At 69.9% G+C, this 52,528-nt stretch carries 66 protein-coding genes and 3 pseudogenes (1 of these 69 cut by a window edge); 33 read left to right on the plus strand and 36 right to left on the minus strand.

Annotated elements, in window-relative coordinates; all coding sequences use genetic code 11:
- Nucleotides 1–144 precede the first annotated feature (144 nt).
- Nucleotides 145–1,458, plus strand: coding sequence for an RICIN domain-containing protein (locus tag EER30_RS42115; protein WP_205650653.1), 1,314 nt, complete (start codon nt 145–147; stop codon nt 1,456–1,458).
- On the opposite strand, the gene EER30_RS42120 is transcribed toward EER30_RS42115, so the two are convergent.
- Nucleotides 1,422–1,970, minus strand: a complete 549-nt coding sequence (locus tag EER30_RS42120; RefSeq protein ID WP_127507705.1) for an MFS transporter — start codon at nt 1,968–1,970, stop codon at nt 1,422–1,424. The genes EER30_RS42115 and EER30_RS42120 overlap by 37 nt on opposite strands.
- A 37-nt stretch (nt 1,971–2,007) precedes the next feature.
- A complete protein-coding gene (locus EER30_RS48190; protein ID WP_205650654.1) occupies nt 2,008–2,469 on the minus strand; it encodes a hypothetical protein in 462 nt (153 codons plus the stop codon).
- Between EER30_RS48190 and EER30_RS42130 the strand changes: the two genes are divergently transcribed.
- The 6 genes from EER30_RS42130 to EER30_RS42150 all read left to right on the plus strand — a co-directional run bounded on the left by EER30_RS42130 (nt 2,468) and on the right by EER30_RS42150 (nt 5,923).
- Complete coding sequence (locus EER30_RS42130) at nt 2,468–2,989, plus strand: cupin domain-containing protein (RefSeq protein ID WP_127507707.1); 522 nt, start codon at nt 2,468–2,470, stop codon at nt 2,987–2,989. The genes EER30_RS48190 and EER30_RS42130 overlap by 2 nt on opposite strands.
- A gap of 207 nt (nt 2,990–3,196) precedes the next feature.
- On the plus strand, nt 3,197–3,598 hold the full coding sequence (locus EER30_RS42135) for a cupin domain-containing protein (protein ID WP_205650655.1): 402 nt from the start codon (nt 3,197–3,199) through the stop codon (nt 3,596–3,598).
- Between the two features lie 84 nt (nt 3,599–3,682).
- Nucleotides 3,683–4,846 (plus strand): FAD-dependent monooxygenase, encoded by a 1,164-nt coding sequence (locus EER30_RS42140; RefSeq protein ID WP_127507709.1) that lies wholly within the window; start codon nt 3,683–3,685, stop codon nt 4,844–4,846.
- Between the two features lie 49 nt (nt 4,847–4,895).
- Entirely contained in the window at nt 4,896–5,231 is a 336-nt protein-coding gene (locus tag EER30_RS42145) for a cupin domain-containing protein (protein WP_127507711.1), read from the plus strand.
- 96 nt (nt 5,232–5,327) lie between these two features.
- Nucleotides 5,328–5,498: a hypothetical protein gene (locus tag EER30_RS47680; RefSeq protein WP_164842694.1), complete on the plus strand. Its 171-nt coding sequence runs from the start codon at nt 5,328–5,330 to the stop codon at nt 5,496–5,498.
- Nucleotides 5,492–5,923: a MerR family transcriptional regulator gene (locus EER30_RS42150; RefSeq protein WP_127507712.1), complete on the plus strand. Its 432-nt coding sequence runs from the start codon at nt 5,492–5,494 to the stop codon at nt 5,921–5,923. The genes EER30_RS47680 and EER30_RS42150 overlap by 7 nt, the downstream gene beginning before the upstream one ends.
- A gap of 1 nt (nt 5,924) precedes the next feature.
- Here EER30_RS42150 and EER30_RS42155 read toward each other — a convergent pair whose 3' ends face one another.
- From EER30_RS42155 to EER30_RS47685, 4 genes are all read right to left on the minus strand, one after another.
- Complete coding sequence (locus EER30_RS42155) at nt 5,925–6,620, minus strand: NAD-dependent epimerase/dehydratase family protein (RefSeq protein WP_205650656.1); 696 nt, start codon at nt 6,618–6,620, stop codon at nt 5,925–5,927.
- A complete protein-coding gene (locus EER30_RS49530) occupies nt 6,575–6,910 on the minus strand; it encodes an NAD(P)H-binding protein (protein ID WP_205650657.1) in 336 nt (111 codons plus the stop codon). The genes EER30_RS42155 and EER30_RS49530 overlap by 46 nt, the downstream gene beginning before the upstream one ends.
- Before the next feature lie 50 nt (nt 6,911–6,960).
- Complete coding sequence (locus EER30_RS42160; RefSeq protein ID WP_127507714.1) at nt 6,961–7,674, minus strand: alpha/beta fold hydrolase; 714 nt, start codon at nt 7,672–7,674, stop codon at nt 6,961–6,963.
- A gap of 163 nt (nt 7,675–7,837) precedes the next feature.
- On the minus strand, nt 7,838–7,975 hold the full coding sequence (locus EER30_RS47685; RefSeq protein WP_164842695.1) for a hypothetical protein: 138 nt from the start codon (nt 7,973–7,975) through the stop codon (nt 7,838–7,840).
- A 647-nt stretch (nt 7,976–8,622) separates the two neighbouring features.
- On the opposite strand from EER30_RS47685, the pseudogene EER30_RS42165 reads away from it, so the two are divergent.
- Nucleotides 8,623–8,709, plus strand: a pseudogene (locus EER30_RS42165) (DNA-binding response regulator); the annotation flags it as partial.
- A gap of 41 nt (nt 8,710–8,750) precedes the next feature.
- Here the strand turns inward: EER30_RS42165 and EER30_RS42170 are convergent.
- Nucleotides 8,751–9,218 carry a carboxymuconolactone decarboxylase family protein gene (locus EER30_RS42170; protein WP_127507716.1) on the minus strand — a complete coding sequence of 156 codons (468 nt, stop codon included), beginning with the start codon at nt 9,216–9,218 and terminating at the stop codon, nt 8,751–8,753.
- Nucleotides 9,219–9,260: 42 nt separating this feature from the next.
- Complete coding sequence (locus tag EER30_RS42175) at nt 9,261–10,010, minus strand: SDR family oxidoreductase (protein WP_127507718.1); 750 nt, start codon at nt 10,008–10,010, stop codon at nt 9,261–9,263.
- A 71-nt stretch (nt 10,011–10,081) separates the two neighbouring features.
- Here EER30_RS42175 and EER30_RS42180 point away from each other — a divergent pair, with 71 nt between their 5' ends.
- Nucleotides 10,082–10,549 (plus strand): RrF2 family transcriptional regulator, encoded by a 468-nt coding sequence (locus EER30_RS42180; protein WP_127507841.1) that lies wholly within the window; start codon nt 10,082–10,084, stop codon nt 10,547–10,549.
- 484 nt (nt 10,550–11,033) lie between these two features.
- On the opposite strand, the gene EER30_RS42185 is transcribed toward EER30_RS42180, so the two are convergent.
- Nucleotides 11,034–11,624 carry an adenylate kinase gene (locus tag EER30_RS42185; RefSeq protein ID WP_127507720.1) on the minus strand — a complete coding sequence of 197 codons (591 nt, stop codon included), beginning with the start codon at nt 11,622–11,624 and terminating at the stop codon, nt 11,034–11,036.
- Nucleotides 11,625–11,752: 128 nt separating this feature from the next.
- Between EER30_RS42185 and EER30_RS42190 the strand changes: the two genes are divergently transcribed.
- Nucleotides 11,753–12,178, plus strand: a complete 426-nt coding sequence (locus EER30_RS42190) for a PPOX class F420-dependent oxidoreductase (protein WP_127507722.1) — start codon at nt 11,753–11,755, stop codon at nt 12,176–12,178.
- Between the two features lie 337 nt (nt 12,179–12,515).
- Here the strand turns inward: EER30_RS42190 and EER30_RS42195 are convergent, their stop codons facing one another.
- The 5 genes from EER30_RS42195 to EER30_RS42210 all read right to left on the minus strand — a co-directional run bounded on the left by EER30_RS42195 (nt 12,516) and on the right by EER30_RS42210 (nt 14,377).
- A complete protein-coding gene (locus tag EER30_RS42195; protein ID WP_164842692.1) occupies nt 12,516–12,911 on the minus strand; it encodes a poly(ethylene terephthalate) hydrolase family protein in 396 nt (131 codons plus the stop codon).
- A 328-nt stretch (nt 12,912–13,239) separates the two neighbouring features.
- Entirely contained in the window at nt 13,240–13,440 is a 201-nt protein-coding gene (locus tag EER30_RS47690) for an MmyB family transcriptional regulator (RefSeq protein WP_164842706.1), read from the minus strand.
- A gap of 2 nt (nt 13,441–13,442) precedes the next feature.
- Nucleotides 13,443–13,589, minus strand: a complete 147-nt coding sequence (locus EER30_RS49845) for a DUF305 domain-containing protein (RefSeq protein WP_349290916.1) — start codon at nt 13,587–13,589, stop codon at nt 13,443–13,445.
- On the minus strand, nt 13,519–14,085 hold the full coding sequence (locus EER30_RS42205) for a DUF305 domain-containing protein (protein WP_349290917.1): 567 nt from the start codon (nt 14,083–14,085) through the stop codon (nt 13,519–13,521). Before EER30_RS42205 ends, EER30_RS49845 begins: the two co-directional genes overlap by 71 nt.
- A 91-nt stretch (nt 14,086–14,176) precedes the next feature.
- Nucleotides 14,177–14,377: a hypothetical protein gene (locus tag EER30_RS42210; RefSeq protein ID WP_127507733.1), complete on the minus strand. Its 201-nt coding sequence runs from the start codon at nt 14,375–14,377 to the stop codon at nt 14,177–14,179.
- A gap of 251 nt (nt 14,378–14,628) precedes the next feature.
- Here EER30_RS42210 and EER30_RS42215 point away from each other — a divergent pair, with 251 nt between their 5' ends.
- A complete protein-coding gene (locus EER30_RS42215) occupies nt 14,629–16,218 on the plus strand; it encodes an FG-GAP repeat domain-containing protein (protein ID WP_127507735.1) in 1,590 nt (529 codons plus the stop codon).
- Here EER30_RS42215 and EER30_RS42220 read toward each other — a convergent pair.
- The 5 genes from EER30_RS42220 to EER30_RS42240 form a co-directional block, all read right to left on the minus strand.
- Nucleotides 16,130–16,411, minus strand: a complete 282-nt coding sequence (locus tag EER30_RS42220) for a hypothetical protein (RefSeq protein WP_240670663.1) — start codon at nt 16,409–16,411, stop codon at nt 16,130–16,132. The genes EER30_RS42215 and EER30_RS42220 overlap by 89 nt on opposite strands.
- 208 nt (nt 16,412–16,619) lie before the next feature.
- A complete protein-coding gene (locus EER30_RS42230) occupies nt 16,620–17,492 on the minus strand; it encodes a PD40 domain-containing protein (protein WP_127507737.1) in 873 nt (290 codons plus the stop codon).
- Nucleotides 17,493–17,515: 23 nt separating this feature from the next.
- Entirely contained in the window at nt 17,516–18,373 is an 858-nt protein-coding gene (locus EER30_RS42235) for a slipin family protein (protein WP_127507739.1), read from the minus strand.
- Nucleotides 18,374–18,578: 205 nt separating this feature from the next.
- Nucleotides 18,579–18,830 carry a hypothetical protein gene (locus tag EER30_RS49150; protein ID WP_240670664.1) on the minus strand — a complete coding sequence of 84 codons (252 nt, stop codon included), beginning with the start codon at nt 18,828–18,830 and terminating at the stop codon, nt 18,579–18,581.
- Nucleotides 18,748–19,320, minus strand: a complete 573-nt coding sequence (locus EER30_RS42240; RefSeq protein ID WP_127507845.1) for an ATP-binding cassette domain-containing protein — start codon at nt 19,318–19,320, stop codon at nt 18,748–18,750. Before EER30_RS42240 ends, EER30_RS49150 begins: the two co-directional genes overlap by 83 nt.
- On the opposite strand from EER30_RS42240, the gene EER30_RS47695 reads away from it, so the two are divergent.
- A complete protein-coding gene (locus EER30_RS47695; RefSeq protein ID WP_164842693.1) occupies nt 19,277–19,447 on the plus strand; it encodes a hypothetical protein in 171 nt (56 codons plus the stop codon). The genes EER30_RS42240 and EER30_RS47695 overlap by 44 nt on opposite strands.
- Nucleotides 19,444–19,749 carry a hypothetical protein gene (locus EER30_RS42245; RefSeq protein ID WP_205650659.1) on the plus strand — a complete coding sequence of 102 codons (306 nt, stop codon included), beginning with the start codon at nt 19,444–19,446 and terminating at the stop codon, nt 19,747–19,749. The genes EER30_RS47695 and EER30_RS42245 overlap by 4 nt, the downstream gene beginning before the upstream one ends.
- Before the next feature lie 97 nt (nt 19,750–19,846).
- Here the strand turns inward: EER30_RS42245 and EER30_RS42250 are convergent, their stop codons facing one another.
- On the minus strand, nt 19,847–22,297 hold the full coding sequence (locus EER30_RS42250) for a glycoside hydrolase family 94 protein (protein WP_127507741.1): 2,451 nt from the start codon (nt 22,295–22,297) through the stop codon (nt 19,847–19,849).
- Between the two features lie 103 nt (nt 22,298–22,400).
- Nucleotides 22,401–22,865, minus strand: coding sequence for a GyrI-like domain-containing protein (locus tag EER30_RS42255; RefSeq protein ID WP_127507743.1), 465 nt, complete (start codon nt 22,863–22,865; stop codon nt 22,401–22,403).
- 198 nt (nt 22,866–23,063) lie between these two features.
- On the opposite strand from EER30_RS42255, the gene EER30_RS42260 reads away from it, so the two are divergent.
- Nucleotides 23,064–24,398, plus strand: coding sequence for a CoA-binding protein (locus EER30_RS42260; RefSeq protein ID WP_127507745.1), 1,335 nt, complete (start codon nt 23,064–23,066; stop codon nt 24,396–24,398).
- Nucleotides 24,399–24,508: 110 nt separating this feature from the next.
- Complete coding sequence (locus EER30_RS42265) at nt 24,509–25,363, plus strand: universal stress protein (RefSeq protein ID WP_127507747.1); 855 nt, start codon at nt 24,509–24,511, stop codon at nt 25,361–25,363.
- Nucleotides 25,364–25,949: 586 nt separating this feature from the next.
- Here EER30_RS42265 and EER30_RS42270 read toward each other — a convergent pair.
- Nucleotides 25,950–26,303 (minus strand): annotated as a pseudogene (locus EER30_RS42270) (VTT domain-containing protein); the annotation flags it as partial.
- 29 nt (nt 26,304–26,332) lie between these two features.
- Nucleotides 26,333–26,506, minus strand: coding sequence for a hypothetical protein (locus EER30_RS49155; protein WP_240670666.1), 174 nt, complete (start codon nt 26,504–26,506; stop codon nt 26,333–26,335).
- Nucleotides 26,507–26,593: 87 nt separating this feature from the next.
- Here EER30_RS49155 and EER30_RS48200 point away from each other — a divergent pair, with 87 nt between their 5' ends.
- The 3 genes from EER30_RS48200 to EER30_RS42285 all read left to right on the plus strand — a co-directional run bounded on the left by EER30_RS48200 (nt 26,594) and on the right by EER30_RS42285 (nt 28,855).
- Entirely contained in the window at nt 26,594–26,902 is a 309-nt protein-coding gene (locus EER30_RS48200; protein ID WP_205650660.1) for a response regulator, read from the plus strand.
- Nucleotides 26,903–26,985: 83 nt separating this feature from the next.
- Nucleotides 26,986–28,395, plus strand: a complete 1,410-nt coding sequence (locus tag EER30_RS42280; protein ID WP_127507751.1) for a ferredoxin reductase family protein — start codon at nt 26,986–26,988, stop codon at nt 28,393–28,395.
- A 13-nt stretch (nt 28,396–28,408) separates the two neighbouring features.
- The gene (locus EER30_RS42285) at nt 28,409–28,855 is read left to right on the plus strand and encodes an FMN-binding protein (protein WP_127507753.1); all 447 of its coding nucleotides are present in this window, start codon (nt 28,409–28,411) and stop codon (nt 28,853–28,855) included.
- 18 nt (nt 28,856–28,873) lie between these two features.
- On the opposite strand, the gene EER30_RS42290 is transcribed toward EER30_RS42285, so the two are convergent.
- Complete coding sequence (locus EER30_RS42290) at nt 28,874–29,401, minus strand: hypothetical protein (protein WP_127507754.1); 528 nt, start codon at nt 29,399–29,401, stop codon at nt 28,874–28,876.
- Nucleotides 29,402–30,058: 657 nt separating this feature from the next.
- Here EER30_RS42290 and EER30_RS42295 point away from each other — a divergent pair.
- Nucleotides 30,059–30,784: a hypothetical protein gene (locus EER30_RS42295; RefSeq protein WP_127507756.1), complete on the plus strand. Its 726-nt coding sequence runs from the start codon at nt 30,059–30,061 to the stop codon at nt 30,782–30,784.
- Nucleotides 30,785–30,815: 31 nt separating this feature from the next.
- Nucleotides 30,816–31,100: a 2TM domain-containing protein gene (locus EER30_RS42300; RefSeq protein ID WP_127507758.1), complete on the plus strand. Its 285-nt coding sequence runs from the start codon at nt 30,816–30,818 to the stop codon at nt 31,098–31,100.
- A gap of 66 nt (nt 31,101–31,166) precedes the next feature.
- On the opposite strand, the gene EER30_RS42305 is transcribed toward EER30_RS42300, so the two are convergent.
- From EER30_RS42305 to EER30_RS42335, 7 genes are all read right to left on the minus strand, one after another.
- Nucleotides 31,167–32,090 carry a universal stress protein gene (locus EER30_RS42305; RefSeq protein WP_164842696.1) on the minus strand — a complete coding sequence of 308 codons (924 nt, stop codon included), beginning with the start codon at nt 32,088–32,090 and terminating at the stop codon, nt 31,167–31,169.
- A gap of 146 nt (nt 32,091–32,236) precedes the next feature.
- Nucleotides 32,237–33,100: a universal stress protein gene (locus tag EER30_RS42310; RefSeq protein WP_127507762.1), complete on the minus strand. Its 864-nt coding sequence runs from the start codon at nt 33,098–33,100 to the stop codon at nt 32,237–32,239.
- 519 nt (nt 33,101–33,619) lie between these two features.
- On the minus strand, nt 33,620–34,120 hold the full coding sequence (locus tag EER30_RS42320) for a nitroreductase/quinone reductase family protein (protein WP_127507764.1): 501 nt from the start codon (nt 34,118–34,120) through the stop codon (nt 33,620–33,622).
- A 213-nt stretch (nt 34,121–34,333) separates the two neighbouring features.
- On the minus strand, nt 34,334–35,176 hold the full coding sequence (locus tag EER30_RS49630; RefSeq protein WP_205650661.1) for an STAS domain-containing protein: 843 nt from the start codon (nt 35,174–35,176) through the stop codon (nt 34,334–34,336).
- Nucleotides 35,152–35,319: a hypothetical protein gene (locus EER30_RS50125; protein WP_205650662.1), complete on the minus strand. Its 168-nt coding sequence runs from the start codon at nt 35,317–35,319 to the stop codon at nt 35,152–35,154. Before EER30_RS50125 ends, EER30_RS49630 begins: the two co-directional genes overlap by 25 nt.
- Before the next feature lie 156 nt (nt 35,320–35,475).
- Nucleotides 35,476–35,910 (minus strand): hypothetical protein, encoded by a 435-nt coding sequence (locus EER30_RS42330; RefSeq protein WP_127507767.1) that lies wholly within the window; start codon nt 35,908–35,910, stop codon nt 35,476–35,478.
- 71 nt (nt 35,911–35,981) lie between these two features.
- Nucleotides 35,982–36,257: a DUF1876 domain-containing protein gene (locus EER30_RS42335; protein ID WP_127507769.1), complete on the minus strand. Its 276-nt coding sequence runs from the start codon at nt 36,255–36,257 to the stop codon at nt 35,982–35,984.
- Nucleotides 36,258–36,442: 185 nt separating this feature from the next.
- Here EER30_RS42335 and EER30_RS42340 point away from each other — a divergent pair.
- Nucleotides 36,443–36,565, plus strand: a pseudogene (locus tag EER30_RS42340) (universal stress protein); the annotation flags it as partial.
- A gap of 346 nt (nt 36,566–36,911) precedes the next feature.
- Here EER30_RS42340 and EER30_RS42350 read toward each other — a convergent pair.
- Both EER30_RS42350 and EER30_RS42355 read right to left on the minus strand, forming a co-directional pair.
- Nucleotides 36,912–37,382 carry a nitroreductase/quinone reductase family protein gene (locus EER30_RS42350; protein ID WP_240670667.1) on the minus strand — a complete coding sequence of 157 codons (471 nt, stop codon included), beginning with the start codon at nt 37,380–37,382 and terminating at the stop codon, nt 36,912–36,914.
- A 129-nt stretch (nt 37,383–37,511) separates the two neighbouring features.
- Nucleotides 37,512–38,021 (minus strand): flavodoxin domain-containing protein, encoded by a 510-nt coding sequence (locus tag EER30_RS42355; RefSeq protein WP_164842697.1) that lies wholly within the window; start codon nt 38,019–38,021, stop codon nt 37,512–37,514.
- A gap of 369 nt (nt 38,022–38,390) precedes the next feature.
- On the opposite strand from EER30_RS42355, the gene EER30_RS42360 reads away from it, so the two are divergent.
- The 8 genes from EER30_RS42360 to EER30_RS42400 all read left to right on the plus strand — a co-directional run bounded on the left by EER30_RS42360 (nt 38,391) and on the right by EER30_RS42400 (nt 47,180).
- On the plus strand, nt 38,391–38,693 hold the full coding sequence (locus EER30_RS42360; RefSeq protein WP_127507773.1) for a hypothetical protein: 303 nt from the start codon (nt 38,391–38,393) through the stop codon (nt 38,691–38,693).
- A gap of 180 nt (nt 38,694–38,873) precedes the next feature.
- Nucleotides 38,874–40,040 (plus strand): Gmad2 immunoglobulin-like domain-containing protein, encoded by a 1,167-nt coding sequence (locus EER30_RS42365; RefSeq protein ID WP_127507775.1) that lies wholly within the window; start codon nt 38,874–38,876, stop codon nt 40,038–40,040.
- Nucleotides 40,041–40,058: 18 nt separating this feature from the next.
- A complete protein-coding gene (locus EER30_RS42370; protein WP_127507777.1) occupies nt 40,059–41,066 on the plus strand; it encodes a zinc-binding alcohol dehydrogenase family protein in 1,008 nt (335 codons plus the stop codon).
- 160 nt (nt 41,067–41,226) lie between these two features.
- The gene (locus tag EER30_RS42375) at nt 41,227–41,907 is read left to right on the plus strand and encodes a ferritin-like domain-containing protein (protein ID WP_127507779.1); all 681 of its coding nucleotides are present in this window, start codon (nt 41,227–41,229) and stop codon (nt 41,905–41,907) included.
- 410 nt (nt 41,908–42,317) lie between these two features.
- The gene (locus EER30_RS42385) at nt 42,318–43,520 is read left to right on the plus strand and encodes a hypothetical protein (RefSeq protein ID WP_127507781.1); all 1,203 of its coding nucleotides are present in this window, start codon (nt 42,318–42,320) and stop codon (nt 43,518–43,520) included.
- Nucleotides 43,517–45,721, plus strand: coding sequence for a ThiF family adenylyltransferase (locus tag EER30_RS42390; RefSeq protein WP_127507783.1), 2,205 nt, complete (start codon nt 43,517–43,519; stop codon nt 45,719–45,721). The genes EER30_RS42385 and EER30_RS42390 overlap by 4 nt, the downstream gene beginning before the upstream one ends.
- A complete protein-coding gene (locus EER30_RS42395) occupies nt 45,721–46,635 on the plus strand; it encodes a nucleotidyltransferase domain-containing protein (protein WP_127507785.1) in 915 nt (304 codons plus the stop codon). The genes EER30_RS42390 and EER30_RS42395 overlap by 1 nt, the downstream gene beginning before the upstream one ends.
- Complete coding sequence (locus EER30_RS42400; RefSeq protein ID WP_127507787.1) at nt 46,632–47,180, plus strand: hypothetical protein; 549 nt, start codon at nt 46,632–46,634, stop codon at nt 47,178–47,180. The genes EER30_RS42395 and EER30_RS42400 overlap by 4 nt, the downstream gene beginning before the upstream one ends.
- A 337-nt stretch (nt 47,181–47,517) precedes the next feature.
- On the opposite strand, the gene EER30_RS42405 is transcribed toward EER30_RS42400, so the two are convergent.
- The 3 genes from EER30_RS42405 to EER30_RS42415 all read right to left on the minus strand — a co-directional run bounded on the left by EER30_RS42405 (nt 47,518) and on the right by EER30_RS42415 (nt 49,186).
- Complete coding sequence (locus EER30_RS42405; RefSeq protein WP_127507789.1) at nt 47,518–47,994, minus strand: hypothetical protein; 477 nt, start codon at nt 47,992–47,994, stop codon at nt 47,518–47,520.
- Nucleotides 47,995–48,234: 240 nt separating this feature from the next.
- Nucleotides 48,235–48,543 (minus strand): hypothetical protein, encoded by a 309-nt coding sequence (locus EER30_RS42410; RefSeq protein WP_127507791.1) that lies wholly within the window; start codon nt 48,541–48,543, stop codon nt 48,235–48,237.
- 124 nt (nt 48,544–48,667) lie between these two features.
- Entirely contained in the window at nt 48,668–49,186 is a 519-nt protein-coding gene (locus EER30_RS42415; protein ID WP_127507794.1) for a hypothetical protein, read from the minus strand.
- A 50-nt stretch (nt 49,187–49,236) separates the two neighbouring features.
- Here EER30_RS42415 and EER30_RS42420 point away from each other — a divergent pair, with 50 nt between their 5' ends.
- From EER30_RS42420 to EER30_RS42435, 4 genes are all read left to right on the plus strand, one after another.
- On the plus strand, nt 49,237–49,497 hold the full coding sequence (locus EER30_RS42420) for a recombinase zinc ribbon domain-containing protein (RefSeq protein WP_127507796.1): 261 nt from the start codon (nt 49,237–49,239) through the stop codon (nt 49,495–49,497).
- Between the two features lie 549 nt (nt 49,498–50,046).
- Nucleotides 50,047–50,262 (plus strand): hypothetical protein, encoded by a 216-nt coding sequence (locus EER30_RS42425; RefSeq protein WP_127507798.1) that lies wholly within the window; start codon nt 50,047–50,049, stop codon nt 50,260–50,262.
- A gap of 236 nt (nt 50,263–50,498) precedes the next feature.
- Nucleotides 50,499–52,070 carry a TrkH family potassium uptake protein gene (locus EER30_RS42430; RefSeq protein WP_127507800.1) on the plus strand — a complete coding sequence of 524 codons (1,572 nt, stop codon included), beginning with the start codon at nt 50,499–50,501 and terminating at the stop codon, nt 52,068–52,070.
- Nucleotides 52,063–52,528 carry the 5' portion of a potassium channel family protein gene (locus tag EER30_RS42435; RefSeq protein WP_205650663.1) on the plus strand. The gene runs 203 nt beyond the window's last position, so the window shows 466 of its 669 coding nt (coding positions 1–466); it begins with the start codon at nt 52,063–52,065; its stop codon lies off the right edge, out of view. Before EER30_RS42430 ends, EER30_RS42435 begins: the two co-directional genes overlap by 8 nt.

Here is a 52,528-nt window from a genome sequence, read left to right on the forward strand (position 1 = left end):
ACCACCCAAAATCCCCACCCCCGGATGGCTCCAAGCCCAACTCCTCACCCACCTCAAAGTCGACCCCACCCGACCCCGCTGGCTATAACGGCAGTCCAACACCATGTGCGAAGTCCAGGTCTAGTTCAGGAAAGGAGCTCCATGATGTCGAAGCACAGACTCTTCTCGGGGTCGGCGGCGGCCACCCTCCTGATGGTGCTGGCCATGGGCACCGCGGCGGAAGCCGTCCCGGCCCGCGCGACAGCACCCTCCGCCGAGTCCGTGGCGGTCGCGGCGACTCCCGGCTGCGGTAAGGCCCCGACGCTGACGAGCGGGACACATACCATCCAGAGCGGCGGCAAGAATCGCTCCTTCATCCTCAGCATCCCCGGCAATTACGACAACAACCGGCAGTATCGATTGATATTCGGGTTCCATTGGTGGGGTGGCACCGCCGAGGCTGTCGCGTCAGGCGGAAGCGACGGGGACGTCTACGCCCACTACGGACTCCGACGGCTGGCGAACGACAGCACGATCTTCGTCGCGCCGCAGGGCATCGGCAACGGCTGGGCCAACTCCGGCGGCGAGGACGTGACCTTCGTCGACGACATGCTCAGGCGGCTCGACAACGACCTGTGCATCGACACGGCACAGCGCTTCTCGCTGGGCTTCAGCTACGGCGGCGCCATGAGCTACGCACTGGCGTGTGCCCGGCCGGCCGTCTTCCGTGCGGTGGCCGCCATCGCCGCCCCCGGGCCGATCAGCGGATGCAGCGGCGGCACCCAGCCGTTTGCGTACATGGGCATTCACGGGGTCGGCGACAACCCCGCCGCCGGGCGGGCACTGCGGGACAGGTTCGTCGGGAACAACGGCTGCACGCCGCAGAATCCGCCCGAGCCGGCCGCGGGCAGTCGAACCCACATCACCACGACGTACTCCGGTTGTCGGGCTGGATACCCGGTGGTTTGGGCCGCCTTCGACGGTGGCCACCAGCAAGGCCCCGTAGACGGATGCGCCGGCTGCGAGAGCGGTGCCCGGAGCTGGGTCAAGGACGAGGTGTGGAGGTTCTTCACGGGTGAGACGAATCCGAACCCCGACCCCACCACCTTCCGGTTGCGCGGCGAGTCCTCCGGGCGCTGCCTCGACGTCAACGGCGCAAGCTCGGCCAATGGCGCCCAGATGATCATTTGGGATTGTCACGCCAACACCAACCAGCAGTTCACCCTCAGCGGTCAGACCCTGCGCGTGATGGGCAGGTGCCTGGACGTGCCCGCGAACTCCGGCGCCGGCACGCGGGTGCGGATCTGGGACTGTGCCGACGGCACGAACCAGCAGTGGAACTTCAACAGCAACGGCACGATCAGCAACGTTCAGACGGGGACCTGTCTCGACGTCAACGGTGCCGGCACAGCCAACAGCACGGCCGTGGTCGTGTGGACCTGTCACACCGGCACGAACCAGCGCTGGAGCCGAGCGTAAGAACTCCCAGCTTCCGCGTGATAGAGGCGGCACCAGCAGATCAGGGTTTGAGCAGGGCTTCGTGGCTGTCGCCGCGGATCTCCCAGCGGATGCACAGTTCGCCGGGATCCGTGCGGCAGCGCGAGCCGTTCGGTGATGGCCAGGGCCAGGGCGGCGAAGCCGAGCAGAACGCCGATCAGCACTGTGCTCCTCACACCGTGGCTCGGCAGGACAAGACCGCCGGTGATGCCGACGTTGACGGCGGCGGAGAGCATGGCCGCGGGTAGGTCGGAGCGGCCCGGGGCAAGCCGCAGGACGCGGCCGCCGAGGGCCGTGGTGAAGGCGGCGAACGCCAGACCGGCCAGACCGATCATGGCCACGGCCACCGCCGGAAGCGTGCCGAACACGTACAGCCCGAGCAGGGCCACGGACTGCAGCGCGACCGTCGCGACCAGGGTGGTCCAGGGGCCGGCGGTGACGGTCATCCGGTAGGTGGCGAAGGCCGGGTTGAACACGCCCGCGCTTATCTGCACTTCACCCAGTGTCATTGCATGTTCGGATAAGGGCTGGTCACGGCCTGTATGAGATCGTTTGATCGGCGGTCAGCCCGTCGGTTGGCGCGGGCGATGTTGGTGGCGCCGTTGATGCGATGCCGGCCGATTGCAGTGTTACGCAGGGTGGCCATGATGGTGGTCCGGTGCCGGTCCGGGCCTGGTGCAGGTCTTCACGGAACGTCACATCTCGGACGTGGTGTACGAGGTTTTCGATCAGCCATTCGCAACGAGCCCAGTGCTGTAGGTCGGCGGGGTGGGCGTCGGCGGCGGGCAGGGAGATGGTCAGGTACGCGGTCTCGCGGCTGCTCCTGCCGCTTGTGGCGATGGTGCGGGTCCGGGTGATCCGGATGGCTTGCTGCGCGTGCGGGAACCCGATCCCGCCGGCGTGCCCCTCTAACTGGTTGCGCACTGGAATGGCACTGATGACGCCGATGATCCGAGTCGTACCGCTCGTACCGGATCGAGAGGCAGCAGCCATGTCCTATCCCAGCCCGTCCTATCACGGTGACTCTGGCGAGCTCACGGCCACCGTGCGCAACGCGTCGGCCGCATCGGAGCTCGACGATCCCACCAGCGCGATGAGTTATCTGGCGACCGGCGCCTCCACAGGTGGAAAGTTCGGGCTGTACCGGGTGGATTTCAAGGGTCCGCGCGGAGGTCCCGGTCCACACTTCCACCGATCCATCTCGGAATCGTTCTTCATCCTCTCCGGCATCGTCCGCATCCATGACGGCCGAGCCTGGAACGACGCCGGGCCCGGCGACTTCATGCACGTTCCGGAGGGCGGCATCCACGGTTTCCGCAACGACTCCGGCGCGCCCGCCTCGATGCTGTTGCTGGCCACCGGCACCCCTGCGGCCGCCCCGGCGGCGACGACAGCGGCCCGGCAGCGGGCCTTGCTCGGCTCGTTCCGGGAAGCGGCGCAGACCGGCGACTCGGCCGCGCTGATCGCCCTGACCAAGCAGGATCTGACCGAGCAGGACCCGGCTGGCCGGTGACCGAGCTCGTCCCACTCAACGTCACCGGCCGGATCGCGGCCGAGCCCGAGGCGGCAGACGCCCTCGCGCGCTACGAAGCGCGGCTGATGTGCCTCGACGCTAGGCCGCGGCGGTGCCGATTCAGCGCCGATCCGATGCGTACGCCTGCCGGGCCGCTGTCACTGCTTCGTCAGCGATACCGCACTGGTCGTGCCTAGGGTCGCCGCCATGACTGACAGCGGACACGAGTCCAACGCCCTGAAGATCCTCCAGACCGTCGAGCCGCCGTTCCTGCCCGAGCGGCCACAGGCGATCACGTTCACCATCGAGTACCCGCCCGGGCATCCGGGCGCCGCCCCACACCCGGCACCCGGGCCGACGTCGGCTACGTCGTCGAGGGCGAGATGCTCTTCGAGATCGAGGGCGAGCCCGAACGCGTGCTGCGCGCCGGCGACGCCCTTCTGGGAGCCGGGCGCCGATGTCATCCACTACCAGGACGGCAACCACAGCACCACGGTGCACCTGCGCTTCCTGGTGACGCTGCTGAGCCCACCCGGCGCCCCGATGCTGACGTTCGTCGACGCCGACGAGCTCGAGTCCCGCCGCGACCGCCGGGCCCCGCGCCCCTAAGAGATTCGACCTGCCTGCCGGTAAGTCCGGCAGGGCCGGTGCCGGTCAACAGGTTGCCAGGATTACCAGCGTAAGGAGAGTCGGATGCCAACATCACGCAAGGCACTCGTGGTCGGTCTCGGGATCGCCGGACTGGCCACGGCCGCGCGGCTCCATGAGATCGGCTGGACGCCGGCGGTGGTCGAGCGAACGCCGCAGCGGCGCACCGGCGGCTACTTCGTCGGACTGTTCCACCGGGGGGCGCAGGCCGCGCAGGAGCTCGGTGTGCTCGCCACCATGCATCTGCGGACGCCGGCCGACCACCGCACGTGGGCGGTCGACGGCGACGGGGCGCGGGTGCGCAGCATCGGCTTCCTCGATCAGCCCGGGCACCCCGACGGAGTACTGCGCGGGGACATCGAAGCCGCGCTCTGGGAGAAGATCGAGGGGCGAGTCGAGGTGCGGTTCGGCATCGAGCCGGTGGCGATCGAGCAGATCACGGGGGCCGCGCGGGTCACTCTGCGCGATAACGCCTCCGGCGCGACCAGCGAGGAGGATTACGACCTGGTGGTCGGCGCCGACGGGCTGCGCTCGACGGTACGCCGGCTGATGTTCGGCCCGCACGAGCGGTTCATGCGCTCGATGCACGCCATCATCTGCGCGTACTCGCTGGAGCATCAGGTGGCCGGCTACGGCGACCACGAGCAGGTCGTGATCGCCGCGCCCCGCCGGGCGCTGTGGATCTTCCCGTTCCGGGACCACCCGCCGACCGCGCTGTTCACCTACCGCACCCGCGAGGAGGATCGGCAATTCCGTGGGGATCATGCCGACGTGCTCGCCGGCCGTTTCGCCGGTCTCGACGCCGGCGGCATCGTCACGCAGGCGTTGGCCGACCTGCGCCGCACGCCGGAGGCATTGTTCGACTCGGTGCATCAGGTCCGGATGCCGCGGTGGCATCGGGGCCGGGTCGTGCTCATCGGCGACGCTGCGTGGTGCATGACGTTGTTCTCGGGCATGGGCGCCAGCTCCGGTATGATCGGGGCGGTGGCGCTCGGCGATGCCCTGGCCGGCTCACCCCAGTCGATCGAGAGTGCGCTGGACGCGTACGAGCAGGAGATGCGCCCGCTCATCCGTAAGCACCAAGCCCTGGCGTACGTGAAGGCGCAGCTGTTCGTGCCGTCCAACCGGGCCGTGGCGCTGCTGCGGGCGGCCCTGCTCAAGGTCGTGTCCCGCCGCCGGTTGCACGCGTGGATCGGCCAGCCCTCCTGAGCCTGCTCGTGCCGGAAACTCCGCGCGTACGGAGAGATAGGAGACCGCCATGCAGTCCACCCACTTGACCGACCTCGCCCGCAGACTGCTCGACGAGGCCCGCACAGCGCACAGCGGTCGCAGCGCGCACACCCTCTTCGGGCGGCATGAGCACCAGCTTCGCCAGACCGTCATCGCCCTGGCCGCCGGGCACGAGCTCGCCGAGCACAACAGCCCCAGCGAGGCGACGCTCCAGGTGCTCTCGGGCCAGGTCACCATTCACGCGCCGTCCGGCACCTGGACCGGGACCGCCGGCGACCACGCCATCATCCCCGACGAGCGCCACAGCCTGCGCGCGGAGGAGGACTCCGCGATCCTGCTCACCGTGCTGGCTCCGCGCGGCTGAGCAGGCCCCTGGCCGCTGAAACTGGCTTCGGGCCGGCCGGGGCTGTTGGCGGCGAGGAGCCGCTGGTGCTCGTGAACGCCGGGGCGCATCACCCCGATGGCCGCGATCGTCGAGCACGACTCGCGCCACCAGCCCGACCGCAAGGTCGTCGCGGTGCACGCCGACCGTAGCCCCGAGCGGCACCCGCTGCGCGGCGACATCCACGGTCACGGCAGCCGGCGGCGGTATCTTCACCATCCGCTGACCGGTTACGTCTGCGGATGGTGAAGATACCGCTGCTCTTCCAGGAGATGTCCCGCAAGTCGGGCTTCACCGAGCCCACGTTGCGCTACTACGAACGGATCGGGCTGCTCGGCCCGGTCGGCCGCGACCCGGCCAGCGGGCATCGCCGCTACGAGGACGACACCGTCGGCCGGGTCGCGGCCCTCGCCTGCCTGCGCTCGTCGGGAATGACCGTGGACGGCATGCGCGCCTACGTGGAACTCCTCGGCCTCGGCGACGAGGCGGTCGAGCAGCTGCGAGACTTGTTCACCGAGCGCACCGGGCAGTTGACGGCGGAGATCGCCCGGCTGCGGCAGCGCCACGAATATCCGGAGCTGAAGGCCCGCCTGTGGCAGGCCCGCATCGACGGCGCGGCCGACGCCGAGGCCGAGGCCGTCGAGCGGCTCGAGGAGATCCTGTCCGAGCTGTGACTCAGGCCGGGATCAGGCCGAACGCGAGCAGGCTGTCCGCGGTGTCGTTGATCGTGGTTCCGACCGGACGGGGCGCCCAGCCGAGCACCCGGCGCGCCTTCGCGTTGCTGATCACGGGGATCTGGCCACGCAGCCCGGCCGCCTCGCGCATCGCCGGGTTTGTCTTGGCCGCCTCGCGTACCTGCTCGTCGGTCAGCTCGGTGGCCGGCACCCGGTCGGCGTATTGCGGCAGGTGCCGGGCGAGCACCCGGCCCATCTCGTAGAAGCTGGTCGCCGCGTCGCCCACGGCGATGAACCGCTCGCCGGCCGCGGCCGGACTCAGCATGGCCCGCAGGTGCAGGTCGACAACATCGCGCACGTCGACCACCCCGAAGTACATCCGCGGGACCACCGGCATACCGCCGGTCAGGAACGTCTTGACGAGGCCGGTCGAGGCAGACACCCGGGGGTTCAGCAGCGGTCCGAAGATGCCGGTCGGGTTGATCACGGTCAGCTCAGGGCCCTGGTCGCGCACGTCGTCCCAGGCCGCGCGCTCCGCGACGACCTTCGACCGAATGTACGGCGCGATGTCGCCGGCCGGGTCGGTCCAATCCGACTCGTCGTAGTGGCCATCCGGCTTGACCGTGTATCCCACCGCGGCGTAGGAGGAGGTCATGACCACCCGCTCGACGCCGGCCTTGCGTGCGGCGGCGAGCACGCGCAGCGCCCCGTCCCGGCGGGCACGATCAGCTCATCCTCGTTCTCCGGCGGGGTGAACGGGAACGGCGACGCGTGATGCCACACATAGCGGACCCCGTCCACCGCCTTGTCCCAGTTGTCGTCCGAGGAGAGGTCGACCGTGACGGCCTCGATCCGGCTGTCGGCCCGCACCTGCTCGGGGTGCCGGACGGCGACCCGGACCCGGTAGCCCTCGTCGAGCAGCCGGGCCACCGAGTGGCTTCCCACATGTCCGTTCGCCCCTGTCACCAGCACAATGTCGGTTGTCATGCTCCCGACTGTGCTCGCCTTGCAGCGCTTCAAGTCCAGGGTGATCCTCGTTACTGCGTGCTGGCGACCGCCTCGAGGATGGTGGCGGCCACCTCGGCCGGCCGGGAGGCGGCGATAGCGTGGGACGCCCCGGCGATCTCGCGGACGCTGCGCGGCGCCGAGCGCTCCACCTGGAAACGGAACAGCTCAGCCGGGATGTTGCGGTCGCCGTCGCCGTAGACCTGCCAGGTCGGCCGCGTCTTCCACGCGGGCTCGACGTCCAGCGCGTCGGTAAGCGCCTTCTCGGTCACCGGGCGCTGGGTGCGCCCGAGCAGGATGGCGTCCTCCAGTTCGAGGTCCGCGGCGAACTGGTCCGGGAACTTGGCCGGATCGATGCGCACCTCGTTGCCCCCACCGGTCACCGGGTAGGACTGGAGGGCCGACCCGAGGGTGCTACCCGCGAACTTGTTGGCGAGGTCCAGGGCGGACTCCCCGGTGTCGGGGGTGAACGCGGCCACGTAGACCAGCCCCCGTACGCCGTCGAGCTCGCCCGCGGCCTCGGTGATGACCATGCCGCCGTACGAGTGACCGACCAGGACCACCGGCGTGCCCAGCCCGCCGACCACGTCCCGCACGTACTGGGCGTCGCCGCGCAGGCTGCGCAGTGGGTTCGCCACTGCGACGGCGTCCACGTCCTTGCGGGCGAGCTCGGCCAGCACCGGGTTCCAGGCGGTGGTGTCGGCGAACGCGCCGTGTACCAGGACCACCGTAAGCTTGTCGGACATAGTGTTCTCCCCCGCTCCGCCGCCGGTTTCGGAGTGGAACCGGCGCTCACGAGAACGATGGTCCCGGCCAGTGCCTTTTCAGTGACGATGCAATGCGCTTGCGTGAAAGGCACGCAGCGTTCGTGCCCGGCGACGTCGAACCGGTCGAACCCGAAGTGCCGCATCAGGCGTACGGCGTCGACGGCCATTGCCGCGTGCCGTACGTGCTGTGGTCGTCCACCGTGGCCGGCTTGCCACTGGCGCCGTAGCCGCGCAGGTCCGGCACGACCACGGTGAAGCCCGCCTGCGAGCGCGTCGGCAATCGGTCCCCAGGCGAGGTGCGTCTCGGGATAGCCGTGCAGCAACAGGATCGGCGGACCCGAGCCACCGTGGCGCGCGTGCAGGACGACCTCGCCGACATCCACCGTCTGGGTATCGAAGTTCTGAAACATGCCCGCACGCTTACCGCGGCCGGTGCCGGAACAGTACGGATCGGATGCGCGCCGGACTGAACCGCCGGTCCCGTCGCGCAAGTGCGACACCTACAGTGCGATCGCACGACCGGCCTGCGACTCGCTGGGGTGGACCTAGTATCAGGCGGCCCAGCAGTTCGGGTCGCCGAAAGTGGCCGATGGCGACTGGGATACCCGGTTGAAGGCGTACGCCGTACAGGAACACGCCGCCGCGGACAACGAGCGGACGAGCGAGACACCGGGGCTGGGCTGATCGACCGCCGGAACGCGACGCGTTGCCGCGCACGCCCTACGCGAGTTATTTCGGACCGCTGGGAACGCTTTTTGGCGAGACGACCGGTGAGGCCCTCAAGCTCTTGCAGCAGCCCGACCCGCCCGGTCGGAAGCTACGACGCCAGCTAGGAAGCATGGCGTTGGCCGTTCGCGATGAGGTCTCGGCGCCAGGTGTCACCGAGTTCATCACCGAGACGGACGCCCGAGACCCTCCCGATCCGGCCGGATCCTGAACAAGCCCGGCCTGCGCGACCGCGTGCCGGCGGTGGTCTTCGCCCGTGAGCCGGGGCTGGTGCGGCCCGGCGGCTAATGCGGGCCCTTTGCGGGCCCGTAAGGCCGTGACCCGCGGCTCTAGTCGCGCTGCTGCGCGGGCATGTGCAACGGGACCCCGAACCGGTTGAAGGCGTTCATCAGGGCGACCTGCACGACCAGCGCGCCGAGTTCCTCGTCGGTCAGGATGTTGCGGACGCCCGCCCAGACGGGCTCGCTGACGCCGTGTTCGGTGAGCTTGGTCGCGGCTTCGGCGTACTCGAGTGCCGCTTGCTCGGCCGGGGTGAACAGCGTCGACTCACGCCATGCGCTGAGTTGGAGGATGCGGTCGAGTTTCTCCCCCGCGTCCAGGGCGTCGTGGCTGTGCAGGTCGATGCAGTGCACGCAGTGGTTGAGCTGCGAGACGCGCAGCTTGATCAGTTCGCGCAGGGTCGGGTCGAGTGGTGAGTCGAGGATGGCCTGGTCGGCGGCGTACAGCGCTCTCGCGGCCTTGGGGGCGGCGGTCCGCAGGTCGAGCCGGGGCCGGGTGGTGTGCACGGGTGTGGACATGACTGCTCCTGAGGTCGTTGAGGGAAGGGAAGAGCCGGGGACTCACGAGGCCTGCGAAGCGGACCAGTCATCGAAGGTCGTCCGGCCGATGCGTGCCTCGCCGAGCGGCACCAGTGAGTCGCGCACGATCGGCACGCCGAAGTAGCCGGCTGTCGCGTCGGTTCGGACGGGCCGGACGTCACCCTGCGCGGCTAGGACCGGGCGAATGAAGCGTGCGAAGGAATCGCGTTCCGGGCCGGCAATCTCGACCACCCCGTCTCGCGGGGTGGAGGAGACGACCTCGATCAGGGCGGCGGTGACGTCTGCGGCGGCGATCGGCTGCAGGTCGGCGGCCGGCAGCACGATCTCGTCGTCACGGACCATGCCGGCCCCCATTGCCGGCAGGTTCTCGAAGAACTGCGTGGACCGGACCGTGGTGAAGGAGAGGCCCGAGCCGGCGACGAGTCGTTCCTGGGCGGCCTTGGCGTTCAGGTAGCCGGGATGGGAGAGCCGGTCGACCCCGACGATCGAGAGCAGCACGTGATGCTGCACCCCGGCATCGCGTCCGGCATCGAGCAGGGTACGGGTGGAGGTGGTGAAGAAGTTCATCACCTCCTCCGGATCGAAGACCACCCGGTTGGTCACATCGATGACGACGTCTGCGGCCTGGAGCGCGTCCTTCACTCCTCGGCCCGTGATGGTGTCGAAGCCGGTCTCCGGCGCGGCGGGCACGGCATCGTGGCCCCGCGCACGCAGTAGGGCGACGACTTTCGAGCCGATCAGGCCGGTTCCTCCGGCGACAACGATGCGCATGACTCCACCTCTCATTGCGGATAACTTTTGTCCGTGATGATATCCGAGTCAAGTAGGCTGTGACCGTGAAGATGACCGGCGGGGTGGAGTGGGGGCTGCACTGTTGCGTCGTGCTCAGTTCGGCCACCGAGCCAGTTGCGGCGGCCAAGCTCGCGGAGCTGCATGACGTGTCGGCCACCTACCTGGCCAAACAGCTCCAACTGCTGTCCCGGGCCGGCCTCGTGCGCTCGGCGCCGGGGCAGTCGGGCGGCTACCTGCTGACACGGCCTGCGACCGAGATCACGGTGCTCGACGTCGTCGAGGCGATCGACGGGCCACAGCCGGCGTTCCGGTGCACCGAGGTGCGTCAGCGCGGGCCGATGGCGGTTCCCCCGGACCGGTGTGACACCCCATGCCCGATCGCCGCGGTCATGGATACCGCCGACCGGGCCTGGCGCGAGTCCCTGCGCGCAGTCACCATCGGCGCTATCGCGGCCACCGTCGCCGCCACCACGCCGGGCGAGCTGCTCGATCGAGCTCGGGTCTGGCTGTCCGCCTGAGTCCACGCGAATGCCGGTCCGGCGTACCAGACGAAGTGTTTCGCCCCGGAGACGCTGGGCACGACCCGGCATCTCTACCGCGGATCGAAGATCCCATCGCCCTGGCCAGCCACCTGACGAGGAACACCACCAGCACCACCGGGCCTTGTGGAGAGCCCGGTGCATTGAAAGGTGCACGCCGGGTTCGGGAAGCGGCCCGGGGAAACGGACCAGCCCTACGGGGCTGGCACCGCGACCCGGGCCGACTTCACGGACCGTCCGTCGCGATGAAGGTCGCTTTCGTCGACGCTGGTCCCGCTGTCCACCACGACCTGGATGCACTCCTGCAAGCCAGGCGCGCCAGGTAGGGCCTGAACGGGTCGACCAGCTTTCCACGCGCCGCATTATGGGCACCGACCAGCTCCACGCCTACCTGAACACGCCTTCGACCCGTCCTGGATAGGTGGGCGGCGCGAGGGCCGCACCGCCGTTCCCTGGCGAGGGCTCAGGCGGCGGAGGCATCCGGGCGCAGAGCGGTGACCGAAATTGCGGCCAGGGCCGCGTCGATCCGCCGCGCGACCTCGTCCGGACGCCCGGCGCCGTCGACTTCACGCAGCAGGCCGCGTTCGCGGTAGATGCCCAGCAGCGGGGTGGTCTCGGCCCGATACACGGCCTGTCGTTCGCGAATGATCTCCTCGATGTCGTCCGAGCGGCCGCTGTCGTGCGCGCGGCGGACCAGGCGGGTGATCAGCTCCTGTGGCGGCACGGTCAGTACCACCACCCGCACCGGTGACAGGCCGAGGCCGTCCAGCAGCTCGTCGAGGTAGGCGACCTGCCGCACCGTCCGCGGGAAGCCGTCCAGGACAAACGCGTCGTCGCGGATCTGTTCCCGGACCATGGCGTTGGTGACATCGTCGGGGACGTATTGTCCGGCGTCGAGATAGCGCTGCGCGGTCCGGCCCAGATCGGTGCCGCGGCTCACATGCGTACGGAAAATGTCGCCCGTCGAGATGTGCACCGCGCCGACGCGCCCGGCCAGCGCTGCGGCCTGGGTGCCCTTCCCGGCCCCGGGAGCTCCCAGCAGAATGACGCCCATCAGTCCTCCTCGGTGGGCGCGGCGGGCACGCCGCTGCGGACATGCTGCCCAACGTCGCTGCCAGGCCACCTTCTTCCCGTTCCGGAACGTGTGTTCGCCCACCCGGCGTCGGCGGGCAGAATGCGGTGATGACTGATTTCGACCCGCGCGCCTTGCTCGCCGCTTCACGCCTCGGGGTGCTGGCCACGCTCAAGCGCAACGGGCTGCCGCAGCTGTCCCCGGTCACCCCGTTCTACGACCGGGCCGCCGAACGCATCTACGTCTCGCTCACCGACAGCCGCGCCAAGACCGCCAACCTGCGCCGCGATCCGCGGGCCGCCCTCGAGGTCACCAGCCCCGACGGCCGCGACTGGGCGACCGCCGAGGGCACCGTCGAGCTGATCGGCCCAGGCGTCGACCCGTACGGCCCCGAGGTCGAAGCCCTGGTAGACTACTACCGCCGGGCCGCCGGCGAACACCCGGACTGGGACGAGTACCGAACGGTGATGGTCGCCGACCGCCGCGTCCTGATGGTCCTGTCCGTCCAGCACGTGTACGGCCAGACGTTGCGCTGACCCCACCACCTCGTCCGCAGGAAGCCTCGTTCCTGCTTGCCGCGAGCGCGGCGTCCGTTGGGACGAACTCAACCTCCCCGTCGCGGGTACCGCCTTCGTCCTCGCGCTAGGTGGCCTGTGGTTGCCCGAGGCAACGGTCGCGACGATGGTGAACAGTGTCGTCATCGTCAGCGGTAACCAGCCAGGTAGCACGCTTCGGCCCAGGACGGGCCCATCCTCGCCGAAGCCGACCGCCCCGAGGGCCACCGACCGCTCGGGCTGAAACTCACGTACCACCCAGACCCTCGCCGGCCGTCGGCCCAACGGGTGTGTCCGAGCCAAGGCACATTTGCGGAGATCAGCGGACAGCTGTTGCGGTATTGCCTGATGCCGGACGTGTTGGTCGTGGACACAGGGACTGGCTGTATCGAGTGTCGTCGTCGACGAAGATCTTCAGCCACGCGATCATCGTGCGGGCGAGGATCGTGCTCGGCTGCCCGATGTAGTTGTGACCCGCACCGGTGACCTCGATGTAGGCGCGCTCGGTCGCCGCCGGGATGCTGTTGTAGAGGCTGGTCAAGCGAGGCGGCGGGACGAGAGTGTCGTTCTGCATCGCGTAGATCAGCGTGGGAACTCGTTCGCCGGCGAGACTGCCGGAGGGCAGGTGCGGCGCGTTGCCGATCGCGGCCTGCAGGGTGGACCGCCGCAGAGCGGCGTCGAGGGCACCACCACCGCCCATCGAATGCCCGATCACCGCGAGCCGGCGGGCGGCAACCTGGCCGCAGGCGCGGCCCTGCGCCTACGCGACACCGGCGGTCCACTTCCCCGCACGTTGATACTGGCCTACCCGGTGCTTCACGTCGCGCTGCCGCCGGTGCCTGCGGAACTCGCCACCAAAGTGAGAGCCCTGCAACCACGTTCAACTTCGGCGCCGAACAGATCAGGCGCATGAATCTGGCTTATGTGCAGGAGCCGGGCGCGCCGGCGACCGCACAAACATCGCCGGCGTGATCGTCACGACCGGCGACGAGCTCGCATCGACCGAGCGACCACAAACGCTGTCTCGGAAACAAAGCAAGCGTTCAGGGCGAGGTCCGGTCGAGTACGACCATGGCGCGATGGTCGGGGGTGCCGGGCTCGGCCAGGAAAGTCACCAGGCTGTGGCCCGCGGTCCCTTCGATCTGCATGATTTGGAACTGCCAGGTGCAGGTGCCGACCTTCGGCAGGTTCAGGGTCTTGGAGGCCGGGCGAGAGCGTCGCGCCCGGCCTCTCGTTCCCGTCAGAGTTACTTGAGCATGTCCTTCATCGTGGTGATCTCGGCCTGCTGGTCGGTGACGATCTTCTCGGCCAGGCGCTTGGCGTCAGGGTTCGAGCCCTGGGCGACCTCGTGCTGGGCCATCTCGATCGCACCTTCGTGGTGGCTGATCATCATGGTGAGGAACTGCTTGTCGAATGCCGCGCCTTTGGGCGCTCATGAGCTTGTTCATGTCCGCTTCGGTCATCTCGCCGGGCATCGATCCGTGGTCCATGTCGGGCATGGACGACGTCATGCTCGGCATCGGCTCGGCCTGTCCCCAAGCGGTCAGCCACTTGGTCATGGTGTCGATCTCGGGATCCTGTGCCTTTTGGATTGTCGCGGCGAGTTGCTTCACGTCCGTGTCGGCGGCCCGGGAGTCGGCCAGGGCCGCCATCTGGATCGCCTGCTGGTGATGCTTGATCATGGACTGGGCGAACGTGACGTCAACGTCGTTGACCGCCGTAACCGAAGACGGTGCCGCGGATGTCGTCATGCCGCTGTGGTCCATACCGGATCCGGACGAGGAGTCGTCTCCGCCGCAGGCGGACAGGACAAGCGTGGCGGTGATGGCGGCGCCGGCCAGCAGGCCTCGGCGCAGCACAACGGAGGGCAGCACAGAAGTACGCATCATGGGGGTTTGCGACCTTTCGGGTGTCGAGACGGTGGCGCGCAGAACGAGCCCGGCAGCTGCCTTGGGGCAGCACTGACCGGGGCGGCTCGTCCTATATGCGCAGCACCGCCAGCGACGTGGCGCGCAATCCCTGATACCGCCAGTGCGGTGGGGCACGCGGAACCCGTGGACCCGCGCTGACCCCGTCACGTGCACGCGCGGAACCGTTGCGGCGGCTCAGCAGCAGGGCGCTGATCAGCACCACCATGGCAAGGCCACCGAGAATGGCCAGGCAGACACTCCAGGCGTCCATCGCGCCCGTACCGTGGCCACCGCCGCAGTGGCCGTCAGGGCACGGCGCGGTCATAAGGGTTGCCGCCCCGGTACACCCGCCGCCGGGGTCTGTCCATGGACGACTTTCGGCTCAGCGTCCACGTCGGAACCCGGTGCGGTGATCGTCTCGCCGAGCTGACTGCGGACCCCGCTGCCACGTCTTCCCCCGCGAACGCGACCTGTGGCACATTGATGCCGCACGGTGGCCGTCTCGGAGGGACCAAGAACAACATGGCAGTGACGAAGGTGAGCTTCACGCGACGTCCGGGCCGTGCCGTTCTGCAGCGGGCCGCTGTAGCGGTGGCCCTCACCGCGGCAACGCTCGCCCTGCCCACCACCGCGCACGCCGAAGCTCCAGGCAGCACCGTGAGGTTCGCGAGGCACATCCCGTCCGCGCCGTGCCTGCCCGGCGGCGTCACATCAGCGGACGAGAAGATCGCAGATCGCCTGCGCCCGGCGATGACGGGCCGGCGCCTCGGCCGAGCCGTCGCCGGACGTCACATCTCCTGCGCTCGAGCGATCGTGGGTCACGTCCGCAGCCTGGGGCTGGGCGAGCGGGCGGCCGTCATTGCCGTGACCACCGCGATCGCCGAAAGCACCTTGAACAACTACACCGTCGCCGTCGATCACGACAGCCTCGGACTGTTCCAACAGCGCCCTTCCACGGGGTGGGGACGTCCGGCGCAGCTTGTCGACCCCCGCTACGCGACCTCCGCCTTCCTCAAAGCGATGATCCGCAAGCACCCCGCCGGCGACTGGACGAGCGGCGACATCGGCCGGATCTCCCAGCGCGTCCAGGGTTCGGCCTACCCAGGCGCGTACGCGCCCGAGGCATCCGACGCGCATCTGCTCGTCATGACGCTGTGGCCGCGGACCGGGGCCGAGGCCCCCAAGAAGCCACAGATCAAGGCTGCGCCGCCGGCTGCGAAGAAGCCGACCGGGCCCTTCCACCGGGTGCTGAGCCAAGGGCCCTCAGCGTTCGCGTCCAGCGGCGCTCAGGACGAGGTGGTGACGGCCGACTGGGACGGCGACCGGCGCGCTGACCTCGTCAAGGTGGGCCGCGCCGGCACCGTGACGGGCAGGACCGAACTGCAAATCATGAGTGGGGCCGGCCATTTTCAGCACAGGCTGTTGCACACAGGCACCCTGCTGGGGCCGACCGACGCGCGCCACGCGTTCTCCCTGGCGGACTGGAACAGCGACGGACGCCTGGACCTCGTCGTGGTGCTCAAGTCGGGCACCACGAGCGGCCGTACGGAGCTGCGGATCCTCGACGGCGCTTCTGCTTTCCGGCGTTTCCTGGTCGAGACCGTGACGGTGCTCGACCCGACCGATGAGCGTCACGTCTTCTCGCTGGCGGACTGGAACGGCGACCAGCGCCTCGACCTGATCGTCGTACAAAAGTCCGGCACTGCCAGCGGGAAGACCGAGGTACAGGTTTTCGACGGCGCGTCGAGCTTCCAGGCCCAGCTGGCGCAGACCTACACGGCACTGGACACTACCGACGACCGCCACGAGGTAGCGATAGCCGACTGGAACGCCGACCAGCGCCTCGACCTCATCGTCGTGCAGAAGTCCGGCACCACCACCGGGAAGACCGAGGTGCAAGTGGTCGACGGAGCATCGCACTTCCAACGTTTCGCCCTGCGCACCAGCACCGCGGAGGGTCCTTTGGACGACCGTCATGAGGTGGCGGTCGCCGACTGGAACGGTGACGGCCAACTGGAGCTACTTACTGTGCAGAAGTCCGGCACGGCAAGCGGCCGCACCGAGGTTCGCATCCTGGGCAAACTGACCGGAGTCGGACTTCCCCCGGTCTGAGCATCGCGGTGCGCTCGCGGTCGTAGGGCAGCTCGTCGACGATGGTGGCCCGCGGCCCGCAGGCGGTGCAGTTGACGAACGGGTACCGGTAGCGGCGATCCCCGGGATCGAACAGCTCCCGCAGGCACTCGTCGCAGGTGGCCAGGTCGGTGGGAAGACCGGCGAAGGCGGCCTGCGCGAAGGCTCCGCCCACGGCGGATGACCTGCTCGCACTGGGCGGTGAGCAGCTCGTCGTCGAGGTCGAGCCGGCCGGCGACGAACCGGGCCAGATCGTCTTCGACCGCGGCCTGGTTCTGCGACGTGGGCGGCACGATACGAGCGCCGGTGATCAGGCCATCGGCGTCCAGGTCGTACCGGTGGTGTGCCCGCGACCGCGAGCACACCGTCTCCGTGCTGAACCGCTACGGGTTCGGACGCCAACTCGTCGGAATGCCGGCCAGGCCGGTCGAGTGGGCCCGGGACCCGCTGGCGGTCATCAGCCAGACCTGCGGCTCCAGAGCCGCACCGGGGTCGTCCGGGTCATCCGCGCCCCGGCCGTAGGCCAGCCACCGCCCGTCGGGCGACCAGACCGGATGGGCCTCGACCACGCCGGGCGTGTTGGTCAGCCGCCGCCGGACGCCGGTCAGCGGGTCGACCAGCCAGAGGTCACCGTCGGCGGCGACCGCGATGGTACGGCCGGTCGGGTTCCAGTCCAAACGGACGGCGCCGGGCAGGTCACTGACCTGCCACGGGTCGGATCCGCCGGCACGATAGACCTGCACCCCCGGCAGGGTGGCGGTGGCGATCCGAGTACCCAAGGGGTTCCAGGCCGGCTGCAGGTCGTTGAGGTTGTTGTGTGTCACGTTGACGAAGCCGGCGTCGTACCCGTCGGCACTGACCTTGTATATGTCGCTGCACGCCTCGAAAGCGACCCAGCGTCCGTCCGGTGACCAGCGCGGGCTCGACGGGCCACAAGGGGCGTCGACCAGCCATCGGTCGCCGGTGCCGTCGGCGGCCACGAGCCGCAGGCTGAACGAGGCCGCGTAGGCGATCTGCTCACCGTCCGGCGAGTAGTCCGGGCTGGCGTACCAGGGCATCCGCCGGCCGTACGAGATGGCCTCGGAGCCGTCCGGTCGCGCGCTCCGCAACTCGCCGTCGCCGTGCTCGCGGTCCACCGCCAGGGTGAGGATCCGTCCGCCGGGCCGGCCGGGCACGGCCCCGGCACCGGCCGCCGGGCTCCCCGCCAGCGACAGCACGACCGCGCTCAGCACGATCAGGACCTTGTATCTGCGCATGTTCGCACCTCCCAGTCAGCGGGTCATGAGTCCGAGGTCACCAGGGGTGGAAGGGTCCGGGGTGCGTTGTCACCGTTGGACGCGGACGTGTCCGCGGTGGGACGGCGGCTCGCCGCCGCCTCGCGGGTGAGGAAGGTGCCCAGCTCACCGATCGTGCTCATCAGCGGTGCGGGGAAGACCACGGTGGTGTTCTTGTCGACGCCGATCTCCACCAGCGACTGCAGGTTGCGCAGTTGCAGAGCGAGCGGATGCGCCATCATCGTGTCGGAGGCGGCGCCGAGCGCGGCCGCGGCGAGCGATTCGCCCTCGGCGTTGATGATCTTAGCCCTCTTCTCCCGCTCGGCTTCGGCCTGCTTGGCCATGGCCCGCTTCATCGCGTCGGGAAGCTGAATATCCTTCAGCTCGACCAGGGTGACCTCGACGCCCCACTCGACGGTGGTGACATCCAGAATGGTGCGGATGTCCTGGTTAATCTTGTCGGTCTCGGAGAGGGTCTCGTCGAGGGTGTGCCGGCCGACCACCTTGCGCAGCGTGGTCTGGGCGATCTGATTGATGGCCGCATTCACGTTCTCGATGGCCACGACGGACTTGACGGCGTCCACGACGCGGAAGTAGGCGACGGCGGAGACGTCGACGCTGACGTTGTCGCGGGTGATGATGCCCTGCGACTGGATCGGCATGGTGACGATGCGCAGCGAAACGCGGTGCATGACGTCGATGATCGGGATGAGCAGACGGAGGCCGGGGTCTCGGGCGCCGATCACCCGTCCGAGCCGGAACACCACGCCACGCTCGTACTGCTTGACGATGCGCACCGAGAGCAGCAGAACCAGCAAGGCCACGGCCCCGACGGCGACCAGGACGGCGGTGGAGGTATTCATCGACAGCTCCTTTCGCAGCCGCGGCGGCGTCAGCGCCGGGGCAGGTGGCCGGCTCCGCGCCACACGCGGCGCACGACCGGACTAGTACTCACCGGCGTCGATACGCCGCGGGAGTCCCGATGCCATCCTGCGGCGTTGCGACCGAGCGGGCATGTGCCGAAAGACCCTTGTTGCCGGTCCGGCGACAGCAGAGCCGGCGCGCCGGTCATTCGGCTTCGGCGTCCGGGCCCGACGGGACCGCGAGGGGATGGCGCTCGTCGTCGCGAGCGGCGATCTTCGCCATCGCCCGGTGGTACTGGCCGCAGGTGATCTCCTCGGCGGCGAGCTGGGCGACGAGCACACCCTCCAGACTTTCCGGCTGCGCCGGTCCGCTCTCAGCCCGCTGCTCCTCGGGGACGTCGTGACGCAGCTTCGCCGCCTCGTCGTACCAGCCGAAGATGAACGGCAGCGAGCACATCCCGGCGAGAACCACGAATACCACCAGAGCGAACAACATCTTTCACACCTCCCGTCCACAATGCTCGACCGGCGTGACGCCGGAGGGCAGGGAAGAAGGTCCCGCGTCGTGCGTGCCGATGGGCCCAGGCAGCGATGCCACCGTTGTCACCGCAGCGCCGGGACCGCCCGGCGCCCGAGGTCGAGGCCTCCGGGCACGCGACGCGCAGGTTCGCCGCGATGGTGGTGTCGAACAGGTAGGCGTCCTCGGGCAGGTGGCCGACGATCCGGCGGACCCGTTCGGGTGCGAGACGACGCAGGTCGATACCGTCCAGGGTGACCCGGCCGGCGCTCGGGTCGAGAACGCGGACCAGCAACGCCGCGACGGTGCTCTTGCCGCAGCCGCTCGGACCGGTCAGCGCGACCCGGTCCCCGGGCCGCAGCTCGAGGTCGACGTCGTGCAGCACCGTGCAGCACCGTGCAGGCCGCGTCGACCGCCTCCAGGCGAGCATGATGACGGTCAGCAGCTCGCCGAGGCACCGGGCCCCGGCCGGTGATGTGCCGGTCACCGTGGCCCTGAACGCGGCCGGCCCGGTCGCGCTGGTGCCGGTCGATCAAAGGGAGGAGGCCCCGCTGTGAACGCCACCCCGGCGCCGCCGCTGCGAGCCGGCCGCCTGTTCCGGCGGTGGTTCGTCACCGTGACCGCCGGCGAGTTCCTCGGATTCGTCGCACCGGCGACCGTCGGAGCGCTCACCCGCGACGCGCCCGCCGCCGTCGGCGTCGGCGCCGTCCTGGCGGCCGGCGCGGTGGAGGGAATGATGCTCGGGCTGGCCCAGGCCACGGTTCTCCGGCGGGCGCTCCCCCGCCTCCCGGCGCGGCGGTCTTCGTCGGCTTCTCGACCCCCCTGTGGCAGCCGGGACAGCCGCTCGCCCTCACCGTGACGATCGGCGTGGCGGGCGGCCTGCTCATGGCGGCGGTGACCGCGGCCGTCACGGGGACAGCGCTGCGGGGGCTGCTCGCGGGCGGCTCCCCCGGCGATCAGCTCTCGACGACCGCTTCAACGCGGACCACCGCCCCGGGGCCGGCGGGCGGCACGACGGTGCCGTCGACTCGTTCGCCGTCCACCAGAAGGTAACTGACCCGGCCGGTCGTCCCGGCCGGCTTGCGTACGGTGATCTCGTAGGTGGCGCCCCGGAACACCCGGGTGGCCCGGAAGCCGGGCCAGCTCGCCGGCAGCACCGGGTCGACTCGCAGCCCGGTCAGCTCGGGCCGGAGACCGAGGATCCACTGCGTGATCGCGACGAGGTTCCAGGCCGCGGTGCCGGTGAGCCACGAGTTCTTGGCCTCGCCGTGGGTGGGCGCGTCCCGGCCGGCGATCATCTGCGCGTAGACGTACGGTTCGCAGCGGTGCACCTCGCTGATCGCCTCCCGCACCGAGGGGTTGATCCGCCGGTAGTAGTCGAAGGCCCGCTCGCCGTTGCCCACCATCGCCTCGGCGATCATGATCCACGGGTTGGTGTGGCAGAAGATCCCGGCGTTCTCCTTGTAGCCGGGCGGGTACGAGGAGATCTCGCCCAGCTCGAGCCGGTAACCGGAGTACGCCGGCTGCTGCAGGACGATGCCGTGCGGGGTGGCCAGGCGCTGCTCGACGCTGCGCAGTGCCCGCACGGCCATTCCGTCACCGAGGCCGACCCCGCCCAGCACACACATGCCCTGCGGCTCGATGAAGATCTGCCCCTCGTCGTCGGTGCTCGAGCCGATCGGGTTGCCGGAGAAGTCGTACGCCCGGCGGAACCACGCGCCGTCCCACCCGTGCTCGACGATGACGCCGGTCATCTTCTCGGCGGCGGCGCGGAACTCGGTCGCTTCCCCGGTCAGGCCGCGCAGCTCGGCGATCGCGGCCAGTTCCTTGGCGGCCAGCACGAACTGCCCGGCGATGAAGACCGACTCGGCGACGCCGCCGCTGACGTTCTCGGTGGTCTGGAACGGCTCGCCCGGCGTGTCGGAGAAGCAGTTGAGGTTGAGGCAGTCGTTCCAGTCGGCCCGGCCGATCAGGGGCAGTCCGTGCGGGCCGAGCCGGTGCTGGGTGTAGCGCAGCGAGCGGAGCAGGTGCTCGTAGAGCGGGGCCTCGCTGCCAGGCTCGTTGTCGAACGGCACCGGCTCGTCGAGGATCGTCTCGTCACCGGTCTCCTTGACATACGCGGAGACGCCGAGCACCAGCCACAACGGGTCGTCGTTGAAGCCCTCGCCGATGTCGTTGTTCCCGCGCTTCGTCAACGGCTGATATTGGTGGTACGCCCCACCGGTCGTCTTCTGGGTGGCCGCGATGTCCAGGATCCGCTCGCGGGCACGCTCGGGAATCATGTGGACGAAACCGAGCAGGTCCTGGTTGGAATCGCGAAAACCCATGCCGCGGCCGATCCCCGATTCGAAGAACGAGGCCGACCGACTCAGATTGAAGGTCACCATGCACTGGTACGCATTCCAGACGTTCACCATCCGGTCGGTGTCCACGTCCGGGGTCGTCACCCGCAGGCCGCCGAGCAGCCGGTCCCAGTGCTCGCCGAGGGCCGCGAAGCCCGCCGCGACCGTCTCCGGACGCAGCCAGCGCTCGATCACCGGGCGTACGCGGCGCTTGTTGATCGTCTGGGAACCGGGCGGATCGAACTTCTCGTCCCGCGGGTTCTCCGCGTAGCCCAGCACGAAGACGACCTCGCGGCTCTCCCCCGGCGCCAGGCCGAGCCGCACGTGATGGCTCCCGATCGGCGCCCAACCGTGCGCGACCGACCTGGAGGCCGCGCCGCGCTCGACCGTCACCGGGCGGTCCCAGCCACGGTAGGGGCCGAGGAAGGCCTCCCGCTGGGTGTCGAACCCGGCGAGCGGCTCCGAGCAGGCGAAGTACGCGAAGTGGTCGCGCCGCTCCCGGTACTCGGTCTTGTGGTAGATCACCTCGTCGGCCACCTCGACCTCGCCGGTGGAGAAGTTCCGCTGGAAGTTCGTCGCGTCGTCCTGCGCGTCCCACAGGCAGAACTCGACCGAGGAGAACAGCGAGAGGTCGGCCGCTGCATCGCGCTCGTTGGTGATCCGCACCCGCCAGACCTCGAGGGTCTCGCCGAGCGGCACGAAGTAGAGCGTCTCGGCCCGGATCCCGTCACGGGCGGACGCGATCCGGGTGTACGACAGGCCATGGCGGCACTCGTAGTCGTCGAGCGAGCCGCGAACCGGCTGCCACGACGGCGACCAGAAATCGCCGGTGGCGTCGTCGCGCACGTACAGGTAGCGGCCGCCGAGGTCGAACGGCGCGTTGTTGTAGCGGTAGCGGGTCAGACGGCGCAGCCGGGCGTCGCGGTAGAACGAGTAGCCACCCGCGGTGTTGGAGACGATGCCGAAATACGCCTCGGTGCCCAGGTAGTTGATCCAGGGCAGCGGCGTGTCGGGCCGCTCGATGACGTACTCACGCCGCTGATCGTCAAAGTGTCCGTAGCGCACCAGGTCCTCCTCGGCGGCATCGGGAGCGCTCCCACCCCCGCTCGGAAAGTCATGCTATGAGGGACCACCGGTTGCCCGCGACCCCCGGCCCGCCGGACGGCGCTCACCCGGCGCGGTAGGGCATGACCAGGTCGGTGCTCCACGTGGCGGGGTCCGGCTGCGCGGCGGGATTGGTGTAGTACACCTCCCAGTGCGGCCCGGCGGCCTCGAGGTCCCGCTCCTTCAGCCAGTCGGCGACCGCCTGACAGGCGAGGGCGAGATCTTCGTAGCGGCCCTCATGAGTGGTGACCGCGGCCGGGCCGCCAGGCAGCCGTGACGCGACGACCCGCCCCCGGCCGGCCACCGGCTGCAGGACCGGGAAACCGGCCTCCACCTGCAGCAGGCCCCCGTCGAAGGTGTACCGCGCGAAGGGCGGTCCACTCGTCCGGATGCCCAGGTTCGTCAGGTATCGGTAGACCTCCTCGTAGACGCCCGCGATCCAAGCCGGAAGCTGGGCGGCCGGCATGCTCCCCCGGATCACCGCTGTGTCCTGGGCGGCCAGCGTGCGGCTCTCGATGTCATATGTCATGAGTCACCTCCGTGTCTCTTCGACAGTCGCCCTCCTGGCAGCCGGACGCCAGGGACGTCGGCCCCGCGCTGACCGGGTCCTCCGTCGGGAAGCCCGAGCCGGCCGGTGCGAATTCGCCCTCGGCGGCGGGACTTTCGGCCCTTCATCCGGCGGCGCCGGCGTGCGCAGGCTGAACGCCGAGGCTGAGGAGGACCGGCGATGACCATGTCCACGACGCTGCTCGCCGGCGACGCACCCAGGCAACACCGGGATTCCGCCGCCGGCGGGAGCGCCCCAGCCGATCCGTCGTTCCGTCCCCTGCTGGCGCCACGGTCGGTGGCCGTGGCGGGCGACCTGCAACAGCACGGCCACGCCGGCTACGAGATGCTGCGCTCCCTGCGTGACTACGGGTTCCGCGGCCGGCTCTATCCGGTGCACGACTCGGGCCGTCCGGTCTGCGGCATACCGGGCTACCGCACCGTTGCCGAACTGCCCGAGCCGGCCGACCTGATCGTGCTGGCCACCGAGGCCGGCCGTACGCCCGAAGTGATCCGTGCGGCAGGGCGCCGGGGCATTCCCTGTGCCGTCCTGCTCAACAGCGCCGACGGGCGGCGTCACCACGAGGTGCTGCAGGCCGCCCGCGACCACAGCGTCCTGATCGCCGGACCGGGCAGCTTCGGGGTGCTCAACACCGATGTGCGGGTGCGGCTGAACGCCACCCTGACCCGAACCCGTCCGCCGCGCGGCGGATTGGCCCTGGCCTCGCAGTCCAGCGCTGTCGGGGTGGCGCTGCTGGAGCACGTCGCCCGGGACGGCTGCGGAGTCGCCAGCTTCGTCTCCGCCGGCGACGATCTCGACCTCGGCAACGCCGGCCTGATCGACTACTGGTATCGAGACGCGCACACCAGGGCGGTCGCCGTGTTTCCCGACTCGCCCGCCGACCACCGCCGGTTCGCGCAGGCCGCCCGGTCGCTCGCGCGGCGCAAACCGGTGCTGCTGATCGGCAGCGGCCATCCGGACTCGGTCGTCGCGGATCCGCTGGTCACCGAGGCCGGCATGGTCTGCACGACCAGCCTCGACGAGATGACCGACGCGGCGCGGATGCTGGTCAACCAGCCCTTGCCGGCCGGCGACCGGCTGGGCGTGGTCGGCAACGCCGGCGCTCTCACCACGATCACCGGCGGCACCGCGAAGGCGTACGGCTTCGTCGTGCCAGCTGGCTGCACTATCGACCTCGGCGCCGAGGCCGGCCCGGCCGAGATCGCCCTGTCGGTGGAGGAACTGACCGCGACCGGCATGGTCGACATCGTGGTCGTGGTGGTCGTCGGCTCGCGGTCCAACTGTCCCGCCGCGATCATGACGGCGATTGCCGGCGTGCTCGACCGGCGCCCCGGGCTCACCGCGGCCGCTGTGCTGGCCGGCACTCCCGACGACGTCCATCGAGTAGGCCTGCGGGACACCCCGGTCTATCGCCAGCAGGACCGGGCGTTGCGGGCGCTGAGCCATGCCCACCGCTATGCACGGTGGCGCGGACGCGATTCCCGGCCCCGGTAGCCCGGCCGCCGCGCGATTGCGGACTTCCGGCCCATCGCCACGGGCCCCGCCGCCTCTGAACAAGGCCCTCGGCTGACCCCAGGATGGGAGGGACGAGAGGGGAAACGGCCATGGTGACCAGGCAGATCGTCGTCGGCGCCGATGACGCCGCCGCCAGCCGGGCGGCCGTCGACTGGGCCGCTCACGAGGCTCGACGGCGACGGGTCCTCCTACGCATCGTGCACACCTTCGACTGGGACTGGCGCGAGCAGACGGCCGGGGCCGACGACGCCCGGCGGCGGGCCGAGGCGGTCGCGGTGGCCGCGTTCGACCGGGCCCGGGAGATCGCGCCCGGCATCATCATCGAGACCGACACCGTGATCGGCCCGGCCGTGCCGCGGCTGCTGGAGGCGTCGCACGACGCCGAACTGCTGGTCGTCGGCAACCGGGGGCGGGGCGGCTTCATCGGATTGCTGCTCGGCTCGGTCAGCCGGCGCGTCGCCTCCCACGCGCTGTGCCCGGTCGTCGTCGTGCGCGGCCGGCCCGACATCCCCGGCGGCCCGATCGCCGCGGGTGTGGACCACACCCCGACCGCCGACCTGGTGCTCCAGACCGCGTTCACGGCCGCGAGCGAGCAGGCCTGCCCTGTCGTGGTGGTTCGCGCCTACGCGCCGGTCGTGCCCCTGACGACGATGCCGGTGCCGCCCCGGGTGGCGATCCTCCCCGAGCAGGACGACGCCGAACGGGCCCGGCTGGAGGCGCGGCTGGCGCCCTGGCGGGCCAAGTATCCCGAGCTGGAGGTCGACGAGGTGATCAGCCAGGGGAGCGCCGCCGCGGCGTTGGTCGAAGTCTCGCGCTCCGCTCGCCTGGTCGTCATCGGAAGCCGTGGCCGCAGCCCGATCAGCGGCGGACTGCTCGGCTCGACCGGCCTGCAACTGCTGCACCACGCCGAGTGCCCCGTGCACATCGCCCGCCAGGTGCGGTGACCGCACCGGCACCTCGTCCGAAGGGAGGCGGCCATGTCGGCCGATCCCCTGACCCGGGCCGCGGTCTTCTCCGGTCGAGCGCCGTCGCTGCACAACAGCCAGCCCTGGCCGTGGGTTCGCACCGCGGAGGCACTTGACCTGCGGCTGGAGCCCCGCCGCGTGCTGCGGCTCACCGACCCGGACGCCCGCCTCGCCGTGCTGAGCTGCGGCGCGGCCCTGCACCACGCGCGGGTGCACCTGGCCGCGAACGGCTGGTGCGCCGAGGTGAGCCGGTTCCCCGGACGGCGGCGACCCGGACCTGCTCGCCCGCCTCGTGCCGGGCGGCGAGGTTCCCCCCGACCACGACGCCCTGCGCCTGGAGCGGCAGGTGTTCCGGCGGTGGACGGACCGGCGCAACCCGCCGGGCCCGCCGCTCGATCTGCATCGGGTGCGCACCGTCCAGCGGGCCGTCCTCGGCCAGGGCGCCGGGCCGGCGCCGCGCTCATCGCCGAGACCCACCACCATGCCGCGGGCCGAAGGTCCTGGCCGCAGGCGCCGGCCGACCGGCTTCCCCGACGGGATCACGCTGCTCGACCGGGTGGCTGGTTCAGCCGCGCCGCCTCGCGCCGCGGCGGAGCCGGCCACGCAGCGCCGCGATCGCGACCGGCACCACCGACACGACGACGATGCCGATCAGGATGAGCTCGATGTTCGACCGCACGAAGGCGATCTGGCCCAAGAAGTAGCCAAGGATCGTGACGCCGCAGCCCCACAGCACGCCGCCCACGAGGTTGAAGAGAACGAACGTCCGGTACGGCATGTGGCTCGCGCCCGCCACCACCGGGGTGAAGGTCCGCACGATCGGCACGAAGCGGGCCAGCACGGCGATCGGGACCGCGTAGAAGATAGCGGTGTCGCCGAGCTCGGCGTGGTCGCGCACCAACGTGGTGTCGGGCACTCGGCTCTCGAGCCACTCCCCCGCGCTCGTGGTCAACGGCACGAGCGCCACCACGACGAGCGAGAGGATGGCGTTGAGGCCGGCGAGCCGTCGCCGGACGGCGGGCCACAGCGCCGTGGCGCCAGGATCAGGGCGCTCACCGGCAGCAGCACGACGACCGCGTGCACGAGCAGGACGTGCGCGGGGAGTCCGTTGACGGTGAACATGCGTGGCCTCCGGAATTCAGGTCGATCTGCCGAGCGGACGGACGAGATTCTTGGAGTTCTCCCAGGAGCGCGCGGCACCCTTGGCTGGTGGAGACAAGCGGCGCGGACGAGGGCGGCCAGGCCCGGCGCATCCTGCTGGTGGAGGACGACCGGGAACTCGGCGAGCTGCTCGTGCGGCTGTTCGAGCGCGCCGGATACGCCGCTGAGCTGGCCCGCGACGGCCAGGCCGGACTCCATCTGGGCCTGACCCGGTGCTACGACGCGCTGCGCCGCGTGGCGATCGCGTTGATCGACAGCGCGCTCAGCCACACCTCGGCCGGCGGCACGATCGAGGCCGCCGCGGTGCCCGGCAGGGGCGCCGCCTTCCTGGTACGGCTGCCGGCCGGTTCGTCATGAGGCATCGGCGACCCGCGCCGGCTCATAGCCGGCTCACAGCCCACGGACCGCGGCTTCCCAGCAGCCCGGCCGACAGTGACGGCATGACGGTTACCTCCAGCCCTCGCGCGCTGCCCCTTCCGGCGCCGTTCGGCCCCCGGCGCCCGGTGCCGGCCTGGTGGGGTGACGTCGGCGGCGTCGCCGCCGGGATCACCCTGGTCGTGGTGACCGCGCTGTGGCTGAGCAACGGCGGTTTCCAGCAGATCACCGGCGGCGGCCCGGACGCCGTTTCCGCAGCCGGTCGCCTCACCGGTCTCTGGGCTTCCGACCTGCTGTTGCTCCAGGTGCTCCTGCTGGCCCGGATCCCGCTGGTCGAGCGCGCCTTCGGCCAGGACAGGCTGGCTCGCTGGCACCGCTGGACCGGGTTCACCTCGTTCTGGCTCATGGCCGGGCACATCGTCCTGATCACCGTGGGCTACGCCGCTGCCGAGCGCAGCGGCGTACTCGCCGAGCTTTGGGACCTGATCCGGACCTATCCCGGCCTGCTGCTGGCCACCGCTGGCACGGCGGCGCTCTTGCTGGTGGTGCTGACCTCGGTCCGGGCGGCCCGGCGACGCCTGCGCTACGAGTCGTGGCACCTGCTTCACCTGTACGCCTATCTGGGCGCCGGGCTGGCGCTGCCCCACCAGCTCTGGACCGGCGCGGACTTCCTCGGTTCGACCGTCGCGACGGTGTATTGGTGGACGCTCTACGCGGCCACGGCCGGTTCCGTGGTCGCCTTCCGCGTCGGCCTGCCAGCCTGGCGGAACTGGCGGCACCGCCTGGTCGTGACCCGGGTGGCCGCCGAGGGCCCGGGGCTGACCTCGGTCTATCTGACCGGCCGGCGGCTCGACCGCTTGCCCGTGCGGGCCGGGCAGTTCTTCCAGTGGCGGTTCCTGGACGGTCCGGGCTGGTCGCGGGGCCACCCGTTCTCGCTGTCGGCCTCGCCGCGGGGGACCATGCTGCGGATCACCGTGAAGGATCTCGGGGAGGGCAGCGCCCGCGTCGCCTCGCTGCGCCCCGGCACGAGGGCGCTGGTCGAGGGCCCGTACGGCAGGCTCACCGGTGACGGTTACACCGGCGGTCCGGTCGTGCTGCTGGCCTGCGGTGTCGGGATCACACCGCTGCTGTCCCTGCTCGGCGAGCTGCCGTACCGGCCTGGCGAGGCGACCCTGGTCTTCCGGGCTCGCAGCGAGACCGAGATCGCCTTCCGCGCGGAGCTGGAGTGGTTCGCCGCCCACCGCGGTGTCCGCCTGGTGTTCCTGCTCGGCGCCCGGGCCGACCGCCCCTCCTGGCTGCCCGCCCAGTTCGCGGACCACAGCGACGCCGACGCGCTGCGGCAGATCGCCACGCACGTCGGGCACGCCCACGTGTTCATCTGCGGTCCGCCGGACTGGGCCGAGGCCGCCCGCGTGGCCGCCCGTGCTGCCGGAACGCCCGCGGACCGGGTGCACACCGAACAATTCGCCTGGTGACGAGAGGCTGCCCATGCGACGCATCACCCTCTGGCTCTTCTCCACGGTCGCGGCCGTGGTGCTGCTGTTCAGCTATCGCACCAGCACGGCAAGCACCGCGAGCGCCAGGACGCCGCCGGCGGCGGCTGCCCCGGCCACAACCGGTCCCGTACCCGGCCCGACCACCTCGGCCGGCCCGTCCGGCAAGACCTATACCGGGGCCAGTGTCGCGACCCGGTGGGGCGACGTGCAGGTCGCGATCACCGTCGCCGGGGGAAAGATCACTGACGTCGCGGTCCCGGTCTACCCCAGCGGGAACCACCGCGACGAGGAGATCAACGCCCGGGCTTTGCCGATCCTGCGCAGCCAGACCCTCGAGGCGCAGAGCGCGGACGTCGACACCGTCTCCGGCGCCACGGTGACCAGCGAGGGCTACCTCCAGTCGTTGCAGTCGGCCCTCGACGCCGCCCACCTGTCCTGACGCCGGCGGCCTGGTCGGTCAGCCGTGCGCGTGCTCGCCGAGCGGGCGGCCCGCGGTCACCGCGCCGATGCGGGTCAGCCACGCCGGGAGCCGGTCGTCGACCGTGCCGCAGCGGTACCCGACATGGCCGTCCGGCCGGACCACGACAACGCCGCCTCCCTCCCGGCCGGTCAACCGATGCAGGTGAACGTACGGTCCCGGCGCGGGCAACCGCAGATCGGCCGCGTCCCGCTGGAGCAGCACGCGCATGCCCGGCCGTTCCAGCAGCCGGTGCACCGGCAGGCGCTCGTCGCCGCAGGTCACGATCTCGTCGGGCAGCCGGGCGCCGGGGCGTGGCAGGCCCCGGCCCGCGGGCCGCTCGTCGACCGCCGACGGGCCCGTGGGATAGCGCACCCAGAGCTGCGACAGCATCCGCCCGCCCAGGCTGAGCAGACCCGGAATCCGCAGCACCCACGGCAGTACCGGCACGGCGATCGGCGCGACGACGCCTCGCAGCAGACTCGCCACTCCCCCGGCGGACTCGGCCCAGAACACCGCGTCCGTCATCGCCAGGACCCGGCCGGCGACCGGTCGCCGCGCCGGGACAGGCTGTACGCCGGTCAGGGCCGAACGACCCTGACGCCAACGGATCCCCGGGGCAACCCGGGGCGCTGCTCGCGGCCGGACTGATGCACCTGCTCACCGTCGCCGTAGCCGAACCGCGCCGGTTCTTCGGCTGGATCATGGCGCTGGTCACGCTGATCGCGATCGCATGCCCTTGACGCTCGCCGACCGGCCCGCATCGCGACTGCCGTGATCAATCCGGCCATCGGTGTCGCTGTCGCGACGATCGTCGACAGTGTCGCCCGAACGACCCAGCGTCCCGGGCCGCCGCAGTCGCTCGGTGGACGGGTTCCGACCCACGAACGGCCACAACGGCCGACGGGGCCTGACCCGTCTCAGCTGCCCGGCGCGATGCCCCGCGCGGCCAGGAACCGGACGAATCCCCCGAACTCACGGACCGCAGGCCGCGTTCCTGGCCGCCGGTGACGCACAGCCGGGACGCCTGGCCGGTTCCGCCCACCTCCGCTGAGCACCGTCCGGGACTCGCCTGCGGCGGCTCACCGGCGCCCGCCGTGGAACGGGACCGTCGGTGTACGCGGTCGTGCCGATCGGCCCTGACCGCTCCGGACGTGATGTGGCAAACCCGTAGGTGTGGAAAGCATGACGACGGAACCCGGACCGGCGGTCGACGCGCGCGCCGGATCGAAGGGAACGCGGATAGACCTCCTCGGCATCGGGGGTGCCGTCCTGCTCAGCGTCGACTCGGCCCGGGACAGCACCGGCTACGTGACCAGCCCGACCATGCAGCTGAGCACCGCCACGGCCGCCGTGACCGCGGGGCACATCTCCATCACCGACACCGGTCTGTGGGCCCGCAACGTCGCCGACGTGGGCGGGGTGCGAGTGACCGTGGCCTCGGCCGACGGACAACCCATGTTCATCGGCATCGCCCCGGAGCGTGAGGTCGACGCCTGGCTGGCCGGCACGGCCCACGACCAGTTGACCGGCTTCGAGTCCAGCGCCGGCCGCTACGACCGGGTCGCGGGTATGACCCGGGCCGTTCCCGACCCCACCGCCGAGACGTTCTGGCTGGCCAGCGGGGTCGGCTCCGGCGCCACGCTGCGCTGGGAGGTCACCGACGGCGACTACGCCGTGGTCGTCGCCAACCTGGACGGCACGCCGGGCATCGCCGCCGACGTGCGGGGTGCGATCCAGGTGCCCGACCTGACCGGCCTGGGCGGTGGGCTGCTCGCCACCGGCATAGTGCTCGGGCTGATCGCCGTCGGGCTGATCGTGCTGGGTGGTGTCGGCATCGGTCGCCGGCACACCGAACCACCGCCGACCGCCGGGCCGACCGGCCCAGCGCCGCAGGAGATCCCCCGGTGACCGTCGGCTCGTAGGAGAAAGGAGCACCGCGATGACACGGACGGACATGCCGGAGACCGGCGACCTGCGCGAGGTGGCGATCACCCGCCTGCGCAAGAAGCGCGACCTGCAGGCCCACGTGCTGGCCTATGTCCTGGTCAATCTGTTCCTGACCGGAATCTGGCTGCTGACCATGCCCGGCGGATTCTTCTGGCCGATGTTCCCCCTGGCCGGCTGGGGCATCGGACTCGCCTTCCACATCTGGGACGTGCTCGTCGGCTCGGTCCCCTCGGAGGAGGCGATCCGCGCCGAGATGAAACGGCTGGAACGTCGCTGACACGAACCGTGGCCCGGGAAGATCCCGGGCCACGGTCGTCCGCGACATTTCTCCAGGCGCTGAGCGTCAGTCGACCAGGAAGACCGGGCAGTCCGCGTGCTGGACCACCGAACGGGACACCGAGCCGAGCAGCCCGGCCTCGCGGAGACCACCGCCCCGCCGACCGACCACGACGGCCGCGGCCTGGCCGGACGCCTCGATCAATGCCTCGGCCGGGTCCTCGGCGACGAACCGCCAGTGCGTCGTCACCCCGTCCGACGTCTCCTGGCGCTCAACCCGGGGCGTCCGGCTCGCGTGCAGGAGCACGAGCTCACAGCCGCGCAGCTTGGCCTCCCCGTGGGCGAAGGCGACCACCCGGTCGCTGTCCGGCCCGCCGACGCCGGCCACGACCGGGCGGGCGTCGAACCCGGGCCGCGCCGGCCAGCCGGGGATCCGCACGAGCAGGACCGCGCCGGTGTGGCGAGCGGCCACCCGATCGCCGACGGTACGGCCGAACGCCGCGCCGACCGGCCCGTGCCGGTGCCCCACCACGATCAGCCCGGCGTCGCGACCCTCCGTCAGCAGGGCGTTCGCCGCCGGTCCGACGATCAGACGGCTGGTCACCGGGACCGAGCCGGAGCAGGCGTGCACGCGGTCGATCAGCCGTTCCAACAGGCGGGAGTCCACCATGCGCACGGACGCGTGAACGTCGCCGGAGTGCCGGGCATGCACGAGCCGGAGGTGCCAGCCGCGCAGCTCGGCCTCGATCGCGGCATGGTCGACGGCGACGTAGCTGGTCGCGCTGTCGTCCACACCGACCACGACCAGACCCGTACGGGTGACCGTGGCGGGGGGCGGCGGGTCGAGCGCCGGGCCGACGGCGTGCTCCGCCCCGTAGCCGGCCACGTCGAGATAACGGTCGATCACATCGCTGTACCGTGTGGGTCGCCCACGGGTCGTGCAGCCGCGCACGGCGTCCCGCTCGGCACGGAGTCTGTCGAGATCAGTCATGGCCGCCTCCCCACACCGTTGGTCACCTCCATGACAACCCGGGCTGACCGGTGTGGACAGGGCCGTTGGACAGGTTCTGACCGGCTCAACGGCCGATCGGTGGCTGTTGAGCCGGCTGTGGCGCATGCCCTGGTCCGCTGGTGCCTCTACCGGACAACCGCGACCGTGGCCGGCACGTGATGCAGCACGTATCGGCTGATCGAGCCCAGCCGCAGGCCGGCGAAGCCGCCCCTCCCCCGCGCCCCGAGCACCACCATCCGCGCGTCCGCGGCAGCCTCTGCGATCACCCGGTACGGATGCCCGATGATCGCTTCGTGCCGTACCTCGACATCGGGGAACTTCCGGCGCCACGCCGCGGTCTGCTCCCGCACCGCGGCCAGCTCGGCCGTCGCGATCTCCTCAGGGTCGACGTTCGGGCTGCCGATCAACGGGTCCGGGGGCGGCATCCAGGCGCGCACCACGAGCAGCGGGGCCTGTCCCGCGGCGGCCTGCTCGAATGCGAACCCAGCGGCACGATCGGCGTGCTCCGACTCGTCGAGGCCCAGCACGACAGGCCGTCCAGCCGGGTCATCGGGCTCCCGCACGACCACGACGGTGCACGCGGCATGCGCGGCCAGCGCCCCCGCCACCGATCCCAGCCAGAATCCTTCGAACACGCCGTGACTGCGGCCTCCGATCACCAGGAGATCCGCGCCGGCCGACAGCTCCCGCAACACCGACGCCGGGGTGCCGTGCGCGATCACTCGACTCGCCTCGACGCCGGGAAACTCGGCCGATTCCTCGTCGACGGCCGCCGCCAACATGGTTTCCAGGTCTTTCTCGGCCGCCATATCAGGCCATACCGGCACGCCGGGCACCATCGAGGCCGCCGGCATGTACTCCGGCCACCTCCACACATAGACCAGATCCACTTCGGCCCGCGTACGGGCGGCCTCACGGAACGCCCACCGCAAGGCCCGCCGCGCGTCGCGTGACCCGTCGTACCCGACAACAATCCTCGTCTCGGACATGGTGCAGACCTCCTCACCCCGAGCCTTCTTCCGCCCGCGACCCCGGCGCCAGCGCCAACCGGCCCGCGGGAGGGGGCTGTGCGGCACTGTCCCGTGCCGGGGCGCGGCACCTACGGTGTCCCTGCTGTTGTGTCCACAGTGGAAGGACCTTCGTATGGGCCGGGGAAGGCGAACTCGAACGTCGGCACCATGCTCATCAAGTGTGTGGCGGGCATCCACGAACCGGACCGGGGGACGATGCTGTGGGACGGCCGCGAAGTGCGTGTCCGCAGCCCTCGCGAAGCCTCCGCCCTCGGCATCGAGACCGTCTACCAGGACCTGGCCCTGGCCGACAACCTCGACGTCGTACAGAACATGTTCCTCGGCCGGGAGAAGCGGCGTCACTGGCTGCTCGACGAGGACGAGATGGAACAGGCCGCGACGGCCACGCTGCGGGACCTGGGCGTTCGACCGGCGGCGCGTCTTGGAGTACATGACCAGCGGATGTGCCGGCACGATGGCGCCGCTCTGACGGCGGCGTCAAGCACGGGGGTGATCGGAGCCGCTGTCGCCGTCAGCACGGGGAGCCAGCACGACCACGGCGGTCTCGGTCGGCCGCAGTGCCGCGTAGGCGTCCAGTTTCGGGTCGAACTCGCTCCACCGGGCCCACAACCTCGACCGCTCGTCCCCAGTCGCGGCGTGGGCTCGGACCGGCCGGCTCCCGCCCACCGTCTCCACGACAGCATCCGGGTGCTCCCGCAGGTTCAGCCACCAGGCCGGCTCGGGCGATCCCCAGCCGTTCATGGCCAGTAGAACCACATCGGGACCGTCGTCGAAGTACGCGAGGATGACGCCACGGTCACGACCGGTGCGGCGCCCGACGGTGGTCAGCCGCAGCATCCCCCACCGACCGTGACGCGGTCGCCGCAACCCGAGGCGCCCGCCGGTGGCGCGGTACAGAGCCCGATGGAACGACCAGGCGAAACGGATGAACCAGCGGGGCGGGAGCCAGGGTTTGCCGGCCTTCTGCTCCAACGACATCGCGTCCTCCCTCGAACGACGGCACAGTGGTCTCCCTGGACCATTCACCCGGGAAGCGACCGCCGCCAGGGTCACACGTCCCGACTCGAGCCGGCGGAGTGGCCGCGTCATCGGGCCCGCGTGAAAGTGAGCGGGCCCAGATCCAGATGCATAACGCGCGCGAGCGTGCCGGGCTTGCCGCTGAAGACGACTCGGCCGCCGGTGAAGAGCAGATCACTGCGGAAGACGTACGGGTCGTCGGGATCGTCGGGCAGCAATGGTGCGCCGCGCAGGAGCGCGCACCGGGCTGAGGAACCGCATCGTCAGACGGCCGCGACGGACCAGCACCTGGGCGCCGGCTCCGAGGAACAGCCGAGCCGGGTCCGTCCAGTACGCCGAGAGGCGGTACCGGCCGCAAAGGTCGGTCCACAGCTCCGGGTGGTGGGGCAGGTCGTCTCGGGGTGCCGGCGGTGGCAGCCCGAGCACCTGCCGCGCCGAGGCGGCCGCCTCGGGAGTGAGCCAGTGCAGGCCACCGGCGGCGCCGTTGGCCTGCGCGACGACCCCGACGCCGGCCGGGGGCACCAGGAACAACTGCGCGTCGAACCCGGGCAGCAAGCCGTCGTCCAGGTCGTGACGCAGCCGCTCCACGGCGTCCAGCGCGGTGATGTCGACCTCGACGTTGGCCTCGGTGTTGAGCAGGAACCAGCACACCGGTTCGGACTGCGTGTCCACCGCGGCCAGTCCGCGACGGTAGAAGTCGTCCGCGTTGGCGAAGAACAGTGGGGAGTCGTAGCGGTAGACAACCAGGCCCGGCACGGTGTGCGCATCCGGATAGTCGTCGACGTCGTGCATGCCGGCCAGGCCGGGAACCAGTCCCTCGACCGCGTCGTGCGGCCGGGCCACCCGGGCCAGCGTCTCCGCCACCGACAACGCGACCGCGAGCAGCACGCCGTAGAGGATGTCGAACATCAGCACGCCGCCCATCGCCGCGAGCGCCAGCACGAGTTCGCTGCGGCGGAAGCGGGCCAGCCGCCGGAAGCCCGCCACGTCGATCAGGCGGACCGCGGCGTAGACCACGAGCGCGCCGAGCGCCGCGGCGGGGGAACAGGACCAGCACAGCTACCGCTGCTGCTGACCGGGAAACCGCGGAACAGGCCGGCCAGGGTCGCGTACGCCAGCACCTGGGGCACGAGGTAGGCCGCCGCAGTCACCCCTGCCATGAGGTCGCCGCGCCACCACCGCCGGTACTGGCGCGCAAGGACGAACCCAGGCCGAATCACCGTCCCAGCATGCCGCCGACCGGTCCACGACAGCAGGTCCGAAGTGCTCTGATCTGAGGTTCTCCGCGCCTTCAAGGACCTTCGACCCGCCGTTGCTCAGGGCCGGTGACGGGCCCGGCCGGCCAGCGACACGATCTTCACGGGGACGGCGATGAACGAACCGGCGATGGCGATGATCAGCAGGACGCGCGCCACCGTCGGCCACCACGATCCGGCGCCGAAGTCGAACGGGAAGACCTGCCACATCCGCACGAGCACGACGAGCCCGATCCCGGTCGTGACGAGACCACCGGCCGGCACCAGCCACGACGAGGGCCGGGCCAGGTAGACGAGGTTCGCGGCCAGCCCGACCGCCAACGAGACGTTGACGATCACCAGTACGCGCTCCGTCTCGCTCGTGAGGAAGGGGAGCGCCTCCCAGCCCGGTCCGACATTGATCAAGTAGAGCAGGACGGCGTTCACCGCGGCGGCGACGGCGTACCCGGTCCGTTGGGTTCCGACGGGCTTGTGGGTGGCGGTGTTGACGGTCATCACGTTTCCTCCGCTGGTGATGCGGCTGGGCGCGCCCCGGCGTACGACACCTGGCGCGCTCAGCCGGGCGGTCAGGAGGTCAGGTGCACTGGGCGGTGGGTGAACTGCTCGATGTCGCCCGTGGTGACGTCGAGCAGCTGGTAGGCCAGGTCGGCCAGGGCGCGTGCGGTGGCGAGCTCGTCGCCGATCTCGGGCACCTCGGTGTCGGCCGGGCGGCGGCGGGCCACTCCCGTGCCGCGCAGCGGGTTACGGGAATCGGTGTGCAACACCGCCACGGCCTGAGTCCGGCGCTCGTCCTCGTTCTCGTCGATGTTCACTTCGATCGTCCAGGTCCGGGTGTGAACCATGACGGCACCTCCGTTCGGTAGCGATGCTTCATCGCAGCCCCGGACGGGTGGGACGGCCAGAGCCGAAGGTCCCGCCAAGCCGGTTCATAGCCCCCTACACCGTGCCAACGCCCCGGGAACACGCTGATGGCAGACGCGCCGGGGGACACGGCGGCCGTGCTGCCCGCCGAGAGAGGAGTGCGGTCATGAACAGGCCCGTAGTGGTCGGGATCGACGGTTCTGAACGAGGTCTGACCGCGGTGCGGCTCGCGGCCGCCGAGGCGGCCCGGCGTCACCGTGGGCTGCGTATCGTGCACGCGTTGATCTGGTCACCTCGACCGCCACGGCCGCGTCCTGGCGGGCGAGAGTTGTGCGAGCGGCGTTGGCGGTGAACAGTTCGGAGCCGTCGAGCAGCACGGTGGCGCCGCCGGGCCCGGCGAGGACGGCGACGGGCACGACGCCGTCGCGCCGAGCCCGAACCGCTTCGGCGCGGCCCTCGCCGGGCGCGACGTCAAAGCTGGCCGCATATCCGAAGACCACGAGCAGCAGCAGAGGCAGCACGACCATCATGGCCAGGGTGCGACGGTCCCGGCGCATCTGCCGGAACTCCTTCACGATCATCGCCCTCATGGGGCTCGAACCATGCCCGACCGCTGATCATTTGCTCCCCCGGCCTTACCGTGGTGCCACCCGGAAGACCGGGTAGTCGGCGGCGATCCGTTCGAACTCGACGAGCGGGGCCCGTCGGTCGACCGGTACGTGTGCGCGTGCGCCGGGCGCGACGGCCAGATATTGCCGCAGAATGGGGGCGCGTTCGGCCGGGTCAACCTCGACCAGCCGGACCGGCCGGCGGCGGCCGTGGCGCAGCACCGCCTCGCCGTCGGCCGCTCGCACGTTGGCCACCCAGTTCGCCCCGTTGCCGAGCATCGAGACGAGATAGCGTTCACCCCGGTATCGCGCGATCACCAGGGGGCAGGCGACGGTGTGGCCGCTGCGACGGCCGGTCACCTCGAGGGTCACCCAGTCCGGCGGTGCGAAGATCGCCCGGCCGAACTGGAACGCCGACAGCCGGTTGAGCGTACGGGCCAGTCGCGTCGGGCGGCCGCCGCGATACATTCGGCGGCGCATCGCCTCGGTAATGATCATGCCTGCCTCCGGTGCTCTCGCACGATGACTCTCGCGGTTGCCCGCAGCGTCCCGCTCGTAGCGGCGGCACGGCAGAGCCTCGGGTCCCGGGCATGCCGGCCGAAGGGCCTGCGGTGACGCGGACTCCGCTCAAGCGGGCGAGGACGCGCGGATCTGCGCCGCCACGTCGCGCGCCCACCCCCGCACACGCAGGGGATTGCGGAAGTCGCCGGCCCGGCCCGTACGGGCCATCCGCCGGGCGAGGAAACCGAGCCAGCCCCGGGCCTCCGCGGTCATCCGGCCGCCGAACGTGACATGCTCACGCGCACCGAGCTCGTGCAGGGCCTCCTCAGCGTGGTGGCCGGGCGGAAGCGGACCGTCGTCGGCCGAGGTGTCCAGAGGCCCGCTGCTGAAGAGCCAGACGGGTTTGCCGGCGAAGTCGCTCGCGTGTCGGCGCACGAATCGGCGGACGTCCGGATGCCAGCCCGCCGCGTAGACGGCCGAGCCCAGAACGAGAGCCTCGTAACGACCGGCGCCCGAGACGTCGGCGGCTGCCGACAGCCGCACCTCGAACCCGGCGTCACGCAACTCCTCCGCGATCCAGCCCGCCAGTTCCGCGGTGCCGCCTCCCGTGCTCCCGCAGGCGACCAGAACCACCACGACGCACCTCCAAGCTCCGGCTTCCACGGTGTTCTCACCCGGGTGTCAGCGGTAGGGACCAAAGTCCGGAGAATTCGACTGAGCGGAAGCGTGGTGACGCTGCGAAACGCCCGTCGGTAATCCTGGGTGATGACGCCCGGGAGCGGCCGTGACACAACGTTTCCGGCCTTCCGCGGTTTCGCGTCATTCGCAATCCTTAACGGTCCTGATAGGACTGAGAGCCCTGCCCGCCGCCTCGACGCGGAGCAATTATCGCACTGAGGGCCGACGCGGTTCCGCCTCCGGCGAGACGGCGTTTTCGAGCTTCCGGCAGGACGACGTCCACCGAGCGCCCACCGTGATCGCCCGATCTCCGGAAAGGAGTCAGACATGGCTGAACACTTCGATCCCAACATTCCGCCGAAGGCCGACACCGATCCCTGCATCGAGGGCGACTTCACCGGGCCGGTCGTCGTTCTCGAGAAGCCGGCACTCGGCCAAGGCAACCTGGTCATCGACCGGACGAAGCCGTTCGACATCAAGGTCGGCTGGCGTATGTTCGGCAACCTGGTTCCACTGTGGCTCACCGCGATGTCGCGTCATCAGCACCACTCGGAGCTACGACGTCTCGGATCCGTCGAAGGCCCGATCATCAAGGTCGAGGAGCCGCAGACCGCGGCCCTTCCGGCCTGACAACCGATCGATCGCCCGTCCGGGACCGCCCCTGACGGGCGCCATCATCCGCAGCGCCGTCGCCGGTGACAGCGGGCCCGTTCGCACAGGCCGTACGTCCCTGCCGCCGCAGCCCCGCCCTTCGTAGCGTCGAGAACATGGGGAGGTCTGCACTCCCCCGGGCGAAATGGAGGCACAACGATGTTGTACGGAACGAGACATCGCCGCTTCGCCATAATCGCCGGCGCTTTCCTGGCCGTCCTGCTGGCTCTCGGTGGCGTCTGGCTGTTCACGCGCGACAGCGGCCCGGATGACGTGACGGTGTCTCCGGGCGCGCCGCCGGCTTCGAGCGACGTGGAACCCTCGGTCGAGCCGAGCAGCCCGTCGGCGCCCAAGCCCGCGACGATGACCGTCACGATTTTCTTCCACCGCGGGCGCGACGCCGACCCGGCCAAGGTGGTAGCCGTACGACGCATCGTGCCGCGCACGTCCAAGGTCGGCACGGCCTCGTTGAAGCAGTTGCTCGCCGGCCCGACGAAGGCGGAGCGCCAGTCCGGCTACTGGTCGTTCTTCTCGCCCGCGACTGCGGGCAAGCTGCAGAGCCTGCGAATCGACGACGGTGTCGCCCGCGCCGACTTCCGGGACCTGCGCACGATCATCCCGAACGCGAGTTCCAGCAGCGGCAGCATCGCCCTGCTGGCCGAGCTCGACCACACGCTCAAGCAGTTCCGCACGGTTCGCACGACCGTCTACTCGTTCAACGGTGACGTCGCGGCGTTCTACGAGTGGCTGCAGCGCGAGGTGCCGGTGGTCACGATGCCCGGGCTCGGCGAGGCCCGTCGCGTCGCGCAGGACTTCCTGCACCGGATCGTCGGCATGCCCGAGCCGGTGTACGTCTCGGCCCGCTGGCGCAGCGACTTCATCGCCACCGTCGACTTCCGCTCCCGGATCAGCGGGGCCGGATCGATCAAAGGCCCGATCACCACGGTGACGCTGGGCAAGGGGAGCAAGACCTTCTCGGTGCTCGACGTTCGCACGAGCACCATCCAGGTGGACCGGCCCGCCGCGGCGATCTCGCCGACCGCCTTGCAGGTCGTCACGTCGCCCCTGCAGCTCTCCGGCTCGGCGCTGGCCTTCGAGGGCAACGTAGCCGTGCGTGTGCTGCAGACGAGCGGCGGCGTCCGTCAGCTGGGCTCCGGAACTGTCACCGGCGGCGGCGACGTCATGCGGCCGTTCAGCGGATCGGTGGAGTTCCGGCGTCCGAGCGCCGACCTCGGCTGGGTGATCTTCGTCGAGCACTCCGCCATCAACGGAGCCGTCACCAAGGCCACCGCCGTCCGAGTGGCTTTCCACACCATCGAGAGCTGAGTCCACGAGGAGAACATCATGTACGGCTGGCAGGTGGCTGCTCCGGGTCGCGACGTTCGGCGGGCCCTTCGCCGGACACCCATGTTCGTGCCCCGCCCCGGGCCGGGCGAACTTCTGGTCGTGGTCGACGCGTGTGGTGTCTGTCGCACCGACCTGCACGTCGCCTCCGGTGAACTGCCACCGCGCCGGCCGTCCGTGGTGCCCGGGCACGAGATCGTGGGCCACGTGCTCGAGCCGGGAGCGGGCGCCGAGGGCTTCCGTCCGGGCGACCGCGTCGGGATCGCCTGGCTGCGCGAGACCTGCGGACGGTGCCGTTTCTGCCTGCGGGGCGACGAGAACCTGTGCCCTGACTCGCGGTACACCGGCTGGGACGCCGACGGCGGGTACGCCGACTGTACGACAGTTCGCGCCGACTTCGCATACGTCCTGCCCGACGGCTACGACGACGCCGAGCTGGCGCCGCTGCTGTGCGCGGGCATCATCGGTTACCGGGCGCTGCGCCGGACGGAGTTGCCGCCCGGCGGGCGCCTGGGCATCTACGGCTTCGGCGCCTCGGCCCACCTGACCGCCCAGATCGCGATCGCCGAGGGGGCCACCGTGCACGTTCTGACCCGGTCGGAGCAGGCCAGGAAGCTGGCGCTCGAGCTCGGCGCCGCGTCGGCCGGCGAGGCCTACGACGCACCGCCCGAACCGCTGGACGCGGCGGTGCTCTTCGCACCGGTCGGCGACCTGGTGCCGGTCGCGCTGCGGGCCCTCGACCGCGGCGGCACGCTCGCCGTGGCCGGCATCTACCTGACCGACATCCCGTCCCTGGAGTACGAACGTGACCTCTTCCAGGAACGCACCGTCCGCAGCGTCACCGCGAACACCCGGGCCGACGGCCGTGAACTGCTCGCCTTCGCCGCGAAGCACCGGCTGACCGTGGCGACCACCCCGTATCCGATGTCGCGGGCCGCCGACGCGCTCGTCGATCTCGCCGCCGACCGGGTCAACGGCGCCGCTGTACTCCTGCCCAAGACATCATGAACTCCGGCGGTCGTTGTCGCCGAGGACCGGAGAGGTCCCTTCCACGAGTTCGGCGGTCCATCCGGCGGCAGCCGATTTCTCCATGCGGTCTGCACACCGGTTGCACCCCGCCGCCATGCCGGCGAGCCACCGTGAAGGTGTCAGAAGGAAGGGAGGAGTCATGAAGACCATCACTCGCCGTGCGGCCACCCTGATGGCGGCCGGTGCGCTCGGCCTGGGCGGACTGGCTGTCACAGCTCCGGCGCTGGCCGGCAACGGCCCGTTCGGGCCCGGCCCGTCCAGCACGTCGACCACCGATCCAGCCGGCCACGGCATGGGCCCGGGTTACGGCATGGGCTCCGGATACGGCACGGGCATCGGGGATGGCGTCTGCAACCGCCTGCCGGTCACCGCGCAGCAGGGCACGCTGACCCCCGCGCAGAAGACCACGCTGGCGTCCATGGCCCAGGAGGAGAAGCTCGCGCATGACCTGTACGCGGCGTTCGCCGCCCGCTACGACGCGGTCGTCTTCGACCACATCGCGGCCGCCGAGACCCAGCACCTGCGCGTCGTCCAGACGCTGCTGCAGCGCTACGGCGTGCACGACTCCACCGCCGGGCAACCGGCCGGCACGTTCACCGACCAAGCCGTGCAGTCCACCTACGACAAGCTGCTGGAGCAGGGCGAGAACAGCCGGTCCGCCGCCCTGGCCGCCGGGCAGCAGGTGGAACGTGACGACATCGCCGCCCTGAAGGCTGCCGACGCCGGGCTGACCGCGCCCGATGTCAAGCAGGTCTACGCCAACCTGCTCGCCGCCTCGCAGCGACACCTGGCCACTTTCACCCGCTGGGCGACCCGGTGACCGCACCCGTGGCCGGGCGGCTCGCTGCCCGGCCACGGGCCGGGGTCTCATCTGCCGGCCGGGTCGCCGGTCTCGGCGGGGAGGCCGCGGCTGCTTCGCAGGCTCCAAATGATCGACACGGCGATCGTCAGAATGATCACGGCCAGGGTCACGGGTCTCGCTCAGGACCAGCTTGACGCCGGCGAACGCGAGCAGCACCGCCAAGGGCGCCTGTCTCGTTGATCGAGCGTGCCTCCCAAACATTGGACATTCGGAGCTGACTGGACGGCATCGGTCAATGCATAATCGTTGCCATGGCGGTCACCTATCGATCACATAGGGTAATCGCGCCCCGTCGGACCGCCAGAGGCGGCGACCAGGGTTCGGGTGGCGCGTGGTCTTGGCAATGGAACCAGGACTTCAGTGGTGGTATGCAGGTTGGCGTCGACGAAGCCGAGCGCATTGGTCGACGGTCGGCCGGTGAAGGCGGCGACGGGCCTCGGCCAGATGGCCCGGCGTCGGACGGGACGCCATCCGCTGGTCCGCCTACTCCGCCGGCGGGTGATCATCCCCGCGACGAAGTGATGGGCGATCGTCACCGCGACGAGTTGGCGGGCGGGACGGTCATCGGGTGCGACGACTGCGGCACGACGGTCTCGATCGGCACCGGGCATACCGACTTCGTCACCTTCGACGTTCAGGGAAATGGGTGTCATCGCTGCAATGCTGCGGTTGCCGACGGGTCCAAACGCGAACCAGCCGACGACAAAATCTGGCAGACCGTGCGGTTGTGGTGGGTGGATGACGGCGAGGACCGAGCGCAGTGGCAGCTCTCGCTGGAGAACGCCGACTACCAGGGCGTCCGGCCTATCAAGGGGTTCGGACCGCCGTCGGCCGAGTCGCCGGGTCGGCGCCCGGAGGTCGACAGCGAGTGGAACGAGCGGCTGGCACCGGTACTAGCGGACGCCGCAGGGACGGCCTGGCAGTGGGTGTCGGAAACCTGGCGCCCTTACTACTGCCGGATCCTGGAGATGTTCGCTGATCTGCTAGACGTCTTCTGGAGCTCACTGGTCGCCGAGGCGCGGGGTGCCAGTCGCCTGGTGGTTCGCCTAACCGGGCTGCCGAGCGCAGTCTCGACCGTACTGAGGGGAACAGCGGCCCGTGTACTGATCTCGGAGCGGTCGATCATTGGTTCAGTCGCCGACGTTGTCGAGCTGTTCCGCGCGGTGGAGAGTCTCTACTGCGCCGGTACCAGGAACGTGTCGGTCTGCTCCGTGGCCCGGCAACGTCTGGGTGTTCCGGAGCCCGTGCCGACTGTCGCGGCGTTGCAACGCCTCGCGCCCGAGCCGGTGCTGCTGGCCTTGACCGGCACCAGTGATCTGCTGACCCTGTCCAGCCTCCTCGATCTGGACCCGGTCCAGGCCAGAGCACGACAGGCTCAACGGGTCTCCGCCGCGGAGCCAGCCCTTGTGGAAAGGCCGCCGACCGACGCCGCGGCACCCATCCCTGCGGTGCCGCCGCCGGCTCCCGCTCGGACGGCTCAGAGGGGGGAGATCGGACTCGAGCGGACAATCAGCCAGGTGGCCGCCATCGGCGAAACACCACGTGCACCGTCGACCTTCGGCCGGCCATGATCACTGACGGCCACGACGAAGCGCTGCGACAACTCCGCGAACTTGCACAGGCCACGGCCGTCGTTGACGAACCGGCCGGGATCCAGATATTGGAGGTGAGACTCCCATTCCATCCACGTGACTGGCTGCGGATCGACCTACTGCTGGATTGCCGTTTTCGGGATACCTGGCGCCCGATGGTCCCCTTGCTCGACGCCGAGCAGGTAACCGTTCTGGTACCCAGCGACTACCCGTTCCAGAAACCGATGCTGACCGTCGACCATCGCAGATTCGCCACCCTGCCGCACGTCTGCTGGGGAGAGCTGATCTGCCTGTACCTGACGGACGGCGACTGGGACCCTAGCCGCGGGATGCGCGGCTTCGCTGAACGGATGCTGGACTGGTTCCGTCAGGTCGCCGACGGCACTCTCCCAGACGCGGAAATCGTTCTGGAACCGCCCTTGACCAGAAATTCCAGCCTGTCCGCGCGGCTCATCGTCCGAAGCGACGTTCCCGAGCCGCTGGCGCTCGACCAGGGTCTCTGGACCGGTTTCGCCGTCGTCGAGGCGGTCCGCTTCAACACGTACGAGGTACGCCGATGGCTGCCCGAGAACGACCCGTTCCCAAGCGAGGAGAGTGAGGAGGAGCCGGCGCGTGATCGTTCGTTTCTGGCCGTCGTGCTGGCCCTGCCGAACCGGGTGGCCGCTACCTACCCGGAGTCGGCTGAGGAACTGCTAGACCTGCTAGCGAGGCAGGGAGTCACAGCCGAACGGGTGAACGGGCTCCTCGAGAAAGCCGCCCAATGGACATCGGCTAGTGCGTTGCCGATGACCCTCGTCATCACGCCGGCGCCCCGGCACCTGTCGCCGAGTTCGCGAACCGCATACCTCGCGGCCTGGAGCCTCCCGCCGAGGCGATTGAGGCCCGCCGATTCGATCGCCTGGGTCAAGATTTACGACCAGCGACCGCAATTCACCCGGCGGCGTGATCGGAATCGGCCGGCGGCCTGGCTGCGAGGCAAGCGGGTACTGGTGCTGGGTTGCGGCGGTCTCGGGGCGCCGATCGCTGAGCATTGTGTACGGGCCGGCGTCTCCGCCCTCCATCTCGTCGATTCGAAGGTCGTCACCCCGGGAATCCTGGTGCGCCAGCCGTACTGGGACCGGGACATCGGGAACGCCAAGGCTAACGTCCTCGCCGCCCGCCTGGCCGAGATCAATTCGGACACCGCGATCACCCCGCTCCAGCAGGACGCCATCGACCTCATTCTTGGCGCTGAGGGCCTGCCGGTGGTGGATCTGATCGTCGACGCCACGGCAAGCCGATCGGTTGCTACGGCGCTAGAGCGGGCCCGGTGGACGACTGACGGCCCGCAGCCGCCGCTGCTGTCGGTCATGGTGGGTCACGACTGCTCGCTCGGCGCATCGACACTGGCGCTGCCCGGAGCCAGCGGCGCGGGTGACGACATCCTGCGCCGCTTGTCAATCGCCGCTGCAGAGGATGGCGAACTGGCCGATGTGCTCGACGACTTCCATCCGGACCTGCCTCGTACGGATCTGTTCGTGCCGGAGCCCGGCTGCTCCGATCCAACGTACGTGGGATCCGCCGCCGATCTGGCCCTGTTCGGCGCGGGGCTGCTTAACGACGCGCTGCGGCTGCTGGGCGGGGAGCGGCATCCGGCTTCCCCGAAACGCTGGGCGACGGTGCTCCGCTCGCCGGGCCGGGCACCGGCCACCACCCGACGGCACTGGCCGGAGCCACTGATCATGCAAGACATGAAGCGCGAATTCCAGATCCGCCTGGATCAACGCGCCTACGCCGACGTCCGCCGCGAGATGCTGCGCACTGCTGACGAGCGTGGTCTGCGGGTGGAGACGGGCGGCCTGCTGTTAGGTCAGATCGACATCGCGAGCCGCGTGGTCTGGGTGACCGAGGCGCAAGGGCTCCCGGCGGGAAGCACGGCGCGTGTGGAGGGCCTGCGGCTGGATCCGGCCGAGGCGCGGGCCTCAGTGGCTGAGCGCCGGTTCCGGACCCGCAATCTGGTCGGCTTCATTGGCGAGTGGCATTCGCATCCGCGGTCTTCGCCGCAGCCCAGCCGTATCGACATCGAGTCGATGACCGACCTGGCTCGTTCCACCGGCACTCCGGTGCTATTGATGATCTTCGGCGGCGACGGCCCGGACGGGCTGCCGAGCCGGTTCGCTGAACTGTTTCTGGCCAGCTGATGATCGCCCTCCAGGGAGACCCGGACCGGCTCGCCGAATGGGCCGAGCCGCCCGGAGAATTCATGCTCTCCTGGACCGAGGAGGTGCTGCGGGACGCCCTGACCTACGCCCGCCGGCTCCGCGAACGACCGTACGAAATCTTCCTGCAGGGTTCGTACGCGAACGGTACCAACATCGGCCAGACCAGCGACGTCGATCTGGTGGTGATGCTGCAGCTGCCGTTCGAGGAGGACGTCGAAGCTCTCGACGCCGCAGGCCGGAACAACTTCGAGCGCCGCTACGAGGAGGACTTCTACGGCTGGGAGGATTTTCGGCAGGACGTGCTGTCGGCGCTGCGGGAGTCGCACTTCGTGGATCCGGGCTACAAGTGCGTCGGCATCCGGGACTGGGATTCGCTCTTGCGGGTGCCGGCCGATATCCTTCCGGCGCTCGAGTTCCGGCGCTACTCCGATTTTCCGACCCCGGTCACTGAGGTCTACCACCAGGGTGTGTTCTTCCGGGACGGGGACGGTCGGTCGATCACCAATTTCCCGAAGCAGCACCGGGTGAACGGCAACGACAAGGATTTCCGTACGGGCCGCCGGTTCAAACAGGTCGTCCGGGTGGCGAAACACCTTCGCGGCCTGGCGAAAGAGCAGGGTCTGCTGGACGGGATCACCGCCCCGTCGTACCTGATCGAATGCCTGCTTTACAACGTCCCCGACGAGGTGTATAGAGCGGCACTGCCGGACGCAGCCGGTGGCGCTCTGGATTGGCTGGCTCACTGCTGCCGGACCGACCCGGAGGCTTTCGCCGCCCTCCCCTGTCAGAACGAGCTGAACGACCTGTTCGGCGACGGCCCCGACCAGCTGGACACGGTAAACGCCGGGCGGTTCCTCGCCACGTTACCGCGAGTACGGCCCGATGTCGGATGACCGGCTGGACGGCCGCGCAGACCGCAGTGATCCTGGTCGCGGTACTCGCCATCTTCAGCGCGGTGGTGTCCGCGTCGCTCGCTTACACCCTCAATCAGCTCGCGGTACGCCGCGACCGCCGGGCGACGGCGTTCGCAGAGGCTCTGGCCGCGGTCGAGGACTTCGCTGAGATGCCGTACCGGATCCGCCGCCGACGCGACTCCCCCGATGCCCGGCACGAGCTGGGCGAAGAACTGAGCCGGATCCAGTCTCGGCTGGCCTACCATCAGGCGTTGATCCAGGTCGAGGCGGCGGCAGTGGCCCCGATCTACGCCGCGCTGGTCCGTGCGGCCAAGGTCGAGGCCGGCGGCCAGATCAAGGACGCCTGGCAGAAGCCCGCGCCGGCCACGGACGCCGAGATGAACATCGCCGTCCGCTACCCCCGCGACGAGATCGACGCCGCCCGCGGCACGTGCGTCCACGCGATGCGGTCCGCGCTCGGCCGTGGCTGCTTCCGCGCCACACAGGCCGCCCTACCCACCGCCAACAGCGACCCGTCCCCCTAAAAAGCTCCTAACACGATTCGTCGGATCAATGTTGATCAGCAGGTCAATGCGAAGATCAATCGCATCCGTCGGTCATGAGCAAGGCTAGGATCGTCGATGACGACCTCTGAAAGCTGATCGAGCCAGTGCTGCCGCCGTAATCCCAGCGTGCGGCCGGACGGGCCACTGGAGGATTTGTGCGATGGTAGGCGCTGAGGTCGACAACCGCCGCGAGCCTTTTGGCTGTTGTCAGCGACGCCCTGGTCGCGCGCCTCGACCGATCGCCGCGCCCACGCGGCCCACCAGGCCCGGATCCCAGGACGAGCCGAGTGCGGAAGCGCCACAGGATGGATGGGCGTTACACTGGGTAAACGCGGTATTGCAGCTTTTCGTCGTACCGGAGACCGGTGACGGCTGTGACAAGCGCCCAGAGGAAGTCCTCATCCGGCCCCCAGGACGGCAGGGCGATCTCGGCCTCGACCGACAACGGCGTCCCCTCGTCCTCGACGGTCACACCATCGGCGTAGACGTAGTGACGGGTGCGTTCGCCGTTCGTGAACAGCGTGAAGCCGTAGGTGCTCGAAACGCAGCTGAAGAAGACCACCAGAGCGTCGGCCAGATCGGTCGGCTCCCAGCCCATGACCACATCCATCATCGGGTTCCAGATCTGCACCCAGCCCCCCGACTCGGCGGCATAGAGGGCGTCGGGCTTGAGGGCGGTCATAGCCTGGTCAGCTCCGACGAGTTCACCGCTGAATTCGGTGATCGCGAGGTCGTCCACCGCATCGTCTGCCGTCACGCCCTGACGGAAAAGCACCGACGTGTTCCAACCCATGATCAAAGCCTTTCCTGGTACGGCGAGGTCGCGGCCGCAAGTGCCACGGGCGCCCTGGCGGCGCTGGCATCGCACAGGTCTCCAACAACCAGGCGATGCTCTTCGACTTCAGGGGAGCAGGTCCAGGCCTTCCGTATAGCGCCAGCGGGGTAGAGAATCGGCGTGTTCTAGCAAGGGAAGATACAAGGCGGTGCGGATCGCCCAACCTGCGCACTTCCGAGCTGGCGCACCAGAAGCTCCTCAGCTACCCGGCTGCCGGACTGCGGCGCCCGGATCGGTGCTCTGCTCAAGGGCCGTCCACCACTCCTCCAGCTCATCGACCCGGCTCTTCAGTGCGGCGTTCGCCGCCCGGGCCGTCGCCAGTTCCTCGGTCAGCGCACCGATCGGCCCGGAGGCGGTCAGGGCGTCTAGCCAGCCCGCGACCAGCCGATCCTCAGCAGCGACCCGGCGGAGCGCGGAGGCGACCACCTCAGGTGACAACTCAGCCACGAACTCTCTCGGGAGCGTGAGCAGGCGAGCGACCTCGCCGAGGCTCCGCGCGGCGCTCATCTGGCGCCCAAGGCGCTCGGCGGACGGCACCGCCGGGCCGGCCGGTATCGCAGCCGCCGCGGTCGGCTTGGCGGGAGAAGGAGCGGGCTTCGACACAGGCGCGGGCGTAGGTGCCGGCTCCGGTTCAGGCTCGGCCTCTGACGGGAGTTCGGGAAGGTCGTCCCCCACCCAGGCGTAGGCCAGAGTGTCGCCCTTCTGACGTCGGACGACATTTGGCCACTTGGGCAGAACCGCCAGCGCGCGGGGCCCGTGCCGGGCCCAGGTCTCGTTCCGAAGACCGAGCTCGGCCAGACGCTCCGACAAGCACGAGGCCGCGCAGGTCGCGGCCAGCAAGGATCACACCGGAGAGGTCCGGCTGCAGGCTCAATTGGGTGACAAGCTGGGAGCGATTGCGGGCTACGCGCTCAAACTCCTGCCGGACGCCCTCACGCCGCCGCGATAACGTCTCGAGCAGGAGCACCGAACCGGCGATGAATACCCCGGCGAGCAGCCCGGTACCCAGGTCAGCCACCTTATTCGCCTGCTCATTCTCAAGATGGAACAGCTTGGCGAAGCCGGTGTACCACAGGAAGATCCCGAGTCCGAGCACGATGGTGACCACCGCCGCGGCGCCGACAGCCAGATCGCGGTCGTTGTCCCGCATGGGGTGAGCTTGGCAGTTCCGGGCCGCGGCGAGCATCAGCCAAACGATCGATGGCGCGGCGCTGCTCACGAGCTGACCCATCCCCGCTGGTCAGCGACGCCGAGTTCACGGCAGCGCAGCAGATCACCGCGATCGGCACACCGGCCGACGGGCCGTCTCGCCGGTACGCGCTGACCGGCCTGCTGATCTGCGCCACGTGCGGACGCCGGTTGACCGCGCACTGGACGCTTCACAAGCCCGCCTACCGGTGCCGGCACGGGCACACCACCGCCCACCCGACCGCGGCCGGAACGCCCCAGTGGGTGTACTAGGCGCAAAGCACCCTGCTCAAGCAGGTAGTCCCTATCGACGGCGAGCTGGCCGACTACGGTGACGTCGAAGACCTCGCCGCCTACCTGAAGGTTCGTGGCCTGGTCATCGTCTGCGGCACCGGCACCGGCACCCTCGCGATCGAACCCGCAATCCAAGAACCCGTCGGAGCTGCCAAACCCCATGGACAAGAACTCACAAGACCGGGATGCCGTCTCGGCAGGTCAAGCCGAACGCGGTCCAGCCAATTAGAGCTGCCGCTCCCGTTGCAACCCCGGCGGCGCGGCCGGACCACGACCCGCGTCCTCCGGTGACGCCGGAAAGCAAGAAACCCCAGCAGGTCTCGCACGAAACGCGAGTAACCCGTGGGGTTTAACGTGTCCGGGCCGACACTGTCGACGACGTCAACCCGGGCGGTATCGGCCGCGAATCGGCCGAGCTGCGCGAGGCTCGTAAACGGATCAGCTTCTCGAGCAGGAGAACGAGGTCCTGCGTCGGGCCGACGGCCTATCTGACGCAGGCAAACCTGCCGGGAAAAGGCTCTACCGCTCGTGACCGAGCTCGCCGCCGACGGTATCCCCGTCGCGGTGAACTGCCGGGTGCTGAACATCGCTCGACAGCCCTATTACCGGTGGCTCGCCCGGCCGGTCACCGACGCCGAATGGTCCAAGCCCACCGGCCGACGCGTTCGACGCCCGCCGCGACGACCCCGAGGTTCGGATACCGATTCCTGGGCGACGAAGTCCGCGCCGCCGGACAGCCGATGATCGAGCGCACCGCTTGGAAGATCTGTTAGGGCATGGACCGGGTCAGCGCGTTCAGCCGCAAACGACGGCGGGGCAAGGGCGGTAGGCCACACCTTCACCGCAGCCGAGCTGAAAGACGCCATCACCACGGGTTCGAGCATGGCGCGAACGATCTCGACCGCTGATGAGCCTGGTCAGCCGCGGGCCACTGCCCGGAGGCATGATCGGTGGGGCAGACGGGAGTGGATGATGATGCGATGGGGACGATTGCGGGGCAGATACTCACCGGCGTGCTGCTCACCGTGGCAGTCCTGGTCGCCGTCGCGGTGGGGGTCGCCTTACTGGCCTGGACGCCGCTGAGCGACGCATCGCTGCACGAGCCTCGACGGACGTCACGCACGCGTACCCGACGCATCTTCCACCACGCCATCCGGTGGGCGCGGCAGCTCTTGCTCACGGCACGTCAGCGGTGGGCGTCGACCGGCCTGGGCTTCCCTGTCAGTCACGTGGTGCGGCATCCGGCCCGTCTGGTAGTGGTCGGCTTCGCCGGTGCCGTTCTTCTCGGCACGGCGCTGCTCTCGCTGCCCTGGGCCACCGAGAGCGGTCACGGGCCGCCTGTTGTGACAGCATTGTTTACCTCGACCTCGGCGGTGTGCGTGACCGGGCTGGTCATCGAGGACACCGGTACGTACTGGTCGCTGTTCGGCCAGATCGTCATCCTCGCCCTGATCCAGATAGGCGGGTTGGGGATCATGACGCTGGCCTCGCTGCTCGGCCTGCTGGTCGCTCGGCGACTACGCATCCGGCTGCAGCTGGGCACACAGGCGGAGACCAAAGCGTTGGGGGTGGGCCATGTCCGCCGTGTCGTTGTCGGAGTTCTCCGGATCAGCCTGCTGATGGAGGCAGTCGTCGCGGTCGCCCTGACCTGGCGCTTCGCGGTCGGCTACGACATCGGTCTCACCAGGTCCACCTATCTAGGGATCTTCCACGCTATATCGGCGTTCAACAACGCCGGCTTCGGCCTCTACGCCGACTCACTCGTACGCTTCGCCACCGATCCGCTGATCTGTCTGCCGATCGCCGCTGCCGTCATCATCGGCGGTCTTGGTTTCCCGGTACTCCTCGAGCTGCGACACGAACTGAGCCACCCGCGCCACTGGTCCTTGCATACCAAGATCACCGTGGGATCGTCTCTCGTGCTCCTGGCCCTCGGTTGGGTCGTCTTCACCCTCACCGAATGGTCGAACGACGCCACCCTCGGCCCGCTGAGCACGCCAGGAAAGCTACTCGCCGGTTTCACCGCCGCCGTCATGCCACGCACTGCCGGCTTCAACAGCCTGGACATCGCCGGCATGAACGACGTCACCCTGGCGATGACCGACATGCTCATGTTCGTCGGCGGCGGCAGCGCCGGAACCGCCGGCGGCATCAAGGTGACCACGTTCGCGCTGCTCGGCTTCGTCGTGCTCGCCGAACTGCGAGGCGAACCAAGCGTGCACGCCCTGGGCCGCAAGCTACCGGCGGGCGTGCAACGCCAAGCTCTAACTGTCGTCCTGCTCAGCATCACCGCAGTCGCCGTCTCCACCCTCGCTCTGCTCGCCCTGACACCGTTCGGTCTGGATCAGGTGCTGTTCGAGGTCACTTCCGCATTCGCCACCGTCGGGCTGTCCACCGGCATCACCGCGCACATCGGCACGGCCGGTCATGCGATTCTGATTGTGCTGATGTTCGTCGGTCGGCTCGGGCCGATCACTGCGGTCACCGCTCTGGCCCTGCGTGAGCGGACCCGCCGCTACGAACGACCTGAGGAGCGTCCCCTCGTTGGCTAGAAGAACAACGACAAGCAACCGCATCGCCGTGCTGGGCCTCGGCCGGTTCGGCAGCTCCCTGGCCCTGGAGTTGATCCGCCAGGAGTGGGAGGTCATCGGTATCGACGTCACCGCCTCTGTGGTGCAGAGCTACGCCGATCAACTCAGCCACGCCGCCGTCGCCAACACCACCGATGAGCAAGCACTGCGTCAGCTGGGTATACCCGACTTCGCCCACGCCGTGGTCGGCATCGGCACCGACCTTGAGGCCAGCATCCTCACCACCAGCCTGCTCGCCGACATGGGCGTGAACAACATCTGGGCCAAAGCGGTCAACCGCCAGCACGCCCGCATCCTGCAACGCGTCGGCGCGAACCACGTGGTGCTCCCCGAGCACGAGATGGGTGAACGCGTCGCCCATCTGGTCACCGGCCACATCCTCAACTACATCCGGTTCGAGGACGACTACGCCATCGTCA

This window comes from Actinoplanes solisilvae (assembly GCF_003999975.1).
GTDB classification, from domain to species: domain Bacteria; phylum Actinomycetota; class Actinomycetes; order Mycobacteriales; family Micromonosporaceae; genus Actinoplanes; species Actinoplanes solisilvae.

What these genes read in the sequence shown, in the direction of transcription:
- EER30_RS42305 (WP_164842696.1), bottom strand. Translation starts at nt 32,090, where the DNA reads ATGACTGATCTCGACAGACTCCGTGCCGAGCGGGACGCCGTGCGCGGC.
- EER30_RS49530 (WP_205650657.1), bottom strand. Translation starts at nt 6,910, where the DNA reads ATGACAACCGACATTGTGCTGGTGACAGGGGCGAACGGACATGTGGGA.
- EER30_RS42180 (WP_127507841.1), top strand. Translation starts at nt 10,082, where the DNA reads ATGACCGGCGGGGTGGAGTGGGGGCTGCACTGTTGCGTCGTGCTCAGT.
- EER30_RS42410 (WP_127507791.1), bottom strand. Translation starts at nt 48,543, where the DNA reads ATGAGCGCCGCGCGGAGCCTCGGCGAGGTCGCTCGCCTGCTCACGCTC.
- EER30_RS42405 (WP_127507789.1), bottom strand. Translation starts at nt 47,994, where the DNA reads ATGGGTTGGAACACGTCGGTGCTTTTCCGTCAGGGCGTGACGGCAGAC.
- EER30_RS42365 (WP_127507775.1), top strand. Translation starts at nt 38,874, where the DNA reads ATGTTGTACGGAACGAGACATCGCCGCTTCGCCATAATCGCCGGCGCT.
- EER30_RS42390 (WP_127507783.1), top strand. Translation starts at nt 43,517, where the DNA reads ATGATCACTGACGGCCACGACGAAGCGCTGCGACAACTCCGCGAACTT.
- EER30_RS42285 (WP_127507753.1), top strand. Translation starts at nt 28,409, where the DNA reads ATGCGACGCATCACCCTCTGGCTCTTCTCCACGGTCGCGGCCGTGGTG.
- EER30_RS42310 (WP_127507762.1), bottom strand. Translation starts at nt 33,100, where the DNA reads ATGTCCGAGACGAGGATTGTTGTCGGGTACGACGGGTCACGCGACGCG.
- EER30_RS42350 (WP_240670667.1), bottom strand. Translation starts at nt 37,382, where the DNA reads ATGATCATTACCGAGGCGATGCGCCGCCGAATGTATCGCGGCGGCCGC.
- EER30_RS42335 (WP_127507769.1), bottom strand. Translation starts at nt 36,257, where the DNA reads ATGGTTCACACCCGGACCTGGACGATCGAAGTGAACATCGACGAGAAC.
- EER30_RS42175 (WP_127507718.1), bottom strand. Translation starts at nt 10,010, where the DNA reads ATGCGCATCGTTGTCGCCGGAGGAACCGGCCTGATCGGCTCGAAAGTC.
- EER30_RS42395 (WP_127507785.1), top strand. Translation starts at nt 45,721, where the DNA reads ATGATCGCCCTCCAGGGAGACCCGGACCGGCTCGCCGAATGGGCCGAG.
- EER30_RS47680 (WP_164842694.1), top strand. Translation starts at nt 5,328, where the DNA reads ATGGCCGCGATCGTCGAGCACGACTCGCGCCACCAGCCCGACCGCAAG.
- EER30_RS42230 (WP_127507737.1), bottom strand. Translation starts at nt 17,492, where the DNA reads ATGCGCAGATACAAGGTCCTGATCGTGCTGAGCGCGGTCGTGCTGTCG.
- EER30_RS50125 (WP_205650662.1), bottom strand. Translation starts at nt 35,319, where the DNA reads ATGGCAGGGGTGACTGCGGCGGCCTACCTCGTGCCCCAGGTGCTGGCG.
- EER30_RS42260 (WP_127507745.1), top strand. Translation starts at nt 23,064, where the DNA reads ATGACCATGTCCACGACGCTGCTCGCCGGCGACGCACCCAGGCAACAC.
- EER30_RS42385 (WP_127507781.1), top strand. Translation starts at nt 42,318, where the DNA reads ATGCAGGTTGGCGTCGACGAAGCCGAGCGCATTGGTCGACGGTCGGCC.
- EER30_RS48190 (WP_205650654.1), bottom strand. Translation starts at nt 2,469, where the DNA reads ATGGCTGCTGCCTCTCGATCCGGTACGAGCGGTACGACTCGGATCATC.
- EER30_RS42140 (WP_127507709.1), top strand. Translation starts at nt 3,683, where the DNA reads ATGCCAACATCACGCAAGGCACTCGTGGTCGGTCTCGGGATCGCCGGA.
- EER30_RS42130 (WP_127507707.1), top strand. Translation starts at nt 2,468, where the DNA reads ATGTCCTATCCCAGCCCGTCCTATCACGGTGACTCTGGCGAGCTCACG.
- EER30_RS42215 (WP_127507735.1), top strand. Translation starts at nt 14,629, where the DNA reads ATGGCAGTGACGAAGGTGAGCTTCACGCGACGTCCGGGCCGTGCCGTT.
- EER30_RS42290 (WP_127507754.1), bottom strand. Translation starts at nt 29,401, where the DNA reads ATGACGGACGCGGTGTTCTGGGCCGAGTCCGCCGGGGGAGTGGCGAGT.
- EER30_RS42145 (WP_127507711.1), top strand. Translation starts at nt 4,896, where the DNA reads ATGCAGTCCACCCACTTGACCGACCTCGCCCGCAGACTGCTCGACGAG.
- EER30_RS42150 (WP_127507712.1), top strand. Translation starts at nt 5,492, where the DNA reads ATGGTGAAGATACCGCTGCTCTTCCAGGAGATGTCCCGCAAGTCGGGC.
- EER30_RS42170 (WP_127507716.1), bottom strand. Translation starts at nt 9,218, where the DNA reads ATGTCCACACCCGTGCACACCACCCGGCCCCGGCTCGACCTGCGGACC.
- EER30_RS42320 (WP_127507764.1), bottom strand. Translation starts at nt 34,120, where the DNA reads ATGTCGTTGGAGCAGAAGGCCGGCAAACCCTGGCTCCCGCCCCGCTGG.
- EER30_RS42160 (WP_127507714.1), bottom strand. Translation starts at nt 7,674, where the DNA reads ATGTCCGACAAGCTTACGGTGGTCCTGGTACACGGCGCGTTCGCCGAC.
- EER30_RS42360 (WP_127507773.1), top strand. Translation starts at nt 38,391, where the DNA reads ATGGCTGAACACTTCGATCCCAACATTCCGCCGAAGGCCGACACCGAT.
- EER30_RS49845 (WP_349290916.1), bottom strand. Translation starts at nt 13,589, where the DNA reads ATGATGATCAGCCACCACGAAGGTGCGATCGAGATGGCCCAGCACGAG.
- EER30_RS42255 (WP_127507743.1), bottom strand. Translation starts at nt 22,865, where the DNA reads ATGACATATGACATCGAGAGCCGCACGCTGGCCGCCCAGGACACAGCG.
- EER30_RS42300 (WP_127507758.1), top strand. Translation starts at nt 30,816, where the DNA reads ATGACACGGACGGACATGCCGGAGACCGGCGACCTGCGCGAGGTGGCG.
- EER30_RS42280 (WP_127507751.1), top strand. Translation starts at nt 26,986, where the DNA reads ATGACGGTTACCTCCAGCCCTCGCGCGCTGCCCCTTCCGGCGCCGTTC.
- EER30_RS42370 (WP_127507777.1), top strand. Translation starts at nt 40,059, where the DNA reads ATGTACGGCTGGCAGGTGGCTGCTCCGGGTCGCGACGTTCGGCGGGCC.
- EER30_RS42115 (WP_205650653.1), top strand. Translation starts at nt 145, where the DNA reads ATGTCGAAGCACAGACTCTTCTCGGGGTCGGCGGCGGCCACCCTCCTG.
- EER30_RS42400 (WP_127507787.1), top strand. Translation starts at nt 46,632, where the DNA reads ATGACCGGCTGGACGGCCGCGCAGACCGCAGTGATCCTGGTCGCGGTA.
- EER30_RS42205 (WP_349290917.1), bottom strand. Translation starts at nt 14,085, where the DNA reads ATGATGCGTACTTCTGTGCTGCCCTCCGTTGTGCTGCGCCGAGGCCTG.
- EER30_RS42210 (WP_127507733.1), bottom strand. Translation starts at nt 14,377, where the DNA reads ATGGACGCCTGGAGTGTCTGCCTGGCCATTCTCGGTGGCCTTGCCATG.
- EER30_RS42235 (WP_127507739.1), bottom strand. Translation starts at nt 18,373, where the DNA reads ATGAATACCTCCACCGCCGTCCTGGTCGCCGTCGGGGCCGTGGCCTTG.
- EER30_RS42185 (WP_127507720.1), bottom strand. Translation starts at nt 11,624, where the DNA reads ATGGGCGTCATTCTGCTGGGAGCTCCCGGGGCCGGGAAGGGCACCCAG.
- EER30_RS42295 (WP_127507756.1), top strand. Translation starts at nt 30,059, where the DNA reads ATGACGACGGAACCCGGACCGGCGGTCGACGCGCGCGCCGGATCGAAG.
- EER30_RS42190 (WP_127507722.1), top strand. Translation starts at nt 11,753, where the DNA reads ATGACTGATTTCGACCCGCGCGCCTTGCTCGCCGCTTCACGCCTCGGG.
- EER30_RS42330 (WP_127507767.1), bottom strand. Translation starts at nt 35,910, where the DNA reads ATGACCGTCAACACCGCCACCCACAAGCCCGTCGGAACCCAACGGACC.
- EER30_RS49155 (WP_240670666.1), bottom strand. Translation starts at nt 26,506, where the DNA reads ATGTTCACCGTCAACGGACTCCCCGCGCACGTCCTGCTCGTGCACGCG.
- EER30_RS42420 (WP_127507796.1), top strand. Translation starts at nt 49,237, where the DNA reads ATGGCGCGGCGCTGCTCACGAGCTGACCCATCCCCGCTGGTCAGCGAC.
- EER30_RS42415 (WP_127507794.1), bottom strand. Translation starts at nt 49,186, where the DNA reads ATGCGGGACAACGACCGCGATCTGGCTGTCGGCGCCGCGGCGGTGGTC.
- EER30_RS42375 (WP_127507779.1), top strand. Translation starts at nt 41,227, where the DNA reads ATGAAGACCATCACTCGCCGTGCGGCCACCCTGATGGCGGCCGGTGCG.
- EER30_RS49150 (WP_240670664.1), bottom strand. Translation starts at nt 18,830, where the DNA reads ATGTGCTCGCTGCCGTTCATCTTCGGCTGGTACGACGAGGCGGCGAAG.
- EER30_RS42135 (WP_205650655.1), top strand. Translation starts at nt 3,197, where the DNA reads ATGACTGACAGCGGACACGAGTCCAACGCCCTGAAGATCCTCCAGACC.
- EER30_RS42430 (WP_127507800.1), top strand. Translation starts at nt 50,499, where the DNA reads ATGGGGACGATTGCGGGGCAGATACTCACCGGCGTGCTGCTCACCGTG.
- EER30_RS42240 (WP_127507845.1), bottom strand. Translation starts at nt 19,320, where the DNA reads ATGCTCGCCTGGAGGCGGTCGACGCGGCCTGCACGGTGCTGCACGGTG.
- EER30_RS42265 (WP_127507747.1), top strand. Translation starts at nt 24,509, where the DNA reads ATGGTGACCAGGCAGATCGTCGTCGGCGCCGATGACGCCGCCGCCAGC.